This window comes from Paraburkholderia aspalathi (genome assembly GCF_900116445.1).
In the GTDB taxonomy this organism is placed as follows: domain Bacteria; phylum Pseudomonadota; class Gammaproteobacteria; order Burkholderiales; family Burkholderiaceae; genus Paraburkholderia; species Paraburkholderia aspalathi.
This window is the reverse complement of the sequence record NZ_FPBH01000016.1, coordinates 57,672-115,342: the sequence shown is the minus strand read 5'-3', so window position 1 is coordinate 115,342 and position 57,671 is coordinate 57,672. Positions and strand designations below refer to the sequence as shown.

Annotated in this window: 48 protein-coding genes (1 of these 48 only partly in view); 21 read left to right on the top strand and 27 right to left on the bottom strand. The window is 61.6% G+C overall.

Annotation, left to right across the window (positions count from 1 at the left end):
- Positions 1 to 301: 301 nt before the first annotated feature.
- From BM438_RS23440 to BM438_RS23420, 5 genes are all read right to left on the bottom strand, one after another.
- Complete coding sequence (locus tag BM438_RS23440; protein ID WP_093638574.1) at positions 302 to 718, bottom strand: hypothetical protein; 417 nt, start codon at positions 716 to 718, stop codon at positions 302 to 304.
- A gap of 281 nt (positions 719 to 999) precedes the next feature.
- Positions 1,000 to 2,262, bottom strand: coding sequence for a c-type cytochrome (locus BM438_RS23435; RefSeq protein ID WP_093638569.1), 1,263 nt, complete (start codon positions 2,260 to 2,262; stop codon positions 1,000 to 1,002).
- Positions 2,259 to 2,990 carry a (2Fe-2S)-binding protein gene (locus tag BM438_RS23430; RefSeq protein WP_093638565.1) on the bottom strand — a complete coding sequence of 244 codons (732 nt, stop codon included), beginning with the start codon at positions 2,988 to 2,990 and terminating at the stop codon, positions 2,259 to 2,261. The genes BM438_RS23435 and BM438_RS23430 overlap by 4 nt, the downstream gene beginning before the upstream one ends.
- Positions 2,987 to 5,815: a xanthine dehydrogenase family protein molybdopterin-binding subunit gene (locus tag BM438_RS23425; protein ID WP_093638561.1), complete on the bottom strand. Its 2,829-nt coding sequence runs from the start codon at positions 5,813 to 5,815 to the stop codon at positions 2,987 to 2,989. Before BM438_RS23425 ends, BM438_RS23430 begins: the two co-directional genes overlap by 4 nt.
- A 446-nt stretch (positions 5,816 to 6,261) precedes the next feature.
- Positions 6,262 to 7,017 (bottom strand): DeoR/GlpR family DNA-binding transcription regulator, encoded by a 756-nt coding sequence (locus tag BM438_RS23420; protein WP_093638836.1) that lies wholly within the window; start codon positions 7,015 to 7,017, stop codon positions 6,262 to 6,264.
- 123 nt (positions 7,018 to 7,140) lie between these two features.
- On the opposite strand from BM438_RS23420, the gene BM438_RS23415 reads away from it, so the two are divergent.
- Positions 7,141 to 7,728, top strand: a complete 588-nt coding sequence (locus tag BM438_RS23415) for an NUDIX domain-containing protein (RefSeq protein ID WP_093638558.1) — start codon at positions 7,141 to 7,143, stop codon at positions 7,726 to 7,728.
- 253 nt (positions 7,729 to 7,981) lie between these two features.
- Complete coding sequence (locus tag BM438_RS23410; protein ID WP_234486661.1) at positions 7,982 to 8,281, top strand: hypothetical protein; 300 nt, start codon at positions 7,982 to 7,984, stop codon at positions 8,279 to 8,281.
- Between the two features lie 85 nt (positions 8,282 to 8,366).
- Here the strand turns inward: BM438_RS23410 and BM438_RS23405 are convergent, their stop codons facing one another.
- The gene (locus BM438_RS23405) at positions 8,367 to 9,539 is read right to left on the bottom strand and encodes a porin (protein WP_093638550.1); all 1,173 of its coding nucleotides are present in this window, start codon (positions 9,537 to 9,539) and stop codon (positions 8,367 to 8,369) included.
- Between the two features lie 548 nt (positions 9,540 to 10,087).
- Between BM438_RS23405 and BM438_RS23400 the strand changes: the two genes are divergently transcribed.
- Both BM438_RS23400 and BM438_RS23395 read left to right on the top strand, forming a co-directional pair.
- On the top strand, positions 10,088 to 11,197 hold the full coding sequence (locus BM438_RS23400; RefSeq protein ID WP_093638546.1) for an OpgC domain-containing protein: 1,110 nt from the start codon (positions 10,088 to 10,090) through the stop codon (positions 11,195 to 11,197).
- A 120-nt stretch (positions 11,198 to 11,317) separates the two neighbouring features.
- The gene (locus BM438_RS23395; protein WP_093638542.1) at positions 11,318 to 12,178 is read left to right on the top strand and encodes an alpha/beta hydrolase; all 861 of its coding nucleotides are present in this window, start codon (positions 11,318 to 11,320) and stop codon (positions 12,176 to 12,178) included.
- A gap of 71 nt (positions 12,179 to 12,249) precedes the next feature.
- Here BM438_RS23395 and BM438_RS23390 read toward each other — a convergent pair whose 3' ends face one another.
- Entirely contained in the window at positions 12,250 to 13,332 is a 1,083-nt protein-coding gene (locus BM438_RS23390; RefSeq protein ID WP_093638538.1) for an AI-2E family transporter, read from the bottom strand.
- Positions 13,333 to 13,677: 345 nt separating this feature from the next.
- Between BM438_RS23390 and BM438_RS23385 the strand changes: the two genes are divergently transcribed.
- The gene (locus BM438_RS23385; protein ID WP_028197253.1) at positions 13,678 to 13,962 is read left to right on the top strand and encodes a DUF3331 domain-containing protein; all 285 of its coding nucleotides are present in this window, start codon (positions 13,678 to 13,680) and stop codon (positions 13,960 to 13,962) included.
- A gap of 380 nt (positions 13,963 to 14,342) precedes the next feature.
- A complete protein-coding gene (locus tag BM438_RS23380) occupies positions 14,343 to 16,907 on the top strand; it encodes an adenosylcobalamin-dependent ribonucleoside-diphosphate reductase (protein WP_093638533.1) in 2,565 nt (854 codons plus the stop codon).
- A 62-nt stretch (positions 16,908 to 16,969) separates the two neighbouring features.
- Here the strand turns inward: BM438_RS23380 and BM438_RS23375 are convergent, their stop codons facing one another.
- The 4 genes from BM438_RS23375 to BM438_RS23360 form a co-directional block, all read right to left on the bottom strand.
- Positions 16,970 to 17,920 carry a dimethyl sulfoxide reductase anchor subunit family protein gene (locus BM438_RS23375; protein WP_093638529.1) on the bottom strand — a complete coding sequence of 317 codons (951 nt, stop codon included), beginning with the start codon at positions 17,918 to 17,920 and terminating at the stop codon, positions 16,970 to 16,972.
- A gap of 11 nt (positions 17,921 to 17,931) precedes the next feature.
- Positions 17,932 to 18,687 (bottom strand): 4Fe-4S dicluster domain-containing protein, encoded by a 756-nt coding sequence (locus tag BM438_RS23370; protein ID WP_093638525.1) that lies wholly within the window; start codon positions 18,685 to 18,687, stop codon positions 17,932 to 17,934.
- Positions 18,688 to 18,797: 110 nt separating this feature from the next.
- Positions 18,798 to 21,719, bottom strand: a complete 2,922-nt coding sequence (locus BM438_RS23365) for a molybdopterin-dependent oxidoreductase (protein WP_093638522.1) — start codon at positions 21,717 to 21,719, stop codon at positions 18,798 to 18,800.
- Positions 21,720 to 21,864: 145 nt separating this feature from the next.
- Positions 21,865 to 22,797, bottom strand: a complete 933-nt coding sequence (locus tag BM438_RS23360; protein ID WP_093638519.1) for a 2-hydroxyacid dehydrogenase — start codon at positions 22,795 to 22,797, stop codon at positions 21,865 to 21,867.
- Between the two features lie 268 nt (positions 22,798 to 23,065).
- Between BM438_RS23360 and BM438_RS23355 the strand changes: the two genes are divergently transcribed.
- Positions 23,066 to 24,544 carry a sensor domain-containing diguanylate cyclase gene (locus BM438_RS23355; RefSeq protein ID WP_093638515.1) on the top strand — a complete coding sequence of 493 codons (1,479 nt, stop codon included), beginning with the start codon at positions 23,066 to 23,068 and terminating at the stop codon, positions 24,542 to 24,544.
- Positions 24,545 to 24,624: 80 nt separating this feature from the next.
- Here BM438_RS23355 and BM438_RS23350 read toward each other — a convergent pair whose 3' ends face one another.
- Both BM438_RS23350 and BM438_RS23345 read right to left on the bottom strand, forming a co-directional pair.
- Positions 24,625 to 24,927, bottom strand: a complete 303-nt coding sequence (locus BM438_RS23350) for a putative quinol monooxygenase (RefSeq protein WP_093638511.1) — start codon at positions 24,925 to 24,927, stop codon at positions 24,625 to 24,627.
- Positions 24,928 to 25,131: 204 nt separating this feature from the next.
- The gene (locus tag BM438_RS23345; protein ID WP_093638833.1) at positions 25,132 to 25,455 is read right to left on the bottom strand and encodes a VOC family protein; all 324 of its coding nucleotides are present in this window, start codon (positions 25,453 to 25,455) and stop codon (positions 25,132 to 25,134) included.
- 161 nt (positions 25,456 to 25,616) lie between these two features.
- On the opposite strand from BM438_RS23345, the gene BM438_RS23340 reads away from it, so the two are divergent.
- Positions 25,617 to 26,036, top strand: a complete 420-nt coding sequence (locus BM438_RS23340) for a VOC family protein (protein ID WP_093638508.1) — start codon at positions 25,617 to 25,619, stop codon at positions 26,034 to 26,036.
- Position 26,037: 1 nt separating this feature from the next.
- Here BM438_RS23340 and BM438_RS23335 read toward each other — a convergent pair whose 3' ends face one another.
- Both BM438_RS23335 and BM438_RS23330 read right to left on the bottom strand, forming a co-directional pair.
- Positions 26,038 to 27,438 carry a heavy metal sensor histidine kinase gene (locus BM438_RS23335; RefSeq protein WP_093638505.1) on the bottom strand — a complete coding sequence of 467 codons (1,401 nt, stop codon included), beginning with the start codon at positions 27,436 to 27,438 and terminating at the stop codon, positions 26,038 to 26,040.
- Complete coding sequence (locus BM438_RS23330; protein WP_093638501.1) at positions 27,435 to 28,106, bottom strand: heavy metal response regulator transcription factor; 672 nt, start codon at positions 28,104 to 28,106, stop codon at positions 27,435 to 27,437. Before BM438_RS23330 ends, BM438_RS23335 begins: the two co-directional genes overlap by 4 nt.
- Positions 28,107 to 28,288: 182 nt before the next feature.
- On the opposite strand from BM438_RS23330, the gene BM438_RS23325 reads away from it, so the two are divergent.
- The 3 genes from BM438_RS23325 to BM438_RS23315 all read left to right on the top strand — a co-directional run bounded on the left by BM438_RS23325 (position 28,289) and on the right by BM438_RS23315 (position 30,423).
- Positions 28,289 to 28,921 (top strand): hypothetical protein, encoded by a 633-nt coding sequence (locus tag BM438_RS23325; RefSeq protein WP_093638498.1) that lies wholly within the window; start codon positions 28,289 to 28,291, stop codon positions 28,919 to 28,921.
- A 99-nt stretch (positions 28,922 to 29,020) separates the two neighbouring features.
- On the top strand, positions 29,021 to 29,653 hold the full coding sequence (locus BM438_RS23320; protein ID WP_093638495.1) for a cytochrome b/b6 domain-containing protein: 633 nt from the start codon (positions 29,021 to 29,023) through the stop codon (positions 29,651 to 29,653).
- A complete protein-coding gene (locus BM438_RS23315) occupies positions 29,650 to 30,423 on the top strand; it encodes a molybdopterin-dependent oxidoreductase (RefSeq protein ID WP_093638490.1) in 774 nt (257 codons plus the stop codon). Before BM438_RS23320 ends, BM438_RS23315 begins: the two co-directional genes overlap by 4 nt.
- Before the next feature lie 20 nt (positions 30,424 to 30,443).
- On the opposite strand, the gene BM438_RS23310 is transcribed toward BM438_RS23315, so the two are convergent.
- Complete coding sequence (locus tag BM438_RS23310) at positions 30,444 to 31,460, bottom strand: AraC family transcriptional regulator (protein ID WP_093638830.1); 1,017 nt, start codon at positions 31,458 to 31,460, stop codon at positions 30,444 to 30,446.
- A gap of 320 nt (positions 31,461 to 31,780) precedes the next feature.
- Between BM438_RS23310 and BM438_RS23305 the strand changes: the two genes are divergently transcribed.
- Positions 31,781 to 32,833 (top strand): NAD(P)-dependent alcohol dehydrogenase, encoded by a 1,053-nt coding sequence (locus tag BM438_RS23305; protein ID WP_093638487.1) that lies wholly within the window; start codon positions 31,781 to 31,783, stop codon positions 32,831 to 32,833.
- An 850-nt stretch (positions 32,834 to 33,683) separates the two neighbouring features.
- A complete protein-coding gene (locus tag BM438_RS23300; protein ID WP_143131744.1) occupies positions 33,684 to 34,640 on the top strand; it encodes a LysR family transcriptional regulator in 957 nt (318 codons plus the stop codon).
- 37 nt (positions 34,641 to 34,677) lie between these two features.
- Here BM438_RS23300 and BM438_RS23295 read toward each other — a convergent pair whose 3' ends face one another.
- On the bottom strand, positions 34,678 to 35,823 hold the full coding sequence (locus BM438_RS23295) for a nucleoside hydrolase (RefSeq protein WP_093638480.1): 1,146 nt from the start codon (positions 35,821 to 35,823) through the stop codon (positions 34,678 to 34,680).
- 74 nt (positions 35,824 to 35,897) lie between these two features.
- On the opposite strand from BM438_RS23295, the gene BM438_RS23290 reads away from it, so the two are divergent.
- Positions 35,898 to 36,125, top strand: a complete 228-nt coding sequence (locus tag BM438_RS23290; protein WP_244179440.1) for a type 2 periplasmic-binding domain-containing protein — start codon at positions 35,898 to 35,900, stop codon at positions 36,123 to 36,125.
- 113 nt (positions 36,126 to 36,238) lie between these two features.
- Here the strand turns inward: BM438_RS23290 and BM438_RS23285 are convergent, their stop codons facing one another.
- Positions 36,239 to 37,186, bottom strand: coding sequence for a hypothetical protein (locus BM438_RS23285; protein WP_093638473.1), 948 nt, complete (start codon positions 37,184 to 37,186; stop codon positions 36,239 to 36,241).
- A 125-nt stretch (positions 37,187 to 37,311) separates the two neighbouring features.
- Between BM438_RS23285 and BM438_RS23280 the strand changes: the two genes are divergently transcribed.
- The 4 genes from BM438_RS23280 to BM438_RS23265 all read left to right on the top strand — a co-directional run bounded on the left by BM438_RS23280 (position 37,312) and on the right by BM438_RS23265 (position 44,269).
- On the top strand, positions 37,312 to 38,157 hold the full coding sequence (locus BM438_RS23280) for a M15 family metallopeptidase (RefSeq protein WP_054036462.1): 846 nt from the start codon (positions 37,312 to 37,314) through the stop codon (positions 38,155 to 38,157).
- A gap of 268 nt (positions 38,158 to 38,425) precedes the next feature.
- Entirely contained in the window at positions 38,426 to 42,328 is a 3,903-nt protein-coding gene (gene tssM / locus BM438_RS23275) for a type VI secretion system membrane subunit TssM (RefSeq protein WP_093638465.1), read from the top strand.
- Positions 42,325 to 43,317, top strand: coding sequence for a type VI secretion system-associated protein TagF (gene tagF / locus BM438_RS23270; protein WP_054036464.1), 993 nt, complete (start codon positions 42,325 to 42,327; stop codon positions 43,315 to 43,317). Before tssM ends, tagF begins: the two co-directional genes overlap by 4 nt.
- Positions 43,318 to 43,321: 4 nt before the next feature.
- Positions 43,322 to 44,269, top strand: coding sequence for an OmpA family protein (locus BM438_RS23265; protein ID WP_093638460.1), 948 nt, complete (start codon positions 43,322 to 43,324; stop codon positions 44,267 to 44,269).
- A gap of 83 nt (positions 44,270 to 44,352) precedes the next feature.
- On the opposite strand, the gene tssA is transcribed toward BM438_RS23265, so the two are convergent.
- From tssA to BM438_RS23220, 9 genes are all read right to left on the bottom strand, one after another.
- A complete protein-coding gene (gene tssA, locus BM438_RS23260) occupies positions 44,353 to 45,462 on the bottom strand; it encodes a type VI secretion system protein TssA (protein ID WP_093638457.1) in 1,110 nt (369 codons plus the stop codon).
- Between the two features lie 67 nt (positions 45,463 to 45,529).
- The gene (gene tssH, locus BM438_RS23255; protein WP_093638453.1) at positions 45,530 to 48,205 is read right to left on the bottom strand and encodes a type VI secretion system ATPase TssH; all 2,676 of its coding nucleotides are present in this window, start codon (positions 48,203 to 48,205) and stop codon (positions 45,530 to 45,532) included.
- A gap of 35 nt (positions 48,206 to 48,240) precedes the next feature.
- Entirely contained in the window at positions 48,241 to 49,335 is a 1,095-nt protein-coding gene (tssG, locus tag BM438_RS23250; RefSeq protein ID WP_093638448.1) for a type VI secretion system baseplate subunit TssG, read from the bottom strand.
- Entirely contained in the window at positions 49,299 to 51,137 is a 1,839-nt protein-coding gene (tssF, locus tag BM438_RS23245; RefSeq protein WP_093638443.1) for a type VI secretion system baseplate subunit TssF, read from the bottom strand. The genes tssG and tssF overlap by 37 nt, the downstream gene beginning before the upstream one ends.
- Positions 51,138 to 51,238: 101 nt before the next feature.
- Positions 51,239 to 51,718, bottom strand: coding sequence for a type VI secretion system baseplate subunit TssE (gene tssE, locus BM438_RS23240; RefSeq protein WP_054036473.1), 480 nt, complete (start codon positions 51,716 to 51,718; stop codon positions 51,239 to 51,241).
- Positions 51,719 to 51,801: 83 nt separating this feature from the next.
- Positions 51,802 to 52,305, bottom strand: coding sequence for an Hcp family type VI secretion system effector (locus BM438_RS23235; RefSeq protein ID WP_054036475.1), 504 nt, complete (start codon positions 52,303 to 52,305; stop codon positions 51,802 to 51,804).
- A gap of 72 nt (positions 52,306 to 52,377) precedes the next feature.
- Complete coding sequence (gene tssC, locus BM438_RS23230) at positions 52,378 to 53,868, bottom strand: type VI secretion system contractile sheath large subunit (protein WP_093638439.1); 1,491 nt, start codon at positions 53,866 to 53,868, stop codon at positions 52,378 to 52,380.
- An 18-nt stretch (positions 53,869 to 53,886) separates the two neighbouring features.
- Positions 53,887 to 54,432 carry a type VI secretion system contractile sheath small subunit gene (gene tssB, locus BM438_RS23225; RefSeq protein ID WP_093638435.1) on the bottom strand — a complete coding sequence of 182 codons (546 nt, stop codon included), beginning with the start codon at positions 54,430 to 54,432 and terminating at the stop codon, positions 53,887 to 53,889.
- Between the two features lie 37 nt (positions 54,433 to 54,469).
- On the bottom strand, positions 54,470 to 55,159 hold the full coding sequence (locus BM438_RS23220) for a tetratricopeptide repeat protein (RefSeq protein WP_093638432.1): 690 nt from the start codon (positions 55,157 to 55,159) through the stop codon (positions 54,470 to 54,472).
- Positions 55,160 to 55,522: 363 nt separating this feature from the next.
- Here BM438_RS23220 and tssJ point away from each other — a divergent pair, with 363 nt between their 5' ends.
- The 3 genes from tssJ to icmH form a co-directional block, all read left to right on the top strand.
- Positions 55,523 to 56,149 carry a type VI secretion system lipoprotein TssJ gene (gene tssJ / locus BM438_RS23215; RefSeq protein WP_093638827.1) on the top strand — a complete coding sequence of 209 codons (627 nt, stop codon included), beginning with the start codon at positions 55,523 to 55,525 and terminating at the stop codon, positions 56,147 to 56,149.
- Between the two features lie 108 nt (positions 56,150 to 56,257).
- The gene (tssK, locus tag BM438_RS23210) at positions 56,258 to 57,604 is read left to right on the top strand and encodes a type VI secretion system baseplate subunit TssK (protein WP_093638429.1); all 1,347 of its coding nucleotides are present in this window, start codon (positions 56,258 to 56,260) and stop codon (positions 57,602 to 57,604) included.
- Positions 57,601 to 57,671, top strand: the beginning of a protein-coding gene (gene icmH / locus BM438_RS23205; protein ID WP_093638426.1) for a type IVB secretion system protein IcmH/DotU. 709 nt of this gene lie beyond the right edge of the window; 71 of the gene's 780 nt are visible here — the first part of the coding sequence; the start codon lies at positions 57,601 to 57,603; the stop codon falls past the right edge of the window. The genes tssK and icmH overlap by 4 nt, the downstream gene beginning before the upstream one ends.

Below are 57,671 nucleotides of genomic sequence, written 5' to 3'. Positions count from 1 at the left end.
GTTTTGCAAAAAACGTCCCGGTCCACACAAACAGATACAAACCTTACTTACGGTGATGCAGAGACGGTTGCATCCGCAACCAGTCCTCACCCGCGGTGTCGGCCTCGCGTCTCAACGCGCATGACCGCGAAGACCGCAGACGGCCGCGCCGCCCGACGACCGGACGATTACGTTTGCTTATCGGCAGAACGCTGCAAAAACTTGAATTGCCGGTACGCGAGACGGGAAGCGAAGATGGGGAAATGCGCAGGCGAGCGGCCGGACAGACGTGCGTCCGCCCGGCCGCAGCGACTGGCCTGACCTAGCTGTAGGTATGACCTTGGTACAACACGAAACCGACCGGATGATGCGTGAAATGCAGCACCGGCAGAACGGGGTTGTTGTTATCGGCGGTGGGATAGGCGCTGGCTTGGGCGATGTATTCGCCTTGCGCCTCGATTGGCTGGCCGACCTGCAGACCGGGAATTTCCTGCGCGAGCCCTTCGCTGTCGCCGTACCGCACGGCAACGAATACTTCGGTACCGACGAGGTTCTGCGTGCCGCCGTCGAACTTCACGACACTGTCGATCTTGATGACGAATTGCTGATGTTCGGCGGCGTGGTGAAATTCCGGGCTGAGGAAAACCTTGCTGATCGTACCCTGTACGCAAGCCAGCGGCGCGCCCACCGAATGAGGGTCACTATGATGAGGAAGAACCTGCGTTGCGAGATTGCTCATGAAGTCTCCGTGAAGGACATCGGATCGGTCTACGGCGAAACGTACGGCGCGCCGCCGGACAGCAACGACGCGATACCGTTTGAGCAGACCATTAGGCGCGAGTTCATTGCGCGCCATTCGCGGGAGACACGAGGATCGGCGTGAAAAGACGTCAATCGTTGGCCTGGCGGTTTGGTTGCCCCGTGGCGAGCACATAAAAAAAGCCGGTGCCCATATCGGCACCGGCTCTTTCTTACACAACGATTAGCGCTTCATTTCCAACGCCCAACGCATGGCATGCTTCAACGCAACGCCTTCACCGCATCGGCTGTCACATCGGCGGGTTGGCCGCCGTACGTCGCGCGCAGATAGTTAGCAAGCTGCGCGAGTTCCGTGTCGCTGAGTTGCGTGGCGAAGCCCGGCATCTCCTGCATCCGCTCGAGGCCCGGAAAATCCTGCGCACCGATGCCGTCGAGCATCGCCACGATCAGGTTGTGCGCATCGCTTTGACGCACTGTCGAGTTGCCGTGCATCGGCACCGCAACGTGAGGCTTGCCCTCGCCGCTCAGCCCGTGACAGCCCGCACACACCGCGAGATACACATTGCGCCCCGCCTCGAGTTGCGCGGCATCGGCGGAGACCGATTGCAATGGTTGCGGCGCCGGCGCCTGATCGCCGAGCAGATAGGTCGACATCGCGCGCAGATCGTCATGCGTCATGTACTGACTGCTCAGATGCACGACCGGATACATCTCGCCGAAAGCCGAGCCTTGCGGCGCAATGCCTGTGGCGAAGAATGTCTGCAGGTCCGCGGCGGTCCAGCCGCGTGCTGCCAAACCATGCGGCGTGATGTCCGGTGCGGCGATCCTGCCGAGCGCCGCGCCCGTCAGCGATTTGGCGCCGTCGAGTTGGCCGAACTTGCCGCGCGGCGTATGACATTCGGCGCAATGGCCGAGTGCGCTCGCCAGATAGCGTCCGCGATTCCAATCTGCGGACTGCCCTTTCGACGCATCCGGCAACGTGTCCTTCAGGAACACCCAGTTCCAGAAGCGCACGCCAAAGCGCATGTTGAACGGGAACGATAACTCAGGCTCGTGGTTCGCCACGGCCGCCGGCTTCTGCGCCATCAGGTATGCGTAGATCGCATCGCTATCCGCGCGCGACAACTGGCGGTAGGACGTGTACGGCATGGCCGGATACAACTGCTTCGTCGGTGTGACGCCGTCGTGCAGCGCCTTGTAGAGATCGTCCGCACTCCAGTTGCCGATGCCGTGGTCCTTGTCCGGCGTGATGTTGGTGCCATAGAAGGTGCCGAACGGCGAGGCCAGCTTCACGCCGCCGGCGAACGGCGCGCCATCCGACGTGGTGTGGCAGGCCGCGCAATCGGCGGCTTTCACGAGGTAACGGCCGCGTGCGAGCGGATCGGCGGCGGTGGATTGCGGACCCATTGCGGCAGCGGCCCGCATCGCTGCGGCGGAGTCGTCCTGTTTGCCGCAAGCGCTTAGCAAAGCGGCCGTGCCGAGCAGCAGCAACGCGCGACGCACATTCATCGAGGGAGTCATCATGCCGCGTCCTTTACGAGGCCAGGCGTGGTCATCACAACCTCCTTCACGGCTTCGTAGTAGCGCACGTAGCCCGTGCAGCGGCAGATATGGTCGTTCAGCGCCTCGGTGATGGTTTGCTCGACCTTGTCCTTGGCAATTGGCTGACGCTTCAGACGTTCGATCAGCACGGTCGCCGCATTGACGAAACCGGGCGTACAGTAACCGCACTGAAAACTGAAGTGTTCGAGAAACTTCTGCTGGATCGGCGACAGTTCGACGACCTCGCCTGCTTCGTTGCGCTTCGCGTGGCCTTCGATCGTGCGAATGGTTTTGCCGTGGAAAAAATTCGCGCCCGTGATGCAGGTACGCACTTCTTCGCTGGTGCCGTCCGGCTTGTCGACGATCACGACGCACGCGTGGCAGATGCCCTGGCCGCAGCCGAGTCGCGAGCCGGTCAGGTGCAGATACTCGTGCAGGAAGTCGATCATCATCAGACCGGCCGGCACGTCGGTCGGGCCGACGATTTCGCCGTTCACCTTGACCGATACCGGCAGCGTGCGGAAGTGCGTCAACGGACGCTCGACTACGGTTGCGGCTGGCGCGCTGGCGGCAACGCCCGTGGCACCAGAAGCAGCGCTCGCGGGACCGGAGGCCGAAGTAGCTGCGATGGAAGCAGAAGCGTCAGAAACGGTGCTCGAGGCAACAACGGCGCTCGCAGCACTAGGGGAAGTTTGAGTGGGGGCCGTCATGCGAGCACCTCCTGAATACGTTGCGGGGTGACCGGCAGGTCGGTAAAGCGATGTCCGATCGCGTGCGCGATACCGTTCACGATGGCGCCGACCACCGGAATCATCACCACTTCGGCGATGCCCTTCGGCGGATCGGTCTCGGTGAGCGGAGGCAGCACTTCGCCGGTCTGGGTCCAGACGGCGACATCAGTCGCGCGCGGCAAGTGATAGCGATTGAAGTTCCACGTGCCGTTGCCAGGACCGTCTTCATAGAGCGGCAGATATTCGTGCAATGCGTGGCCGATGCCCATCGCAAGGCCGCCTTGCAGCTGGCCCGACACAAGTTGCGGCGAGAGTTGATTGCCGCACTCCATGATCGAGTGATGGGCGAGCAGGTCCACCTTGCCGCTCGCTTCATGCACCGACAACTCGACCAGCGTGCCGACCGCGCTGTAATACGTCACGGCCGCGTTGTTGCGCTGAACCGGCGGAATGAATACGCGCTGACGATCGAGCACGCGGTAATGGTTCGGCGTGGTTTGCAGTTTCCTTTTATCGGCCGAAGCGTTGTCGCCATATCTCAGCGCAAGCCCATCGAGCGGCAGGCGCTCGACATTGCCGTCGATCTCGAAGTCCGACTCGGTCCATTGCCAGCGATTGAATACGTGCACCGTCGCGCCGGTGACCAGACCCAACTCGTGCGCCTTCTTCGCGAGCTGTTCGAACGGCAACGCTTCGAGCCCCGCCGCGGACAGCTTGCCGTCGACCCAACGCGCGTCCTCCATGCGTACCACCAGCGGCGCGGCTTGACCACCGCCGCCACCCTGGCTCCAGATCGCCATCGCCGCCGGCCACAAACCGTGCGCGAAAACGACGCGTGCCGCTTCGCGCGTGCTGTGCGTGAAATAAAACGCCGAATTCGTCGCACTCGACGGCGACGCATAACCGGGCGACCAGCGCGGATTCGCGGCCAGCTTGTCCTGGTCAGCTTGCGACATCATGTACGGATCGCCGCTCGTGACGACCGGCAGATCGGGCCAATCGGTGATCGCGACATGCACGTCGGTGGCCGGCTTGCCGAGCCACTTCGCGACCGCGATCGCCTGCGAGGTCGACATGCCGGTACCGATTTCGGCTGCCGTGTGTTGCAAACCGATCTTGCCGTCGGCGCTGAACTCGACCTTGGCGAACGAGGTTTCCGCGCCCGTGCCGAAGTCCTTTTGCACACACGCAAAACCGACGCCATACCGCTTGCCCGGATGCGCGGCTTCGAACTCGGCCTTACGCTTTGCGCGATTCACCCACAGCGGATGAACCTTCGCCTTCTGCAACACGTCGTCGACGCGAATCGCGCCCGCGGGCACCGCGCCCTGGGTGTTCTTCATGCCCGAACGCAGTGCGTTTTTCAGGCGAAAGTCGATCGGATCGAGTTTCAGTTGCGCGGCGATTTCGTCGACCATCATTTCGGTCGCAGCCATGCTTTGCAGCGTGCCGTAACCGCGCGCCGAACCAGCGTCGATCGCGCGCGAAGCAATCGCCACCGCCGAGAGATCGTTCTTCGGGAAGTAATAGATCGATTGCGCAGCCGTCGCGCCGACCATCGCCACCGACGGCGAGAAGTTGCACCGCCCGCCGCCGTCCGCTTCCATCGCGGCCTTGAACGACTGCATCAGACCTGTGTTCTTATCGACGGCGATCCGGTAGTTCATCTTGAACGCATGGCGTTTCAACGACGTCTGGAACTGCTCGTAGCGATCGTTCGCAAGACGCACCGGGCGGCCGTCCGCATACATCGCGCAGACGAGGCCGTAAAACGGCACGTTGAAGTGATCCTTCGAACCGTAGCCCACCGTGTAGCACGGGTGAATGAACAGGTTCTTCACCGGAAACGCGCACTTCGCGACCATGCCGGCCGCGCTGTCGGCAACTTCGGACGGCGCCTGGGTCGGCACGACCATGTGCAGCGATTGCGTCGCCGCGTCGTACCAGCAGTTCGCGTTGTCGGGTTCGAGCGCGGCCGTGTCGATCGACTGCGTGTTGTACTCGCGCTCCATGACGAGCCAGTCCGCCGACGGATGATCCAGTTCCTGCTGGATTTGACCGGCGTGGAACATGCCCTGCTCGTCGAGCTTGCCGTGTTCGACGCCGTCCGGCCACACCGGCTGGTGCTTGCGCATCATGCTCGGGAACACCGGCGCGTCTTTCAGACTGGAGAAGATATCGTCGTCATACGGCGTCTTGCCGCCGACGCGCACGAAGCGGAACGTGCCCCACGGATCGCGCTCGAGCGGCCCGGTTTGCGCACCGTAACGGATGATCTGATCCTGGAACTTGAGCTTGTCTTTTGCGAAGCGGAAGCGCGCGAAGTCGTGATAGATCAGGATCGCGACCGCCTGGCCGAGATACGCGGGCGTCTTGCCCGGCGGCAGCAACATGTCGTCGCCGTAGAAGGCCGGGAAGATCAGGCCGTCGCGCACCAGATCGGCCGCCGTCACCACGCGGTCGGGTTTCAGATCGTCGCCGAGCAGCGACAGGTCAAAGCCTTCATAGCTGCGGTCGGCTTGCGTGGTGCGCAGGATGAAGGCGTGCGATTGCTGCTGCGGCCAGTGCGGCATGTCGGCGGCGCGGATGTCGCGCGCGAACACTTTCGAGCCCGTCACTTTGGCGATACCGTCGATGCGGAATTTCGCCTGCCCATTGGCGGCGTCCCACTGAACCGGCGTCAGAATTTTGTCTTCGAACAACGCAGCAAATGCGCGGCTGCCCATCGGCGCGATATACACCGACACACCCGCCAACACGCTGGCCTTCAGAAAACTACGACGCGAAAGGTCGAGTTTCCCCATGGACTTCTCCTTTAGTGAACACAGCGGCAACTCGTGAGCAGGACGATCGTGGAAAACGTCAGGTCTCGCGCGAGACCACACGCTTGCTCGCGCGTGGCGAACCTGCGCTGGACGGCGATAACCACGAGGGAGGTGTTCGAACCGCGGGCGCTTGCTTGAGCCCGGGCGTACCGGCGACGTGCAGTAGCCATCACTTCGGCTGCCGCAGTCGATCTGATTGACCTTGAACTACCGTGAGTTGCCTTTTCCCTGCCCTACAGAGGGCCAAGGGCCGGGATTATCTCGCTGTTTAGACGCACGGTGCGTCATTTTTTGTCAGCTATCTCGCAAATAACGGATTGGGTATGAATCGTTATAACAGTGGGTTTATTGCACTTTCTGTTATCTGTCGCTGATCAACGATGGCCGCTATTTTGTCGCGAGCGTACTTACTAAAGCGTACTTAACTAAGCACGCAGAATCGTGATCCCCAATGCTTCGAACGGCGTGGTCAGCACCTCCGGTGTGTTCCGCTCGACGACGATCGTGCTGGCCGCCGACACGTCCGCGATCTTGTACGCCGACGCCGCATTGAGTTTTTCCGCCGACGCCAGCACCACGGTTTCCGCCGCATGTTCCGCGAGCGCGCGCTTCACGTAGGCCTCCTCCATATCGCCGGTGCTCAGGCCCGCTTGCGGATGCACGCCCGTGACGCCCATGAAGTAGAAGTCAGCGCGAATGTGGCTGAGCGATTCGATAGCTGCCGCGCCCACGTTGACCATTGAATGCCGGAACAGACGCCCGCCGATCATGATCACCTCAAGCTCGGCGTGCTCAGCCAGTTCGACGGCGATGCTCGGGCTGTGCGTGACGATCGTCGCCCGCAAGTCGCGCGGCAAGTGACGCGCCAGTTGCACGGCCGTCGTGCCGCCGTCGATGAACGCAATCTGCCCACGCGCGATCATGCCCGCCGCCGCCCGGCCGATCGCCGCTTTCGACGCCGATTCAATGCGCTCGCGCCCGGCAAAATCCACCGCTGCCGGCGACGCCGGCAAGGCACCGCCATGCACGCGCTGAAGCTGCCCCTCGGCGGCGAGCTCGCGCAGATCGCGGCGGATGGTGTCCTCCGAGACGTCGAACTCGACGCTCAAGGTCCTGGCGATCACCTGCCCGTCACGCTTGAGCGCGTCAAGGATCAACTGTTTTCTTTGCGATGTGAGCACGGTGGTCATCCCGGAAGCATTTTGACTAACTGCACGAAATTTCTTGTTTTTGCACGATATTGCACGATACCATAAATTGCATGCGGTGCAGACCGCGTTTCCCAATGGAACAGGATGCGAGCCATGAACGAAGTCGCCGGGCGGGTGCGGATCGTCGACGTGAAAGTGCTATCGGACGACTGGTACGTGCTGAAGAAAACCACCTTCGACTACCAACGCGCGGACGGCCGTTGGCAGCGCCAGAGCCGCGAAACCTACGATCGCGGCAACGGCGCGACGCTGTTGCTATACGACCCGCGCCGCCGCACGGTGGTGCTGACGCGGCAATTCCGACTACCGGCGTTCGTCAACGGTCATCACGGCATGCTGATCGAGGCGCCGGCGGGTCTGCTGGAAGCAGCCTCGCCCGAAGAACGGATTCGCGCCGAAGTCGAAGAGGAAACCGGCTACCGCGTGCATGAAGTGCGCAAGGTGTTCGAAGCCTTCATGAGCCCGGGTTCGGTGACAGAAAAGCTGCACTTTTTCGTCGCTGAATATGATGCGGTGGCGAAAGTCAGCGCGGGCGGCGGCATTGCCGACGAGGGCGAAGATATCGAGGTGCTGGAGCTACCGGTGAACGAAGCGCTGGCGATGGTCGAGCGCGGCGAGATCGTCGACGGGAAGACAATCATGTTGTTGCAGTACGCAAAGTTGAATCTGTTCTGCGCGTAAGCGTTGCCTCGCCACAAGCCGCGGCATTTCAGACTAATCCCACGCGACTTTGGGAAAAGGACGATATGTCGGCGAACGTCAAAAAAATATCCTTATGGGTCCTTTTAAAGCCTACCTGCCTCCCGGTCATTGCGAGGCAGGTCTTTGAACGGGCAAACCATTTCCGTCAGTATATTTTTTACTTCGTCAGCTTCATAAAGCCGGCGAATGATTTGAGGTTTAAGTGGATTCTCTTAATTCAGCGAACAGATTCATGGGTGGCTTCTTTTTCGGCGCCCTGATCGCTGCAGTCGTAATGGTATTGCTGTGCAATGCTGGTGATTTTTCGCCGTTTATCGCGAAACTGCATGCTTTGGAACAGGTCATCCTCACCGTGCTCATTTCGCTCGTTATCGTCGATGCAAAACCATTGGCTTATAAGACCGTCTGGCGTGAACGCCGCTGCAGTTTCGTACTCGATGAAGATCTAACCGCGACTATTCGCGGTAGAACGTTCGGCATTCCCGCCGGCGTGGCAGTCGGGATTCTGATTCAGAACTACGTGATGAATTGATCTCCCGTCGTACGGGAAGCGATATCCATCGCGCCAGGGCTCAGCAGTCATCATTCAGCCCACCACCGGCGAGCCCTGCCATCTCCTAGAACTTATGCCGTATCGCCGCGCGCACCACGACCTGCTTCGACGTCGATGACGGCGACTGCGTGCCGGGCGTGAAGGCGTCGTCCAGAATCGAATAGGTGGGGTCGCCGGCCACCTGCTGGTATTCGCCCTGAATGTACACATCGGTGCGTTTAGACAGGTTGTAGTCCGCCATCAGGCCGAACGAATGAATCTTCGGCTTCACGCCGCCGCTCGTGGCGTCGTAGGTTTCCATCGTGTAGACGTACTGCGCGCCGACGAACAGCACTGGCGAAATCTGATACTTGCCGTTCACCTCGAAGTTCTGATACTTCAGCGAGTTCAACAGCACACCCGGCGGCACGAGCGGCGTCACGCCGAGATAGCCGTTGCCGGTCGGATCCAGATAGTTCGAGTTGGTGTACACGAAGCCCGCCGTGGCCGGGCCGAAGGTATAAGTGATCCCGCCGCCGAACACGCGCATGCGGGCGGCGATGAAACTGGCGTCGTTCGCGGTGATCGCGCCGTTTGAGCCGTTGCCGGGATTGTCGGCCTGCAGATAGGCCGCGGCAACCAGCAGTCCGCCATAGGTGTACTGGCCGCCGAAACTGTAGGCGCGATTGTTGGCGAAGCCGGTGTCGTTGCTGAAGCTGTAGACGCCGCCGAACTGGAAGCCCGAGATCGACGGGCTGGTGTACTTGACGCTGTTGTCGAGACGGAACGAGTTATCGGTGTTGTCGTTATCGTACGGGTGCGAGAACAGGGAACCGGCCCAGTTGCCGTTGGCCGTGGTCTGTGCCAGATAGTCCACCACCGAGTCGTACTGGCGGCCGAACGTCAAGGTGCCGTATGGCTCCGAGCTCAGGCCGACGAACGCCTGGCGGCCGAACATCCGGCCGCCCTGGTTGAGCCGGCCGGAGCTGACGTCGAAGCCGTTTTCAAGCTGGAAGATCGCCTTCAGGCCGCCGCCCAGTTCCTCGGCGCCCTTCAAACCCCAGCGGCTGCCTTGCGCATAGCCGCTCGCGAGTTCATAGACATGGCCGCGGCCGACATTGTTGGTGTAGTTGATGCCTTCATCGAGCACGCCGTACAGCGTCACGCTCGTCTGGGCAAAAGCAGGCAGGGAGAAAATCGCTAACGAAGTGGCGGACAAAGCAGTGGAGACAGCCAGCGCGAACACTTGCTTGTTCATGAAGATCTCCCTGAGCTCGAGTAATGGGACAACTCGATCCGACCGCTTTCTTATTGACGCTTCTCGAGGCGTTTAGCGACCCCGACGCGCTTTGAAGAAATCCTCACACGCCGTTACGTCGCCGTCCATCAGGTGTCGCGCGCATATCTCAAAACGTTGCGAAATCTCCACTGCGTGGGGCAGCCCCTTTTTTCGCAACGCTTATTCAGGTAAACGGCGCCGCGCCGTCGGGACTTAAGCTGGGTGTCGCATTAGGCGCGTCGGCCTTGCGGGTTTCGCAGCAGTTTTGTCATGGAAGGAAATATAATCGAAAGCTTTTGCGGCGCTGCAGCGGAACTCTGCGCCCTCAAATGGGTCATTTTTACTGGCCTCTGCAGCCGCGCCTGGCATGGCCGGTTCAAGCGGCGACACGGATGACCGCCCCGCGGGTCGCGCATCCATCAGTCCGCCGCCCGCCGCAACACCTAATCCAATTTCAAAAGCTTTGTGAGACGCCTGCTGCGCTGAACTAGCGCGCCGTCGCACGGGGCTGCTTTTGGCACTACACAATGCAAAAGTCGCAATCCCGCTTGATCGAGCTCGATTTTTTCCGCGGGCTGGTCCTCCTGATCATCGTCGTCGATCACATCGGCGGCAGCATTCTGTCGCGCGTTACGCTGCACGCCTATGCGCTGTGCGATGCGGCCGAAGTCTTCGTGTTCCTCGGAGGCTTCGCCACGGCGACGGCCTACGCGGCACTCGCCGAACGGCGTAACGAGGCGACGGCGCGCAGCCGCTTCCTGCGGCGCTCGCTCGAAATCTATCGCGCCTTCCTCATCACGGCCGGCTTGATGCTGCTGGTCAGCGCGGTGCTGACCGCGTTCAGTATCGACGGCCCGAATCTCGCCACCACGGATCTCGACGATCTGATGGATACCCCCGTGGCCGCCCTGCGCGACATCTTGCTGTTCCGCCGTCAGCCCTATCTCGCTTCCGTGCTGCCGATGTACGCGTTCTTCGCGCTGCTGGTGCCGATGATCCTGCCGCTCGCGCGCAGCAAGTCATGGCTGCTGCTGGCCGGCAGCGTTGCGCTGTGGGCAGGCGCACCGGCGATCGACGCCTACCTGCCCGCCGCGCCGGACATGCACTGGGACTTCAACCCGTTTGCCTGGCAGTTGCTGTTCGTGCTCGGCGTGCTGGCACGTTGCCAGCCGGTTTATCACCGGATCAGCGCGCACCGGCTCGGCTGGCTGGTGAGCGTGCTCGCGTTCGCCGTGGTCGCCGCCGCGGCCTACTACAAACTCTTTATCGAACGCGAGCCGCTTGACGCCAGCTTCAAGCAAAATCTCTCCTATCTGCGCGCGATCAATTTTCTGGCGATTGCCTGGCTCGTCGCCAACCTGATCCAGCTCGGCTGGGCAAGGAAGCTCGCTCAATGGATGCCGTGGGTCGGCATGATCGGGCGTAAAGGGTTGCTGTGCTTTATCGCGGGCGCCGTGATTTCGCTGGTCGTCGATTCGGTGCTGTATGCGGCGACTGACGGCTATCTGAACTATCCCCTCGGGCTGATAGCGGATGCATGTGCAGTCGGTGCGCTGTTCGCCGTTGCGAGAGCATCTGAGCCGCTCAAGCGCTTCGCGACGCACCTCTGGAGCTTGCGTCTCAGAACGTCGCCCTGAGTAAGCGGCGTGCGCATGCGCGCGCGAGCTTTTGCTGTGTTGCCGCCTGCCAATTTTTCACTGCCGATCCTGATAGCATGACGGCCGCGCGCGACCTGCGCGGCGGCCTCTTACTCTGACATGCGTCTATTCCTACATTCCGCGCTCCTGGCGCTATGCACCACTGTCGGCGCGTCGGCGAGCGCCAGCACCGTCATCAGCCGAAGCTTCCATTCCGAAGCGCTCGGCCGCGACTGGGCGTACACGATCTATCTGCCCACCGGCTATCGTCACGACGCCGCACGCATTCCCGTGCTCTACCTCCTGCACGGCAACAATGGCGACGCCAACGACTGGCTCACGCAAGGCCACCTGCAAACCACCGCCGACGCACTAATCGAGCACAAGGAGATGCCGCCGGTCGCAATCGTGATGCCGCAGGGCGGCACGGACTGGTACGTTGATCGCAAGGAGAAGATGGAGACGGCGTTCTTCGGCGATCTGCTGCCTGAGATCGAAACGCGCTACGCGGTCGCGACGCAGCGTAGCGGGCGGATGATCGGCGGCGTTTCAATGGGCGGTTTCGGCGCGTTGCGCTACGCCATGACCCAACCCGAGCACTTTTGCGGTGCGCTCCTGCTAAGCCCCGCGATCTACGCAAACGAGCCGCCGCTTGCTTCGGCGGCGCGCCGCGTTGGCGTGTTCGGCGACCGGCAGTTCGATCCGCACGTCTGGCATGCGCTCAACTATCCGGCGCAATGGGAACGCTACATGAGCCAACCGTATCGCCTGCCGATGTTCATCGCCGCCGGCGACGACGACCTGGCGATCCAGGCCGATGCGTCATCGCTTTACACGCATCTTCGGCTGGCGGGGAATCCGGCGGCGCTGCGCATCATCGACGGCGGCCACACCTGGGATGTCTGGAGCGCACTACTGCCTGCCGCGCTGAAATACACGCTGGGCTGCGTCAAACAGTCGGCGCGCGATCAGGACAAGTAATCAGGAAAAATAAGCCGGCAAATCAGCAATCCTGATTGCGCCGGCAATGTGCGTGCAACAAGTGCGTGCAACTATTGCACGAGGTCGGTCCACAGCACCACCAGAACGGTCATAAGCGCGGGCCCGATGAAAAGACCCAGCAAACCGAACGTCTCCGCCCCGCCGAGAATGCCGAATAGCACGAGCAGGAACGGCAATCGCGTCGAGTTGCCGATCAGCACCGGCCGCACGAAGTGTTCGGCGACGAACACCACAACCGAGCCGAACACCGCAAGCCCGATGGCCCCGGCCACCGAGCCTTGCGAGAACAGCCACAGGGCCGCGAGGCCGAACGTGAGCGGCGCGCAAAACGGCAGCATCGCGGCAATCGCCGTGACGAGCGCGAGCAGCGCGACGTGCGGTAAGCCGGTCACGAAATAGGCGACGCCCATCAGCACGCCCTCGCCGAGCCCGACCACCACCAGCCCCGACACCGTGCCGCGTACTGCCGCGGCCATGCGCGCGAGCAACTGCGCGCCGTCCTCGCCGAAGCCGCGCCGCACGCCCTTCATCAGCGAGCCGGACAGACGCGGCCCCGCCTGAAAGATCACGAACAGCGTGACCAGCATGAACGCGAACACCATCACGCCGTGCGCCGCGCGCGCACCGAAGTGGCGGCCTAGCGTCATCACCGTGGTGCTGTGCAGCCCCTTCATTGCCGCCGAATCGCGCAGCGGCTGGGCGAGATTGGCCTGCCACCAGGCTGAGATCTGTTGCACGCCGTACGGCAAGCGTTGGATGACGTCCGGCATCGGAATACCGTTTTCCTGCGCGGCCTTGAACCACTCATTCATGTCATGGGCTTCGCGCAGCGCCTGGGCAATGCCGATACCCACCGGCAGGACCACTAGCAATGCGATCGCAAGGGTTAGCGCCGCGGCGATCAGCGTCGTGCGGCCGGCAAGCCAGCGGCAGCCTTCCGCCTTTTGCAAAAGCGGCCATAGCGCGATCGCAATGACGCCCGCCCAGGCCGCCACCGCGATGAAATCGCGCACGACCCACAGCGCCAGCAACACGAGTGCGATATACAGGACGAGTGAAGCCGCTTTCTGCTTTTTCAGGCAATCAGGCGGTGTCGGCGATTCGGGTGGCGCTACGGGGGGGCGTGAAATCATGTGGGCTCTTGAGTTCTTGTGGATATGCGCGCGTGCCGACCAGAAAAATCCAAACCCGCTACACTTGCGTCGCACGGTTGCTCATCAATAACCACATCTTAAAGGAAGCACCGGCGCCCTTCGCAGGCCGCATGCTCGTCGCACTGCGTACAACACTGCGTTGCAAAAATCCACGCTATCGCAAATTCACCGCGCATATCGCCCGCAAAGCCCCGCCGTTTTGGGTAAGCGCGAATGTCAAGTTTCATTGTTGCTATTTGGGGAACAGTGTTTCAACCGCGGCACAATGGCTATCCGCCGCGCGCGGGACTACATTCGGCACACCACAATACGGAGCCGACGATGATGACCTTAGAGTCCATCCCCCTTGACGGAACCAATGGCGTACGCATCGAAATTCTCGAGCGCTCCGACACCACGCTGGTGATCCGCTGGGTCGAACCGGGGCGCTGTCATTACGGCGAGCAGCGTTGGCGGCGGCGCTCGGCGCATACGTCGGGAACGTGCGCGGTGACACGCCGCAAGATTCGCCGCGGCGACGCGGTGTTCAAACCGGCTGAACGGCCGGCGCCTTCGAATGCTTCTGCAATGATTTGTGCTGAAGTGTTGGGCGAACTGGTTGAAGCCTGACGTTTTTCTGCCTTTGCCTCGACGACATGTGGCTGCCGTGAGCTTACGGCCGCTGCCGTCGTAGGCCCCCTTCGAAATTTACTGGCGCAGGCTCACCGTCGCGCTATCTGCTTTTTCAGCCGCTCTCCAACACGCCCGGCGCCGCTCGTCAACTCACTGCCTGTATGTCATAACGCTGCTGCGAAAGGCCGCTGGCATTGGCCGGCAGCCACTCTGCAGTCCCGCCCCCAAAAGCCCGATTGCGGCCCCGGGCCACGTGCGTTAAGGTGACCCTCGATGCGCCAGGCCACCACGCCTGTCAGACGCGCAGCGTTAAATGAATGCCCCGCATCCCATTCGAACGCGCCGCAGCCGTCTCGCGGCAAACGAGAGGCGACACCATGGCAGAAGACACGCACGAACCCCGCGCCGCAGCGGTTTCTCCCGCCCCGCTAGTTGCACCGCAACAATTCTCTCTGGACGTCCTGCTCGAGAAATACGCCAAAGGCGACGAGCAGTCGGCCGACGACGTATTCAAACGCGTCGCCCGCGGCGTCGCTCAGGCGGAACCGGAAGCCCTGCGCGAGTCGGTGGAAGCGCTCTTTGCCGACAATCTGCGGCACGGCGCGCTCGGCGCCGGGCGCATCATGAGCGCGGCGGGCACGGGCATCGCCGCCACGCTCATCAACTGCTTCGTGCAACCGGTCGGCGACGCGATTCAGGGGGTCGACGAACAGGGCCTGCCCGGCATCTACGTGGCGCTGCTGCAAGCCGCCGAGACGATGCGCCGCGGCGGCGGGGTTGGCTACAACTTCTCCGCGATCCGGCCCAAGGGCGCCCGCGTTCATACCACCAGTTCGTCGGCGTCCGGACCGTGCAGTTATATGGACGTGTTCGACGCCTCGTGCCGGACCGTGGAAAGCGCCGGCTCGCGGCGCGGTGCGCAAATGGCCGTGCTCGACTGCAATCACCCCGATCTGATCGAGTTCATCGAGGCGAAGCATTCGAAAGGCCGCTGGAACAACTTCAACGTGTCGGTGGGCGTCACCGACGAATTCATGCGCGCTGTCGAAGAAGATCAGCCCTGGCCCCTCGTGCACCGTGCCGAGCCTTCGCCTGCGCTGCGCGCGGCCGGCGATGTACGGCAACGCGAGGACGGCCTGTGGGTCTATAGCGAAAAGCCGGCACGCGAGATCTGGGACCGCGTCATGCGCTCCACGTACGATGTCGCCGAGCCCGGCATCGTGTTCATCTCGCGCATGAACGAGGACAACAATCTACGGGCCGTCGAAACCATCCGCGCCACCAATCCGTGCGGTGAACAACCGCTGCCGGCCTACGGTTGCTGCAACCTCGGACCGTTGAACCTCACGCGTTTCGTGGTCGATCCGTTCGCGCAAATGAAAGGCCGCAAGCCTTCGTTCGACTGGGACGGGCTCGCCAAGCGCACCCGCATCCAGGTGCGCTTTCTCGACGACGTGCTCGACGTCACGCTATGGCCGCTGCAACAGCAATATGACGAGTCGCGTGCCAAACGGCGCATCGGCGTGGGCTTCACCGGCTTGGGCGATACGCTGGTGATGCTCGGCCTGCGCTACAACTCGCAGGAAGGCCGCGACTTCGCGGTGCGCATCGCCCAGTTGATGCGCGACGAGGCCTATCGGGCGTCGGTGGAACTGGCGCGCGAACGTGGCGCGTTCGAGTTGTTCGACGCCGCACGCTATCTGGAAGCAGGCACCTTCGCCTCGCGCCTACCCGATGACATCAAGGACGCGATACGCCAGGACGGCATCCGTAACAGCCATTTGCTATCGATCGCGCCGACGGGCACCGTCAGTCTCGCATTCGCGGACAACGCCTCGAACGGCATCGAGCCGGCCTTCTCGTGGACCTACACGCGCATGAAGGTGATGGCCGACGGGGGCCGCGAGTCGTTCGATGTCGAAGACTACGCATATCGCCTTTATCGCGAGCTCGGCGGCGACGTGAAAAGCCTGCCGGACTACTTCGTCAGCGCACTCGAAATGTCGGCGCGCGACCACCTCGACATGATGGCCGCGGTGCAGCCGTACGTGGACACGTCAATCTCAAAGACGGTGAACGTGCCGGCGGATTATCCGTTCGAAGCGTTCGAAAGCCTCTACTTCGACGCGTGGAAAAACGGCCTCAAAGGCCTCGCCACCTACCGCCCGAATGAAACGCTCGGCGCGGTGCTGAGCGTCAGCCCCCCGCCGCAAGCAGACGATACGCTGACCGAAACCGATCAGGATCCGCTGCGGATCGCGATCGATCACCGGCCCAAGGGTGAATTGCCGGCGATCATCGAAAAGGTCGAGTACCTCACGCAAGCCGGCAAGAAGTCGCTTTACGTCGCGGTGTCGTTCATCGAAGTGACAGGACGGCTGGGCGGTGAAGAAGTCACGATCGAACGCCCCATCGAGTTCTTCATTCCGACCGGGCAGCGCGACGAATCGCAGCAATGGATCACGGCGACGATGCGTTCGCTGTCGCTCGCGGCACGCGGCGGTTTTGTCGCGCGCAACCTGCAGGATATGCGCAAGGTGTCATGGGATCGTGGGCAGGTGCGGCTCGGCGAGGTGCAACGTCTCGACGGTCACCGCACGCCGCGCTGGCATGACTCCGAAGTGGCGGCGCTCGCCTTTGCGATCCAGCAGATTCTGCATCGTCGCGGCTTTCTCGATGCCGAAGGCAATCAGGTGCCGTCGCGGATGCTGGCGCGTTTGCCGCGCGGGCAGATGAAGGCCGAGACTGCGTTACCGGCGGATTTCGGCATCCGTCCGCCGCCTGGCGAGGCTAACGAAGCCGCCTTGCTGCAACCCGGCGGTATGCAAGGCTTGCATACCATGCTCGGCCGCAAATGCGGCTCGTGTGGAGCGAATGCGGTGATTCGCAAGGATGGCTGCGACTTCTGTACCGCGTGTGGTGAAGTCGGCGCGTGCGGGTAAGTGACAGCTAGCCGCAACGCAGACGCGGCCGCCGATATCGGACGGCCGCGGCAACCCACGCGTCAACCGACTCGCGCGTAATACAGATTCTGCGGATGCTTCGCTTCGGCGAAGAAGAACCAGCGTTCCGCCACGAGGCCGGCGTATTGCACCAGGCATGCGGCGGCCAGCAAGCCGAGTGAGACACCGATCGAATGCAGGCCCGCGCCCAGCGCCATCAGCACAACTGGCACGGCAAACGCGGCCGCGAGGAACCCCCACTTGACGCCGCGCAGCGTCCCCGCCGATTTGCCGTGAAAGAACTCACGCAGATTGAACGCGCCGGCGGTGAAGCCGCGCGAGATCTGCACGAGCTTCGGATTCTGGATGCCCGTCGCGCTTTGCACGGTGGACTTCGGCCGTAAGCGTGCGTTGCGCACGAGCGATGCCGAGCGGCTCGCGCAGCCCGCGAGCGTCAACACGCAGGCACAGACCGCGAGCCCCACTGTCAGCGCGGGCGCGAACCACGCGGTCAGCGCCGTCGCCAGTGTGAAGCCGGACGCGCAGCCGAGCAGCACGAAGTTGACCAGCGTAAGCGGCGTGGCCCATTCCTGCAGGAAGCGCAGGCATGCGTAGATCATCGCCGAGCAGACGAACAGCGCCGCGCTCGCCAGCACGCCGAGCCAGCCTATCGCCAGCGACCACGGCGAGCCGAACCCGTGCGCAACGCCGTAGAAAAACGCGCAGGCGAGAAACGCCGGCAGGCACAGACATTCACGCGACAACCACGACGTCCGCCACATTGCGACCGCGCGCCATGCGCGCTCCGGATGCCCGAGATGGAAGAACGAGGCGATCAGCCCAAGGCCACCCAACACGACAGACACGCCCGCGCCAGTGACATAGAACGCATCCGCGGGCGCCGTGACGAGTCCCAGATGCGCGGCCGTCTCCACGCCGACGAGCGCGATCAGCAGGCCCTGCGCCGCGCCGCTCAATGTAGTGAGAAAAACCACTGAAAAAGCCGGATTCATCGCGAGGTCCTTTAGATACGCGTCGCCATTGACGCAAGATGCAGTTGACCGTGTTCGAGTTGTGCATCAAGTGAGTCGAGCGATTCGGGCGTCTCAAGCGCCGTGCCCGCGCCCTTGCACGAGCATGCATCGCTGCCGCAACCCGATGCCGACGTCGTAATGCGCGGCAAATAGTGATTCGCCGGCTTGGTGTTCCACTCAGGCATCAACTGATACCCACCCCGTTCCTCAATTGCCTTCGACACCACCGACTCCGGATCGTGAATATCGCCGAACAGTCGCGCTGAAGTCGGGCACGCGAGCACGCACGCGGGTTGCCGGTCGCGCTCGGAGAGGTTTTCATCGTGAATGCGATCGACGCATAGCGTGCACTTGGTCATCTCCTTGCGCGCTTCGTCGAGTTCGCGCGCACCGTATGGACAGGCCCACGCGCAGTATTTACAGCCGATGCACTTGTCGAAATCGACCAGCACGAGACCGTCTTCCTTGCGCTTGTAGCTGGCGCCGGTCGGACACACCGGCACGCACGGCGGGTCCTCGCAGTGCAGGCACGACTTCGGGAAGTGGATCGTGTCGGCGTTCGGGTAGCTGCCGGCCTCGAAGCTCTGCACGCGATTGAAGAAGGTGCCGGAGGGATCGGCGTCGTACGGATTGAGATCGGCGAGACTGCCCGACTCACCCGACGTATTCCACTCCTTGCAACTCGTCACGCAAGCCTGGCATCCCACGCACACGTTCAGGTCGATCACTAACGCCATCTGAGTCATCAAAGGCTCCTTGCTGCTTTACTGCGTTATTCGCGCGCTGCCCGCGGTTCTGCGGCGCCCGGGTTTCGCATTGCTCGCGTGCGAATCCTGCGTTTCCTGCGAATCCCGCATCACTTGCGACCCACCGCACCGCGCAGCCGTGCCGCAAATTCGCCGCGCCCCGCGAAATAGGTCTGCACGAGCCGCGATATCACTCCGTTCGATCCCGGCAACGCGGGCATCGCACCGAACTGCGGCAGCGTATGGCGCGCATCCGCTTCCGCCGGATAGATGCGCACGCGCACGTCGTACCACGCGGCCTGGCCTGTCACCGGGTCCGAATTCGAGAGACGCGCGGCGGCTTCGTTGCGACCGGGCAACTCGTCGGTGATGAGGTGATTAAGCAGGAAGCCGCGCTGCGATTCGTTCGCCCCCGCGCCGAGGTTCCATGCGCCCGACGCCTTGCCGATCGCATTCCAGGTCCACACCGTCCCCGGCTCGACGGTCTCGCTAAAGCGCGCCATGCAGCGCACGCGGCCCCATTGCGATTCGGCATAGATCCAGCTGCCGTCGGCAATGCCGTTTTCGGCTGCCATCAACGGATTCATGTAGAGATAGTTCTCGCCATGAATCTGCCGCAGCCACGCGTTCTGCGAATCCCACGAGTGATACATCGCCATAGGCCGTTGCGTCACCGCGGCCAGCGGAAAACGCGTGAGATCGGTCGAATCGCTTTCGAGCGGCGCATACCAGAACGGCAGCGGATCGAAATACTTTTCGACCCGCGCCCGCAGGTGCTCCGGCGGTTGCCTGCCGCTCCTCCGGCCTTGCGCGGCGAGCCTGAACTTCTGCATGACGTCGGAGTACAACTGGATCAGGATCGGCTCGTTGAATTTACGGAAGCCGTTTTTCACTGCCCAGTCGAGATACGGCCCGTTGCAGTTGCGCATGTATTGGAGCGTCTCTGGCAAGCGGTAATGGAACACGCAGTTGTTCTTTGCATATTGTTCCCACTGCTGCGGATTCGGCTCGCCGACCAGCGCCTTGTCGCCGTCTTTGCCGCGCCAGCCGATCAGAAAGCCCACGCCGGAATCAGGCGTCGTCGTGTGATTGATGATGAAGTCGGGATAGTCCCGGAAGCGGCGCGTGCCCTCGGCCGTCGTGAAGGCCGGAAACTTGAGGCGCGAAGCGAGTTCGATCAGCACTTCCTGAAACGGCTTGCATTGACCCGTCGGCGGCACGACCGGCACGCGCACGGAATCCACCGGACCGTCAAATTCGGAGATCGGCCGGTCGAGCATCGACATCGCGTCGTGCCGTTCAAGATAGGTCGTGTCCGGGAGGATCAGATCGGCAAAAGCCGTCATCTCTGACTGGAATGCGTCGCACACCACGAGAAACGGAATCTTGTACTCGCCGTTCGCGTGCTTGTCCGCGAGCATCTCGCGCACCTTCATCGTGTTCATCGACGAATTCCAGGCCATGTTGGCCATGAAAATCAGCAGCGTGTCGATGGGATAGGGGTCACCACGCCAGGCATTGGTGATCACGCTATGCATCACGCCGTGCACGGCAAGCGGATATTCCCAGGAGAAGGCCTTGTCGATGCGAACCGGACCGCCGTGTTCGTCGATGAACAGGTCTTCGGGCGCGGCGGGCCAGCCAAGCGGACCGGTGGCAAGCGGCGTGTTCGGCTTGACGGCATCCGGGCTGTTCGGTGGTTTCGCCGATGGCGGCACCGCACGAGGAAACGGCGATTTGTGACGAAAGCCGCCAGGGCGGTCGATCGTGCCCAGCAGTGACATCAGCACCGCCAGCGCGCGGATCGACTGGAAGCCGTTGGAATGCGCGGCTAGCCCGCGCATCGCGTGAAAAGCGACCGGATTGCCGGTGACGGTCTCGTGCGACTTGCCCCACGCGTCGGTCCATTGGATCGGCAGCGTGATCCGGTGATCGCGGCTCGTCTGAATCATTTCGCCAGCGAGGCGCCGGATCGTGTCCGCGGCAATGCCCGTAATCTCCGCGGCCCACTCGGGCGTGCAATCGGCCACGCGTTCGCGCAGCAAGGCGAACGACGGCGTGACCGGCGTGCCGTCCGCGAGCGTATAGCGGCCGTCGAGCGCGGGCGTCACACCGGGTGCATGGTGCGGCACGGTGCGCGCGGCTGCGGCATCCCACCAGAGATGGTTCTGCGGAAACAGCGGATTGCCAACCGGCCTATCCGGATCGCGCACGAACAGGCCGAAGTTTTCGCTGGCCTCATCGAGATCCACGAGTTCCGCCGCGTTCGTATAACGCTGCACGAACTCGTGATCCCAGGCGTCGGCCGCGATCAGTTCGTGCAGAAACGCCATAAACAGCGCGCCGTCGGTGCCGGGTTTGATCGGCACCCATTCGTCGGCAATCGCCGCATAGCCGGTACGGATCGGATTGATTGCGATAAAGCGCCCACCCGCGCGCTTGAACTTCGAAATAGCGATCTTGAGCGGATTCGAATGATGATCTTCCGCCGTGCCGATCATGAAGAAGAGTTTGGCGCTGTCGAGATCGGGGCCGCCGAACTCCCAGAACGAGCCGCCGATCGTATAGATCATCCCGGCCGCCATATTGGCCGAGCAGAAGCCGCCATGCGCCGCGTAATTAGGCGTGCCGAACTGTTTGGCGAAGAGGCCGGTCAGCGCCTGCATCTGGTCGCGGCCGGTGAACAGCGCGAATTTCTTCGGATCGGTGGCGCGAATCACGGAGAGGCGCTTTTCGAGCACGTCGAACGCGACCTCCCACGACACCGGCTCGAACTGCGCACTGCCCCGCTCCGCGCCGGCCTTGCGCATCAACGGCTGGGTCAGGCGCGCGGGCGAGTACTGCTTCATGATGCCCGAGGCGCCCTTCGCACAGATCACACCCTGATTCAGCGGATGCTCGGGGTTGCCGTCGATATAGCGAACTTCCCCTTCACGCAGATGCACGCGGATGCCGCAGCGGCAGGCGCACATGTAGCAGGTAGTCGTCTTGATCTCGAGCCGTTCGTCCTGCGTGCGGGCGTGGTGTTCCATGCGGGATCTCCGTCGCGGCTCCGGCTGTGTCGAAGCGAGGTGGGTTTGATACCGACCATCCTATTCGCCACGAGCCTACAAGGGAAATCGCGATTTGTGAGAGAAACTATCCGCTGGGCTGATGGTTTCAGTTTGCCTTCAAATGTCAGATCGGCGTCAATACCGCCTCGCCGGCAAAGTGCCGTCTGGCGTTGGCGAGGAAATTGTCGACCGAAGCCGTGATCGCCTCCGGCGAGCGGCCGCCCACATGCGGCGTCAGAACTACGTTGCGCAGCGTCAGCAAGGCCTCAGGCGGATGCGGCTCGCTCTCATAGACGTCGAGACCCGCGCCGGCGATCGCGCTGGTGGCAAGCGCATCCGCTAAAGCAGCGGTATCCACCACGCTGCCGCGCGAGACGTTGACCACGAAACCGTCCGGCCCGAGTGCGTCCAGCACCGCCTTGTCAATCAGATGACGCGTACCGGCGCCACCGGGTGTCGCGACCACCAGAAAGTCACACCATTGCGCCAAACCCTGCACGCTGTCGAAATAGCGCAGCGGCGAGCCTTCGCGGGGTTTGCGGTTGTGATAACCGATTTCCATATCGAACCCGGCGCCACGCCGCGCGATCTTCTCGCCGATATTGCCGAGCCCGACTATGCCGAGCCGCTTGCCGGACACGTTGGGGTGCATCGGCAACGTGTCGCGCCAGGCGCCCTTGCGGGTGGCCTGATCGAGTTGCGGCACGTCGCGCACCACCGCAAGCAGCAAGGCGAACGCGTGATCGGCCACGCAGTGATCGTTGGTGCCCGCGCCGTTGACGAGTACGATGCCGCGCGAGCGAGCGTGATCGACGGCGAGGTTTTCGTAGCCGGCGCCGAGCGCGCTGACAAACTCGAGTTGCGGCATCCGGTCGATTTCCGCAGTCGTCAGCCCCGCTGTGCCGCTAGTCAGCACGGCGCGGATCGTCTCGCCGTGCGCGGCGATCGCGGCGGTTCGTTGGCCGGCATCGGGGGCATAGACGACCTCGAAAGCAGTCTCGACACTGGCGCGGCTTGCGTCTTTCAAGGGGATCAGAACCAGCAGGGATGGCTTCATGACGGGTGTTTTTTCTTAAGGCGACGAGAGACGGGGGATGCGACGAGTGAGTGTAACAAGCCTCCCGCGGCCCTGCTGGCGGGCGATCAGTTGAGATCGCAAGTAAAAAACCCGGTTGCGAACTTGCCGCCGCGCAGCTTAAAGTCCCTGCGAACCACGCCGTTATCTTCGTGAATGGATCGGCGCGAAAAATATGCGCCATGCGTCTTTCTTTTGAGCCGAATCCAAGCCGCTTTAGAATAGCCGGAACTCCGACCACGGGAATCTCATGCAGGACACCCTCCGAAGCGGCTCAGCGCCCGCCAACGACGATTCCGAAATGTTCGAACTCGCGCCTGTCTCGCTCTGGCTCGAAGACTTCAGCGGCGTGCGTGCGCTATTCGACAAATGGCGGGCAGAAGGCGTGACCGATCTGCGTGCCCATTTCGCCCAATATCCGGCTCTTGTCGCCGAATGCGCGCATAGCATCGGCGTCATCAAGGTCAACCAGAAAACGCTGACGCAATTCGAGGCCGCCGATTTCGACGCGCTCACCAGCAATCTCGCCTCCGTGTTCCGCGACGACATGCTCAAGACTCACCTCGAGGAGCTATGTCAACTGTGGGCTGGCCAGGCGCATTTCACGAGCCAGACGGTCAACTACACGCTCGGCGGACGCCGCCTCGACGTGCTGCTCAAGGGCGCCGTGCTGCCCGGCCATGAAGACCGCTGGGACCGCGTGCTCGTATCGGTCGAAGACATTACCGAACTCGAAGGCGCGCGGCATCGCGTGACGCTCGCCGAACAGTATGTGCGCGGTCTGTTCGAATATTCGCCGGTCTCGTTGTGGGTGGAAGATTTCAGCGCGGTCAAGCGTCTGCTCGACGACGCGCGCTCCGCCGGCATCAGCGATTTCCGCGTGTTTACCGACGTGCATCCCGAGTTTGTCGAGCGCTGCATGCAGGAAATCCACGTACTCGACGTGAACCAGCACACGCTCGACATGTTCGTGGCAAAAGACAAGAAAACGCTGCTGGCGCGCCTGCCGGACGTTTTCCGCGACGATATGCGGCCGCATTTCCGCGAGCAGTTGATCGATCTATGGGACGGCAAGCTGTTCCAGCAGCGCGAAGTGCTCAACTATTCGCTCGACGGCAACGAGGTGCATGTGCACCTGCAGTTCTCCGTACTACCGGGTCATGAAAAGAATTGGGACCTGGTGCTGGTGGCCCTCACCGACATCACGGCGCGCAAGAAGGCCGAAGCTTATCTGGAGTTCCTTGGCAAGCATGACGTGCTGACCAAGCTGCGCAACCGTTCCTTTTACGTGGATGAACTGAACCGGCTGGAGCGCAAGGGTCCGTGGCCGGTGACGATCATCATGGCCGATCTGAATGGCCTCAAACGCGTGAACGACCAGCTCGGCCACGCGGCCGGTGACGCGCTGTTACGGCGAGCCGGCGAAGTCCTCGCCAAAGCGACGGACGCGCCGTTTCACGCCGCGCGCATCGGCGGCGACGAGTTTGCGATCCTGATGCCGGACACCGACGAGCGTGGCGGCGCCGCGATGGTCGATGCAATCCGCCAGTTGGTCGATCTGAACAACCAGTTTTATCCGGGCTCGCTGCTGAGTCTTTCGATGGGTGCGGCGACATGTCAGCGCGGCGACCGTCTCGAAGCCGGTGTGCAACGCGCCGATCTGCTGATGTATGAGGAAAAGCACGCGCACTATGCGAACCGTCCGTCTGCGGACGCGTCGAGCGACTAACGCCCGACGGCCTCGCACGTTGGTACGGTGTAATTCGATTGTTGAAAAGGCCGCGCCGTGTCAGCGGATTGGCAGCTCAATCAGCCTGGCAATTTGGATGCCAGCACATCGAGTTTGTGGATGCTGGGCGGCGTGGCGAATAGCTCGCCGGCCTTCGCCATTAGCGCAGCGGCCACCTTGCCGTTCAGATGCGCCTCGCGGCCAGCTTCGTCGGGGAAAGCGTCGAAAATGGCATAGGTGGTCGGTCCAAGCTTGAGACCGAACCAGGCGCTGGTAGCAGGCTCCTCCTCGACGAGCGGCAAGCCGCTCAGCAGAAAGGCCTCGACATCCTGTTCCTTGCCGGGTTTGGCTTCAAGACGAACGTACAGAGCGAGTTTGACCATGGCGCGACTCCCTGGGTGAAGTGAGGACAATGGATCCGCTTTGCCGGGCCGGCAAAGCGCTGTGAAAGGCATCGGCTCGTCAAGCCCCTCAGCAAGTATAGGGCGGCGGTCGTGAAGCTGTGCCGAAGAGCATGGGGGCACATCGGGTCGCGCGAGGCACCATCAGGCACAGGCATTCAGGTTGCATCCACGCAGAAAAGCATGTCAGCCTTTGTCGGTTCGCACGGCCTCGCCGTAAGTGCTGACGATTCGCCGATCCTGCTCTTCCGCCGAAAACAGCTCCCATTCGAGGCCGTTTACGTCCTTGCTGCTCGAGTAACCGTCTACAGAGTCGTCTTCGAAGCCGACGTGCCGGAGCTGCCCACCTTTGTCCGGCATCTCGTTGATCGAAAAATTGAGCAGTTCGGTCCGCCACATCGCGTAACGGCCCGGCACCACGGCCGTGGGCGGCTGGCCAAGACGGGCGCTGTAATCGTCGATGGAAGCCTCGAGGCTGGTAACGGCCAAAGCAATGTGGAAGCGTTTCATAGCGGTTTTCCCGACGATTAGGATGAGATGTTTCATCGTATCCGCCGCGCGCTGCCGCAACCAGTTGCGCGATCATCCCGGTATCGGCATTACCGGTTTGCGCTGTAACGGTATCCGGCCCGGCCTGGGTCGGCCTGCAAAACAAACGAGGAGCGACACTGATGCTTTCCCACGTATTCGTCGGCATAACGGATTTCGAGCACGCGTTCGGCTTCTATGGCGTGCTGATGGAAACACTAGGACTGCGGCTCAAGTTCCGTGATGAGGATGCGTGCTGGGCCGGCTGGATGCCAGCAGACGCGCCGCGGCCGCTGTTCGTGATCAGCAGGCCCCATGACGGTCGTCCTGCCACCGTCGGCAACGGCCAGATGTTGGCCCTGCTGGCCACGGACCGCGCCACGGTCGATCGCGCGCATGCTGCGGCGCTTGCTCACGGCGGCGCCTGCGAAGGTCCGCCGGGTTTGCGACCGCGGTATCACGCGGACTATTACGGCGCCTACTTTCGCGATCCCGATGGCAACAAGCTCTGCGTGTGCTGCCATGCGCCGGACCCAACGTCAGCCACGCAAACAACCCGCTAAGCTAAGCGCCCGGAAAGCGCAATTCGAAGCGCACCACGCCCGGCACCGGACACACCACGCGCGCCGTGCCGCCGTGCAGATGCATGATTGCCTTGACGATCGCGAGCCCCAGCCCGCTCGATTCGGTGAACTCGCTGCGTGCTGCATCTCCGCGGTAGAAACGGTCAAACAGGCGGTCCAGTTGCTCACCGGGAATTGGCGCACCGTCGTTTTCCACCACCACGGTCGCGCCCTGCTCGTCCTGTGTGCCCCTCAACCGCACTACCGTATCGTCCGCGCCGTATCGCACCGCATTCACGACAAGATTGTTGATCGCCCGCCGGCATAGCATCGGATTGGCCGACACCACGCCCTGGGCCTCGACGGTAAAGCGCATGCCGCGTTCATCGGCGGGACCTTCGAAATAGTCTGCGATCCTGACGAGTTCATCGCGCAGATCGACCGGCTCACGGTCGATGGAAAGCGCCGCATGGTCCGCGTGCGCGAGAAACAGAATGTTCTCCGCGATGTGGCTCAAGCGGCTCAGCTCCTCGAGATTCGATTCGAGCAGTTGCTGATATTCATCGACGTCGCGCGGTTTGGCGAGCGTGACCTGAGTCTGGCCGATCAAGGCGCCCACTGGTGTACGAATTTCATGCGCCAGATCGGCGGAGAACTGCGAGAGGCGCTGGTAGCCATCGGCAAGACGGTCGAGCATGGCGTTGAAGGCATGCGTGAGCTGGCGTAATTCGACTGGCGCGGCCTCGCTGTCGAGCCGCACCGACAAACTCGCCGGACTGATCTGCGCCGCCCGCGTGGCGATCTCGCGCACCGGCCGCAACGCGCGGCGCAGCACGTAATAGGCAAGCAGCGTGGCAGCCAGCATGCCGGTCAGCGTGGCCAGCACAATCCGGTTGCGGTAGGCGGCCAGCATCCGCATTTCCTGGGTCATCGGATGCGCGGCGATCACTTCGACTTCGCTGCCATCCTCACGCGCTTTGACGGTAGCGATTGCCCAATGAACCGGCACGCCGTCCGGCAGCGTGGTCTGGCGAATGTCCGAGAGCGTCGGCAAGTGCTCCGCGGTGCCGGCCTGCAGCGCAGGCACCGCGACATTGCCGGGGTTCACGTCGATAAACGGCGCTTCGCCCGGACGGCGAAACAGCAGCACGTCCTGCTCCGCGCCAAGCATGCTCTCGAACAGCAACGGCCGGCTCTTCAAGTCGCTGACCGAATAGAGGTCGTGCACGATGCGGCTGAAATGCTCGACACGGCCGGTGAGCACCACGTCCGCGCGGCGCTGCAACGACAACTCGGCGGAGTGGTAGAAATACATGCCCAACGTGCCGATCACCACGCACGCGATCGAGGCGAACAGCACCGTGGTGCGAGCCGTCAACGAACGTTCGGTCCACAGTTTCATGCGCCGTCGCCGAAGGTGTAGCCGATGCTGCGCACCGTATGAATCAGCTTCTTTTCAAACGGATGATCGATCTTCGCGCGCAACCGTTTGATCGCCACGTCGACCACATTGGTGTCGCTATCGAAGTTCATATCCCACACCTCCGAGGCGATCTGCGTACGCGACAACGCCTCGCCCTGCCGGCGCACCAGCAGATGCAACAGCATGAATTCCTTATTGGTCAGCGGAATCTCGACGCCTTCACGCGTCACCTTGCGGCGCAGCACGTCGAGCTTGAGGTCGGCAATCTCGAACACATCGCTCTCGCGGATCACGCCGCGGCGCAACAGCGTGCGGATGCGCAACACCAGTTCGGTGAACGAGAACGGCTTGACGAGGTAATCGTCGGCGCCGAGTTCGAGACCGCGAATGCGGTCGCTGACGTGATCGCGCGCGGTCAGAAAAATGACCGGCAGATCGCGCCGCGCCCGTAACGCACGCATGATTTCCCAACCGTCGATGCCGGGCAGCATCACGTCCAGCACCACGAGGTCGTACGCGTGCTCGAGCGCCATGTGCAGCCCATCGGTGCCGGTGCGCGCAAGGTCGACCGCGTAGCCACTTTCGCGCAGGCCTTTCTTCAGGTAGTCGCCGGTTTTCGGGTCGTCTTCGATGACGAGGATGCTCATTGCCTGGTTTCCGACCCCGAGCGCCGCCGTGGGCGTGGGTCATGAATGTGGACGTGGATATGGCGGCCATTCTACGTGGCTGCGGCGCGCCGTTCATGACGTTTTTGTCATCCGTCTGTCACTTGGCGGAGCCAATCGCGCGCCTAACCTGACGCTATCTTTCACCCACCCAGAGCAGACTCATGAAGATTGTCTCCGCTAATGCGATGCGCGCCTTCGTTGCCCCCGCGCTCGTCGCCGCCTCATTGTTCGCAGCAGGATCCGCCGCACAAGCTCAGACCGCGGCGCCCACCGGCGTACGTGGCACCGTGACATCGCTCTCGGGCGACGTGCTCAAGGTCCACACCCGCGACGGCAAAGACGTCGACGTGAAGCTCACCAAAGACACGCCGATTCGCGGCGTGACGATTGCCGACGTGAATGACATCAAGCCGGACAGCTATGTCGGCACCGCCGCGATCCCGCAGCCCGACGGCTCGTTGAAGGCGCTCGAAGTGCACGTATTCCCCGCCAGCATGCGTGGCTCCGGCGAAGGTCATCGCCCGTGGGACCTCGGCACGAACAGCACGATGACCAATGGCACGGTGGGCTCGCTCGTGGTTAGCAACGGCCGAACGATCACGGTCAAGTACAAGGACGGTGAAAAGAAAATCGTGATTCCGCAAGACGTGCCTATCGTCGCGCTCGAACCGGGTGATCGCGCGCTGCTGGTGCCGGGAGCGAAGGTCGTGCTGTTCGCCCACAAGGAAGCTGATGGCTCGATGGCGGCTAATTTCATCTCCGCGGGCGAGCACGGTGTAACGCCGCCGATGTGATACGGCGTTTCTTCGACCGTTCGCTTTTTAGCCATTCGAACAGCCGCGTGCCTCAATGACGCGGCTTTCATATTTTTCCCTGTTTCATCATCTCTGACCATGCCCGAACCGCAAGCGCGCTTCATCGTTCACCCACTCGTCGTACGAATTACGCACTGGATCAACGCGTTTGCCATGGTCTGCATGGTGATGAGCGGCTGGGCGATCTATAACGCGTCGCCCTTCTTTCCGTTCAAGTTTCCGGTGTGGGCGACCGTAGGCGGCTGGCTGGGCGGCTCGATTGCATGGCACTTCGCGGCCATGTGGCTGCTGTGCGCGAACGGCCTGCTGTATCTGGCGTATGGCATCGGGCGCGGGCATTTTCGTCGCAAGCTATTGCCTGTTTATCCGCGCGACGTCGTACACGATGCCGCATTGGCGATGCAGTTCAAGCTGCCGCACGATACCGGCAAATATAACGCGGTGCAGCGTGCGCTCTATCTCTTCGTATTGTTCCTTGGCGTGCTGCTGGTGGCGTCGGGGCTTTCGATCTGGAAGCCGGTGCAATTCTCGTGGCTTACCGCACTATTCGGTGGTTTCGATTTCGCGCGTCGCGTGCATTTTGTCGCGATGGCGGGCGTGGTGGGTTTCGTCGTCGTGCATCTGGCGCTGGTGCTATTGGTGCCGCGCACGTTGCTGCCGATGTTGACCGGCCGCGCCCCACTGTCCACGCACGAAAGGAGCGAGGCATGAGCGACACAGAACGCAAAGACTCGCGCGGCACGCGCATTGTCCTCGCCGACCACAAACCGCAAATCGAACGATTGCAACGGCGCCTGTTCCTGCGCTCGTCGCTTTCGATCGGCGCGCTGGCGATGCTCTCGGGTTGCAACATGCAGGACGGCGATTCGGTCGACAAGGTGCTGTGGGCCATGTCGCGCTGGAACGATCGGGTGCAGGGGTGGCTGTTCGATCGCAACAAGCTCGCGCCGACCTACTCGGCGAAAGAGATCACCGACCCGTTCCCGTTCAACGCGTTCTATCCGGAGTTCGACGCGCCGGATATCGACGGTTCGACGTATCAACTGGAAGTGTCGGGTCTGGTGTCGGACAAGCGCACGTGGAATCTGGATCAACTACGCGCTTTGCCCCAGGCGTCACAGATTACGCGGCACATCTGCATCGAAGGATGGAGCGCGATCGGACAATGGCGCGGCGTGCCGTTTCGCACGTTCCTCGAACGCATCGGCGCCGATCTGAGCGCACGCTATGTCGGCTTCAAATGTGCAGACCGTTATTACTCGAGCCTCGACATGGCGACCGCCTTGCATCCGCAAACCCAACTCACGCTCGATTTCCGCGACGCGCCGCTGCCGGCCAAATACGGCTACCCGCTGAAGCTGCGCGTACCGACCAAACTGGGCTTCAAGAATCCGAAGCACATCGCGGCGATTTTCGTGACCAACACGAACCCTGGCGGCTATTGGGAAGACCAGGGGTACAACTGGTTCAGCGGGCTATAACGCTTCGTGAGGACGCGCGCTTATACGGCGGTCACATAACGCGGGACCGGCTTGACTACGCGCGGCGGCGGCGGTGCGTCGTACACGGTGCGCATACGCTTGACTTCATCAACCGGGCTCAGGCCGAACAGACGCTTGAACTCGCGGCTGAATTGCGACGCACTTTCGTAACCGACGCGTGCCGCGGCCGCACCTGCATTCAGACCATCGTGCGCCATCAGCAAACGCGCGTGATGCAAACGCGTGGTCTTCACGTATTGCATCGGCGAGGTCGCCGTCACGGCCTTGAATTGCGCATGAAAGACGGCGAGGCTCATGCCCGCTTCAGAGGCGAGCGTATCGACGTCGAGTTGCCCCTGATAGTCGGCGTGGATGCGCCTTAACGCCTTGGCGATGCGACCGAAATGATTCTGATGCGTGAGTGCCGCGCGAATCGCATCGCCCTGCTCGCCCGTCAACACGCGATAACAGATTTCGCGGACCACGCCTGGCGCCAGAATCCGCGCATCGAGCGGTGAGGCCAACGCGTCCATCAGACGCTGCACGGCATTGGAGAGAGCCGGGTCGAGCGGCGTCGAATAAATGCCGAGGGGCTCGTTCTGCGTCGCGCCTTGCGTTTCGTTCAGCGCCATCAGCAACTCAGCCACCATGGTCAGATCGACGCGCACCGAGATCGCGAGGAACGGCTCTTCCGGACTCGCCTCGGTTTCGCATTCGAACGGCAGCGGCACCGACAGCACCAGGTATTGCTGTGCGTCGTACTGGAACACCTGATCGCCGAGAAAACCGCGCTTGCGGCCCTGACAGACGATCACGATGCTCGGCTCGTACATCACGGGCATACGCGGCATCGGACTATTGGCGCGCAACAGGTTGACGCCTTCGAAGCTCGAACGCGTCACGCCCGGTTTGGGCGCGAGCAAATCGAACAGGTCGACCAGACGCTGCTGGGCGGAATCGGCCGGGCCGCCAGCGGACTGGCCGCGCTCGGCCGGATCATGAGTGACCGAGGCGGGTTCAGCCGAACGGGTTGACATGACGGTATAGTGACGCGCAAGAGAATAATGCTTGAAATTTAGCACCAAACGACCTACTGCGCTCATCGCCAGGAGTTTTAGGCAAATCTTCAAGATATTCAGGTATTCCCCGGTTTGCTCCCGGCCCCTACTATGGGAACCCTACCGGATCATCTATTTCCACGCTGCGCCGGGCTCGGTTATCCATTCACCGTTTCGGTGAAAGCGTCGACCACCGCCTGCGCCCTGATCCCGGTCCATGACAAGGTTTGGCCGCATCGGCGACGCGCGTCGCCCATCGCCGGCGCCTTGCGACGTCATCCTCTTTGCTGGAGTTACCCATGAGCACGACTTACGCCTATGCAGCGACCGACGCGACCGCGCCGCTCGCTCCGTTCGAAATCCAGCGCCGCGAACTGCGCGCCCATGACGTGCAGATGGAAGTCCTGTTTTGCGGTGTGTGCCATTCCGACTTGCATCAGGCGCGCAACGAATGGAAGAACACGGTTTTCCCGGTGGTGCCGGGCCACGAAATTGTCGGCCGTGTAACGGCAGTTGGTCCGGACGTGACGAAGTACAAGGCAGGCGATCTGGTGGGCGTGGGATGCCTGGTCGATTCGTGCCGCACGTGTGCGAGTTGCGAGGAAGGTCTCGAGCAGTATTGCGAAAACGGTTTTGTCGGCACGTACAACGGCGTGGACCGGGTTGACGGTCAAATCACTTACGGCGGTTATTCGACGCAGCTGGTGGTGGATGAGGCATTTACGCTGCGCGTGCCGGAGAACCTCGACCCGGCGGGTGTGGCGCCGTTGCTGTGCGCGGGTATCACGACGTATTCGCCGCTGCGCACGTGGGGCGCCGGCCCTGGCAAGAAGGTCGGGATTGTCGGCCTTGGCGGCCTGGGTCACATGGGCGTGAAGTTGGCCCGTGCGATGGGTGCGCATGTCGTGTTGTTCACGACGTCGCCGTCGAAGATTGAAGATGCCAAGCGGCTTGGTGCGCATGAGGTTGTCATTTCAAAGAATGCTGAGGAGATGGGCGCACATGCCAATAGCTTCGATTTCATTCTGAATACGGTGGCTGCGCAGCATGATTTGAATCCCTTTTTGAATCTGCTCAAGCGCGATGGGACGATGACGCTGGTTGGAGCGCCGGAGCATGACCATCCGTCGCCGCAGGTATTCAATCTGATCTTTAAGCGCCGCCGGCTGGCTGGGTCGTTGATTGGCGGGATTGCTGAGACGCAGGAAATGCTGGATTTTTGCGGCGAGCATGGGATTACTTCGGATATTGAGGTGATTCCTATGCAGGGGATTAATGACGCTTTTGAACGGATGCTTAAGAGTGATGTTAAGTATCGGTTTGTTGTTGATCTGGATTCCTTAAGGAAGTGATTTTTGTTTTTACCTTTGCGGCGCTTTTTTGGCCATGTTCCTGGGGCTTTGGCCTTTCCTTGATTTGTTAGTGGTCTATTAGCGTTGCCCCTGTGCGGGGCGGCACCTACTTTTCTTTGCCGCCGCAAAGAAAAGTAGGCAAAAGAAAGCGGCTAGAAGCCCCTGCTAAGTGGGCACCATGGTCTGCGCAGGGTAGTGGTGCGACTGGAATCCGTGCTCTCGCACACTCCGCGTTAGTGACAAAGGACTCATCAGCTCCCACTCCGCACTGCGTGCGTCGCGGACGGGTCTGCAGGGGAAACCACGGGCTTCGCTTTTGCGCAGCGGGGCCGTCGGCTTCGCCTCGGCGATGCGCCGTTGCACTCATGGGTGAACCCCGCTTCAAATAAATATCGAGCACTCGCAGCAGCGATGCAATAACGAATCATGGCGCCGAAAAAAACACGAGAGCCCGAACCCAAAGGCTTGAACGCGTGAGCGCCAACGCAAGGACTAAACGTAGAGAGCGGTTTTAAGAATTACTCTTCGGCGCGCGCAGCGCCGCCGGAAGTATGACGCCCTTGTCACAAGCTTATGCACGGGCACGAACACAGATTCCAGTCGCACCACTACCCGCAGCGGACCACGGGACCCGCTTAGCAGGGGCTTCTAGCCGCTTTCTTTGCTTACTTTCTTTGCGGCGGCAAAGAAAGTAAGTGCTGCCCCGCACAGGGGCAACACTAATAGACCACTAACAATTCAAGGAAAGGCACCAAAGCCAGAACAAGGAAAGGCCAAAACCCTAAGAACCCGACCAATGCCGCCGCCAAAGGCAAAAAAACACCCCCTCTCACTAACAGGAGTTTGCATCGTGATTGACAGAATAACTGCAATGCGGACATTCATCCGAATCGTGGACACCAACAGCTTCACCCGCGCAGCGGAATCCCTCAACATCCCCCGCGCGACAGCGACAACCATCGTCCAGAATCTGGAAGCGCTGCTAGGCACAGCCCTCCTAACCCGCACAACGCGGCGCCTGAGCATCACGCCAGAAGGCGCAGCCTACTACGAACGCTGCGCCCAAATCCTCGCCGACATCGACGAAATGGAAGCGAGCCTCCGTCACGCAACGGATAACCTGACCGGCCGCCTGCGCATAGAAATGCCCGGCGCGGTAGCGAGCACCATCGTCCTCCCAGCACTGGAGGACTTCCATGCCCGTTATCCGAATCTCGATCTCGCCATCGGCATCAGCAACCGCACGGTTGACCTGATCTCGGAAGCTATCGACTGCAGCATCCAGCTAGGCGAATTGCCCGACTCGAATCTGATCGCGCGGCAATTGGGCACCCTCGAGCACGTGACATGCGCAAGCCCGGCTTATCTGGCCCGACATGGCACACCCGCCGACCTCGACGATCTGCGCGGACACGTCGCCGTCAATTGCATGTCGCCGCATAACGGCCGCGAAGTCGACTTCGACTTCGAAGTGGACGGCGAAGCGCAAAACGTCAAGGTCAGAGGCTTCGTTAAAGTCAGCGACGAGCAGGCTTATCTCACCTGCGGTTTGCAAGGCCTAGGGTTGATTCAGCCCGCGCGAATCGCCGCACAGCCCTACCTCGATTCGGGACTGTTGCGCGAAGTACTGCCGCAGTGGAAACCTGTGCCGATGGCGGTTTCGGTCGCATATGTGAAAAACCGCCGGGTGTCGCCTCGCGTGCGAGCCTTCGTCGACTGGCTTGCGGAGTTGTTTGAGCAGACCGAACATGTCGATCAGGACTTGTCGCGAGTGCGTCAGTTATTGCGCGGCCTGCATCCCGCTTGAGGCGGGTTTCATGCAGGCCCGCAACATCACGGACGCGTTAGTTCGGTAGTGTCACGGGTACCGGACGTGTCAGCAGATCAACGTAGAAATTGAAAAAGGTCGGATTGTCGAAGCGTTTCACCACTGTCATCTTCTGCAAACCCGCCGGCGGCGAACTGGTGTAACCGGTCGACTTGCCGTCATTGGCGCCAAAGCTCATATCCACATCCACCCATTCATCCACTGTCTGCGTCGCGAACGACGGATGCATCAGATACGCCAGCGTCAGCGTGTCCCAGATATTCGTGGTGTAGTTCGGATTCGTTTCAAAACCGTTCTTCCCGTCGAACCCATAGCCGTTCAAGGTCTTGAATAGTTGCGTGATGATGGTCTGTTTGTTCGGATCGTGCGCAACGCGGTCGTACAGCGCTTTGTCCATCTTTACGGTGTCCGTCACGTCGAGCGGAATCACCACCTGTTTGATCGGCAGGCGCAACACGGTCTTCGCCGCTTCCGGATCGAACCACCAGTTGAATTCAGCCGTCGGTGTCGTGTTGCCAGGCACGTCGATCGCACCACCCATGTAGATGATCTGTTTGATCAGCGGCACGATCTCAGGGTGCTGACGCGTGGCGAGCGCGATGTTGGTCAGCGGGCCGATCGCCAGAATCGTCACTTCGCCAGGATATTGCTTCACCGAATCGACGATGAAATCCACCGCGCTCTTGCCCTGCAATTTTGTGTGCGTGGCGAAGCCGTCAGGCGGTGCAACGAGGTCGCTGTCCGATTTCGGCTCGGGCGTATTCCACGCGCCGAGATAGCCGTCCCCGCCCGGGAATTGCTTCTGTTCGGCCTGGATGGTGGCGAAATCATGCGATAACGCATAATTGGCGCCCGCATAGACGCCGATCTGATTTTCAACGCCAAGACGCTCAACCGATTTCAATGCATCCGCTACGCCCTGCTTCAACCATTGATTGCCGGACACTACTGTAATACCCAGTACTTTCAGCGAACCCTGCGCCTGCAATTGCGCAGCCATTACGCCGAGCTGGCCGTCATCGCTCAACGTGTTGTAGTCGCTGTCGATAATCACTTTGGGCGGATTCGTCTGCGCATTGATATCGTTCCCGCTACACGCCGAGAGCGCCGAGACGGCCAACACGCTTGCCACGCAGGTCAACGCTACGAAAAATCCCTTCACCGACGCCTCCTTTTAATGCAGTCGTACTGCTCCAATAAGCGGGCTCATCTTAGACGTAATATCTGCTGCCGCTCGTGCCTGAGTTTCTTGCGAATCATCCCGCCATTGCGCTCGACATCGTTCTGGCCGATCAGGTGGTGGACCTGCTTGAACAATGCGCCGATATCTCGCTGCGCAACGGTCCGCCGAAGGATTCACAACTGTTGGCGCGCAAGCTGGGGACGCGGAGCAACGCAGGATCGAAGTACCAGTGGAAGGTAATGCGCAGGTCGGCGGTGGTGGAACGAATGCGCGTCGAGTGACGCGCATCGCTAGCTGTGAAGCCGCAGATTCACAAAACGCTGCGACAGCGAATGTGAATTGCGTGGACCGCATGTGCCGCGAGTCACGAAGACGCGCGGCGCATTACGCGAACTTACGGCTGACGTGCCTGCGGCGCAGCCCCCGGACAAGCGGGGTCTTTACCCCAATGCCCGTCGCACACGCGCCAGCGGCACAACTGGTCTTCGAAGAAGCCGCGTTGCCCACACTCTTTCACGCGTTCGGCCAGCTTGGCGTTCCCAGGCGCAGCCGATGCACTGACCTTGGTGGCCGTGCTGCCGTCTGCCGCTTTCGCGTCAGCCGGTTTGGTGCGCGCCACGAGTGCAGCCAATAGATCGGCATCCGAATCATCTTTCGAAGCATTACCGGCAGGGCGCGATTTCTTCGTTTGAGCGACCGCGGTCGGCGCGCTCGCGTGATGATTGCTTGCGCTCGCGCTTTCCTTCTTGCTGTGCGCCGCTGTGTCGTGTTTCGCATTGCTGGCGACAGCCGTGGAGGAGCTCTTACCGTGCTTTGCCGCCGGCACCGTGACCGCCGACGCAGCCGTTGCGGACGCAACCGGTGTAGACGCGGTGCTCGGCTCAGCGCCATCGGCAAGCGCGCGCGATAAGCGGCTTCCATCACCGCTTGCAGGCTCACCCGCGGATGCCGCTGGCGCCTTGCTGTCGCTGTCATCAGCAACGATCGTGGCCGCTTGCGACGACGCTGCAGCCGGCGCCTCCGCTTTCGCAGTGACCTGCGCAGCACCGCTCGCGGCGGACGCCGGCACAGCAGCTTTCGTGGCGTTGGCGGGCGTGGCTGACGCCAACGACTCCGTCTGCACACGCTGCTGCATATGCCACGCGCCCCAACCGCCGGCAGCGATCACCAGCAAGGCGACCAGCAGCAGCGGCGTTTTCGACCGGCGTGGTTTATCGGTAGGCGGCTCGACGCGGCCTTCCAGATTCGCGAGAATTCGCGAACCATTGCCATCGGCGCCCTTAGCCTTATCGGATAACAGGCTAGGTGGGGCTTTGGAATTCGAACTTTCCGGCGCACTCATTCACTGTCTCATTGAATCCTGGATTATTTCGCCGTGATAATACCGTTCCGGCTCCTCTCCGAGCAGGCCTGATTCTAAGAGCAAGCATTACAAAATACAATTGTTTCCAATTTCCGGGGTCGACTTTGATTGCCGTAGTACTTCTCGCCTATTTCGCCTTCGCCGTTGTGATCGCCGCAATGCTGCTATTGCCGGCGGTACGCGCCTCTTTATTAGGCGCCGCACTCGCCATTCATGGCCGCGTTATGCGCGGAGCATCTCAAGGTGCTTCACGTGCTCGCGGTCAATTAGTGCGTTCGGCAAAAATTTCGCAATCGACTGCAGTCGATATGCAAAAGTTACTGGCAAAGCGGCGCTTGCTGATTTTTACCACCACAGGTATTCTTGCGACGCCGCCATTGGTGGCATTGGCTTTACGCGGCAGGCAATTATTCCAATTCGATGACACTGCACGGGTACCGGACGAGAAAATTGCCGCGTTATTGAATGGCGAACAGCTCGTGCCCCCGCCGCCGCTGCCGCCCGAGGTATTTGCAACGCAGGAAGTGGAGCAGATTCGGCCCGCGCTGAAAGACGCGAGCCGCGACTGGAATTTGCTCGACGCCGATTTCAGAACGCGTTTATTGCTCGTTTACAAAATCATGCACGAGCAGTACGGGTATGAAATGGCATTGCTGGAGGGTTATCGCAGTCCGGAGCGGCAAAACCGCCTGGCGCAAATGGGGGGCAACGTCACCAATGCCGCAGCGTTTCAAAGCTATCACCAATACGGTCTTGCCGCGGACAATGCGTTTTTGCGCGACGGCAAGCTCGTCATTTCAGAAAAAGATCCCTGGGCCATGCGAGGCTATCAGTTATACGGACAGACGGCCGAACAGGTCGGCCTGACGTGGGGTGGCCGTTGGAAATTGATGGATCTCGGGCACGTTGAATATCACAAACCCGGCTTCGTCCTGGGGCGTGGTCATTAAGGCGAAGTGGGCAATAAAGAGGTTGGCAATGGGGCGTTCAAGCAAATTTTCTGGCAAAAGTCGGCAATGCCGCCTGCATAACGGCATTCGTCCCATCGCCATCGGCGAAACATTCCACGGCGGATTTAACAATCCGGCCGCATTCACCTTCGCCTGAATATGCTTTCGATTTATTTCAAACGCGGCGCTGGCAGACTTTGCCCGCGCTCGCACCATGCTGTTTGTCACACACGCGCCACAACACACATCACCAAGACCTGAACGGCCTATGCGACGCATTCTTAACGTGTTGACCCATACACGCACGCTCTCGATCATCGGCTTGCTCGCGCTCGCTGCTGTTTTGTTCATCGGTGCCGATACCTTGCAGATCGACCTGATGTGGCCTGCCATCGTGCTCGGCGCGGTGATCGCGCTATGGCTGCTGGTGTGGGTGGTGCGCCGCCTGCGCGCGCGGCGCGCGAACAACAAGCTCGGCGAAATGCTCGAGCAGCAAGCCGAAAAACAGACCGAAACCGGCCCCGCCCCAACGCCCGCGCGCCAGGCCGAACTCGACGTGCTGCGCACGCGCCTCGTCGACGCGGTGAAAACGATCAAGACCTCGAAGATCGGTCAGATGTCCGGCGGCTCGGCGCTGTATGAGTTGCCCTGGTACATCGTGATCGGCAACCCGGCCGCAGGCAAGAGCAGCGCCGTGCTGAATTCCGGTCTGCAGTTTCCTTTCGCTGACAAGAACAACGCCGTGATTCACGGCATCGGCGGTACGCGTAACTGCGACTGGTTCTTCACGACCGAAGGCATTCTGCTCGACACCGCCGGCCGCTATTCCGTGCACGAAGAAGACCGCACCGAATGGATCGGCTTCCTCGGCCTGCTCAAGCGCTTCCGGCCAAAAGCGCCGATCAACGGCATCATCGTCACGGCGAGCATTGCCGAGCTGACTAGCAGCAAGCCCGAGTTCGCGATCAATCTCGCGAAGAACCTGCGCCAGCGCGTGCAGGAGTTGACCGAAAAGCTCGAAGTGTTTGCGCCGGTGTATGTGATGTTCACCAAGGCCGACCTGATCACGGGCTTCACCGAATTTTTCAGCGGCAGCGACCGCCACGAATACGACCGCGTGTGGGGCGCCACCCTGCCCTACGAGCCGGACGAAAAGCGCGACGTGGTGGGCCTCTTCGACGAGCACTTTGAAGAGCTCTACGACGGCCTGAAAGAAATCAGCGTTGCGCAGATGTCGATCAACCGCGGCAACAAGCTCTCGCCGGGCCAGTTGAGCTTCCCGCTCGAATTCTCGACGATCAAGCCCGCATTGCGCGCGTTCCTCGCCACGCTGTTCGAAACCAACCCGTTCCAGCACAAGCCGATTTTCCGCGGTTTTTACTTTACCAGCGCCCTGCAGGAAGGCGAGACCAACAGCGCCGCCGCCACGCGCATCGCCAACCGTTTCGGCCTCTCTGCCGACAGTCTGCCCAAGCCGCATAGCGCGTTCTCGAAGAACGGCTTCTTCCTGCGCGACCTGTTCTCCAAGGTGATCTTCGCCGACCGGCAGACCGTCAAGCAGTTCGCCAGTCCCGCCAAGACGCGCATGCGTTATGCCACGTTCTTCGGCTTCGTCGCGGTGCTCGCGTTGGCGCTCGGCGGCTGGACGTGGTCGACGATCGGCAATGAGCAGCTCGCCGACAACGTCAAGGCCGACCTCGACAACGTGGTGCGCCTGCAGCAGAACCGCAACGACCTGCAATCGCGCTTGCAGGCAATGGACATTCTGGAAGACCGCATCGACCAGCTCGAACAGTTCCGCCGCGACAAGCCGCTGGCCGTGTCGCTCGGGCTGTATCAGGGCGACCGCCTCGAGCAGCACTTGCTCACCGAGTATTACAACGGCGTGCGCCAGATCCTGCTCGACCCGGTCTCGCAGAATCTCGCGTCGTTCCTGAAGGACGTCAATGCGCACCCCGATCAGCTCGCGCCGTTGAACCGCACGCCGGACGCCGCAGCGATTCCGGTGTCCGCGCACACTGCCATGGCGGCGAACAGCCAGGGCGGCCTGTATAGCGATGCGTCGCCGACCAACGTCGAAGACGCGTACAACGCACTCAAGACCTACCTGATGCTGAGCGACAAGCGTCACGTGGAAACCGCTCACCTGACCGATCAGGTCGCCCGCTTCTGGCGCGGCTGGCTCGAAACGAATCGCGGCAACATGCCCCGCGACGAGATGATCCGCAGCGCCGAGCGCATGATCACCTTCTATCTGTCGCGCGTGTCCGACAACGACTGGCCGATGATCGACCAGAACCTCGGCCTCGTCGACCAGACTCGTGAAAACCTGCGCCGCGTGGTGCGCGGCATGCCGGCTCGTCAGCGCGTCTATGAAGAAATCAAGGCGCGTGCGTCGACCCGTTTCGCGCCGATGACGATCGCGCGCATCGTCGGCGAAAACAATACGGCGCTGGTGGCCGGCAGCTACGCAATCCCCGGCACCTTTACGCGTGAAGCGTGGTTCCAGTACGTGCAGCCGGCGATTCGCGATGCCGCCACCAAGGAATTGCAGGCCAAGGACTGGGTGCTCAATACCTCCGCGCACGACGACCTGACGCTCGAAGGCAGTCCCGAGCAGATCCAGAAAGCACTCGTGGCGATGTACAAGACGGAGTACGCAATGCACTGGCAGAAGTTCATGCAGGGCATTGCCGTGCAGAGCTTCGGCAGCTTCGGTCAGGCGGTGGATGCAATGAACCGTCTCGGCGACCCGCAGGATTCACCAATCCGCAAGGTCCTCGAAACCGCGTATGACCAGACTTCGTGGGACAACCCGTCGCTCTTCAACGCGAACCTGAAGCGCGCGCAAACCGGCATGACCAGCTGGTTCAAGAACTGGTTCTCGCGTGCGCCGACCGGCCAGCTGAACGCCAACATCGACATCAACGGCAATCCGGTCGAAGTGCCGATGGGACCGATCGGCCAGGAGTTCTCGGCATTGGGCCGCATCGTCGTCTCCGGCGACAACGGCTCGATGTTGAAGGGCTACATGGACACGCTCTCGAAGGTCCGTACGCGCTTTAACGTGATCAAGAATCAGGGCGATCCGGGACCGGGCGCACGTCAGCTGATGCAGCAGACGCTCGACGGCAGCGGCTCCGAACTGGCCGATTCGCTGAAGTACGTCGACGAACAGATGCTGACGGGCCTCACCGATTCGCAACGCAAGGCACTGCGCCCGCTGCTGGTGCGTCCGCTGATGGCGGCGTATGCGGTGGTGATCCAGCCGGCCAGCGTCGAAGTCAACAAGGTGTGGAACGCGCAGGTCTACCAGACCTTCCAGGGGTCGCTCGCGAACAAGTATCCGTTTGCAGGCGATGCAAAGGTCGAAGCCGGCGCAGGCGAAATCGCTCAGGTGTTCGGGCCGGACGGCGCGATCGCCAAGTTCGTCGGCACCACGCTCGGGCCGCTCGCGGTGCGCCGCGGCGACACGCTGACCTCACGCACATGGGGCGATATGGGTCTCGCGCTGACGCCCGACTTCACCAGCGGTTTCGCGCGCTGGGTGGCGCCGCTTGCCGGTGGCGCGGCGACCTCGGGTGGTCAAAGCTCGGCCGAACCGCAGACCGTATTCCAGATCCTGCCGCAGCCGAGCAGCGGCACCACGGAATACACGCTCGCGATCGACGGCCAGCAGATGCGTTACCGCAATACGCCGCCGCAGTGGACCAACTTCGTGTGGCCGAATCCGTCGGGCTCGCCGGGCGCGACGCTGAACGCCACGACCTTCGACGGCCGCACGCTGCAACTGGTCAACGAACCGGGCCGCTACGGTCTGGAGAAGCTGATCAACTCGGCGCAACGCAAGCGCCGTCCGGACGGCACCTTCGATCTGTCGTGGACGCAAGGCAATGTCACGGTTGCGGTCAGCATGCGCATCATCAGCACCTCGCAGGCCTCGGGCAGCGCCAGCAGCGATGCACCGCAACAGCAAAGCCTGCGCGGCTTGCGGCTGCCGTCGTCGGTGGCGGACGTGAGCGCCGCGGCGAATTCAGTCAATGCGACGGCCGCGGGTGCGCCAGGACCAACAGGAACAGCGGGCACCGCGCCCGCTGCCGCACCGGCCTCACCAGCGGCACGGCCGGCCACGGCCGCCGCCGCGGTTTCGAACACAGGGGGTGCGCAATGACGCAAACCGTGCAGGCGCAAATCGCCTACTTCGGCAAGATTCCGTCGCGCGGCGACTTCGTCAAAAGCGCGCATAACCCGCAATTGCTAGCCACGCTCGACCGCTGGATCGCCGAGGCCATGGAGTTGCTCACTGACGATCCGCGCTGGAAGATCGTCTACGAAAACGCCAAGCCGATGCACTTCGCGTTCCTCGGTTCGCGCAGCAAGCTGGCGATTGCCGGGCATATGGTGGCGAGCCAGGATCAATCGTCGCGCCGCTTTCCGTTTCTTGCCGCCACCGCGCTGGAAGTAGAAAAGCCGCTGACGTTCCTCGCGCATAGTCCGCTGGCCTTTGCGCGCCTGTGGTCGCGCATCGCCTCGCAGATGAAGCCCTTGCTCGGCGTGAGCGAGCCGGCCGGCGCGTTGCACGCGCTCGGCGAAACGCAAGTGCCGATCGAAATCGGCGGCGGTCCGGGCAATCCGCACGACGGCACCTTCAACGACTTCGTCGAACATCAAACGCTCTCCGGCCTCGAACAAATGCTGCTTGCGAGCGGCCATCCGGTGCGCCTGCGTGGCGCGATGCTGGCGCTCGGTTCGCTGCTGCGTCCGGTGATGCAAAGCGGTTCGTCGCATCTCGAACGCGGGCTCACACTGCCACTGCCGAACGATCCGTTCTATCGCTCGCTCGTCGCCGCTTTCTGGCTCGAACTGATCGCACCGTTCGTCTCGCAGGCCGATTTCGAACTGGCGATTTTTATCGGTACGATTGCCGAGCGCGAACGGCTCATCATCGGCTTTAACGGCGCCTCGGCCAAAACGCTGCACAGCGTGGTCGATCCGCAGGCGTACGCGGCACACAACATCGATATCGACGATCCCGAGTGGATCGACGAACACGCACAAAACGACCATGGCATCAGCAAGCTCGTCAGCTACCTCGACCAACCGCAACTGTCGTTGCGTGTCAGCATCGACACGTTCCGCGAAGCATTCACGGGAGCGTGACACGATGTTGAGCAAACACACGCGCATTGCCTCGCTGCTGGCAGGTCTTCTCGTCTGCGCACTCGCCCATGCCGACAACGACGGCCCCGCACGCGTCACGCCGGTCGACAACAGCGGCATGGCGATTCGCACGACGGCTCTGCCGTCGGCACAGTCGGGCACTGCAGGTCCTGCTGTCAGCACGGCCGGCCTCGCCAGCGGCACCACGGGCGGCGGCACGGGCGCGATCAGCGCAGCGCCGCCACCGGCCAATGCAACACCGGGCCAGGTGGTGGTGGGCGGAAAGGTGCCGGATGAAGCGACCAAAGCGGCCGTGCTCGCACGTCTGCGCGACACCTACGGCTCGGCCAACGTGGTTGATCAGATTGAAGTCGCCGACGTCGCGACGCCACCGAACTGGTCTGCCAACGTACAGAAGCTGATCGGCCCGCAGTTGAAGCAGATCAGCAAAGGGCAGTTGAAAATCGACGGCACGCAGATCGACGTGAAGGGCGAGGTGCACAACGAATCGCAGCGCCAGCAGCTCGCAAGCGATATGGCGAACGCGCTGAACCCGACCTACACGATCAAGAACGGCTTGCGCGTGAGCGCATCGGAACAGGGCCTGCTCGACCAGACATTGGCGAATCGCACGATCGAGTTCGAGACGGGCAGCGCGACACTTACCCCGCAAGGCCGCGCGATTCTCGATCAGATGGCGGCCGTGTTGTCGAAGATGCAGACGAAGACGGTGGCGATCATCGGCCATACCGACAACTCGGGCAATCGCACCTCGAATATCGCACTGAGCCAGGCGCGTGCGGATGCGGTGAAGGGTTATCTGGCCGCGCGGGGCATTCCGCCCGAGCAGATGACGACCACAGGAGTTGGTCCGGATCAGCCGATCGCATCGAACGATACGACCGACGGGCGGGCGCGTAATCGACGTATTGAGTTTCGCGCAGGGTCTTGAGTTGCTGCTCGCTTGACCTTATGAATTAAAAAAGCCTGGCACCGATTTCGATGCCAGGCTTTTTTCTTGCGTTCAGGGAAGTTCTAGCTATTTTCCTCGGGCTTCACGCCCAACAACTCGCGAATATGCGCGAGCGAGCCGTCGTCCTTCACCACCGAAGACAACCACTGATGCAAAGGCATATCTGCGCATTCCGCCGCCTTGTCCGCGAGGTACGCAGCAGGGTTATGCGGCTCGGTGCTGCGAAAGAACTTGGCCACGGCACGCAACTGCGCGACGGCTTGCGCACGGCTCTGGATTCCTGCAATCGGACTGATCGTGGTCGGTATGGTCGTCAACACGGGTTCCTCGCGTTGCGGTGAAGTCTTGAAGGTAGGCTCGGCGCGCTCGTGTTCTTCTGGCTTCGGCGCCTTCGGCAGTGACGCTTCAGCGCTGACACCCAGTTCGCGTGCGAAGCGTTCCGCCAACCGGTAGACGCTCTCGTACGCATCTTTCGCCTGACGGAAGCTCGGCGCTGAATCGCCCGCGCGCTGGTCCAGTTGCTGTTCGAGTGCGAGCATCGCCGCTTCAAATGCTTTCAGATCGACCAGCAGGGTCGAATAGAACGCCGGCGGCGTGGCGCGTTTCGACGCCTCGATCTGCTCGATGGAGGGCTTGCCGCGCGCGATGTCGTCGGCGTGATCCGGGTCGCGCTTGACCGCTTGCGCGACATGCGTGGCCACGTCCCAATCAATCGTGCTGTACGAGCTGCCTTGCGACGACGTGAGCGGCATCGCCCGCAAGAGATCACCAGTGCGGCCCATCAGCCACGCGACGTTGCCAAGGCGATACTCGGTGTCGTCGCCTTCCGGCAACGGATGCACGTGATCCCAGTACTTTTCGCACAGCCCCGTCAGCAGCGCATAGCCTTGCGTGAGACCGGTCACGCCCTCTTCGATGGCCAACGCTTCGGTGAGCCAGACAGCGAGGCGCAGGTCTTTGGTCTGCGTCTGCAGCAGATTGCTGGAGCGTTCGACCACGAATGGCCAGTCGGCCTCCTTGATATCCGTGACCCATTCGCCCTGGTCGAGCGACGGGTCTTCGAATCGGCGCGCGTGCTGAATCGCGTCGAAATCCGCCGAAAACAGCAGGTCGTCGCCACAAGGCGAGGCTTCGCTGATCGGCGCCAGCAGCGTGTTCAGATTAGTCGGCATGACAGAAAGCAATAAGGTTCCGGTACGGCATTAAAACAGATTGGCAAGCAGGCGGGGACTGGCCTGTTCACGCAACCGTGTATTCGAACTCGCCCGCTTCGCTCGCGCGGACCGAGATGCGTTCGATCGCGGTGCCATTGGCAATGCGCTCCAGCACCTGCTGCGCGACTTCAGGCAATAGCGTGCCGTTCAGAATGTGGTCCACATTGCGCGCACCGGAATCCACTTCGGTGCAGCGCGCCAGCACAGCGTCGACGAGCGACTCGTCCCACTCGAACACCGCCTTGTGATTCGATTCGATGCGGCGGCGAATCCGCTCCAGCTTCAAGTCGATGATTTCGGCCAGCACGTCGTCGGAGATCGGGTAGTACGGCACCACTTTCATACGACCGAGGAACGCCGGCTTGAACGTCTTGTACAGTTGCGGGCGCAACGTCTCCGCGAGTTCGTCCGGATCGGGCAGTTCTTCGGCGCTCTTGTTCAGGCATGCCTGCATCACCGCCTGCGAGCCGACGTTCGAGGTCAGAATGATCAGCGTGTTGCGGAAATCGATCTCGCGCCCTTCGGCGTCGTCCATCGTGCCCTTGTCGAACACCTGGAAGAACATTTCCAGCACGTCGGGGTGCGCCTTTTCCACTTCGTCGAGCAGCACGACCGAATACGGATTGCGACGCACCGCTTCGGTCAGCACACCGCCCTCGCCGTAACCAACGTAGCCCGGCGGCGAACCCTTCAGGCCCGACACGCTGTGCGCCTCCTGATACTCGCTCATGTTGATCGTGACCATCTTGCGTTCGCCGCCGTACAGCACATCGGCGAGCGCCAGCGCGGTTTCAGTCTTGCCGACACCCGACGGTCCGACGAACATGAACACGCCACGCGGTTTGTTCGGATCTTCGAGACTCGCGCTGGCGGTGCGCACGCGCTGTGCAATCGCATCGAGCGCGTGGTCCTGACCGATCACACGTGCGGCCAGCAGCGGCTGCAGATTCAGCACGGTCTGGATTTCGTCCTTGATCATGCGACCGAGCGGAATGCCGGTCCATGAAGCGACGATCTCGGCGACCACGTGGCCGTCGACCTGCAATGGCACCATCGGCTGGCCGCCCTGCAAGGCATGCAATTCCGCAACACGCGTGGCCAGCGTTTCGCGCGCCTGCTGCGCCTTGTCCGCCTGCGCGGCGTCCGCGCTGCTGACGCGCGCGGCGTCGATTTCCGCGCGCAAGCCGACGATCTCCGTCACCAATGCACGCTCCTTGCCGTAGCGCGCCTCGTCTTCGGCCAGGTCTTTCACGTCTTCTTCGCGCAGGCTGCGCAGTTCCGCGAGCCGCTCGTCGTGCAACGCGCCACTCGCCACTTCGCGTTCCAGCGCCGCGATTTCGGCGTCGACGCGTTCGAGGCGTTTCTTCGTGTCGTCGATCGCGGCGGGTGTCGAGCTATGCGCGAGCGCGACTTTCGCGCAGGCGGTGTCGAGCACGCTGATCGCCTTATCCGGCAGTTGACGGCCGCTGATGTAGCGATGCGACAGACGCACTGCTTCGGTGATCGCATCGTCCAGCACGCGGACGTTGAAGTGCTTCTCCATCAACGCGGCCATGCCACGCAACATCGCCGCCGCGAGCGTCTCGTTCGGTTCTTCGATCTTTACGACCTGGAAACGCCGCGCCAGCGCCGCATCTTTCTCGAAGTATTTCTTGTATTCGCTCCGCGTGGTCGCCGCGATGGTGCGCAATTCGCCTCGCGCCAAAGCCGGCTTCAGCAGATTCGCCGCATCGTTCTGCCCGGCCTGGCCACCGGCGCCGATGATCGTATGCGCTTCGTCGATAAACAGAATGATCGGATGCGGGCTCTTCTTCACCTCGTCGATCACGTTCTTCAGGCGGTTCTCGAACTCGCCTTTAACGCTCGCGCCGGCTTGCAACAAACCCATATCGAGCACGTGCAACGCGACGCCTTTCAGCGGTGCAGGTACGTCGTCAGCCGCAATGCGCAGAGCGAGGCCTTCGACGACCGCTGTTTTGCCGACACCCGCCTCACCCGTCATGATCGGATTGTTCTGCCGGCGACGCATCAGGATGTCGATGGTCTGGCGAATCTCGCCCTCACGGCCGATCACCGGATCGATCTTGCCTTCGCGCGCACGCTGCGTGAGATTGCTCGTGTAGGTATCGAGCGCAGGGGTTTTAGAAGGTGCACCGGGTGCAGAATCAGCTGCAGCTACATCGCTCACGCCTTCCGCAGCGTTCTCTGCGGTATTGCTCCGTTCGACTTCACGCGACCCCGCGGTCATTTCGTCGAACTTGTGCTTCAGATCCGTCACCCGCACGTCGCGCAGCAACGGCGACATGCGCTCAGCAAACTGCGCGAGGTCCGGCGCCGTCAGTAACGCGAGCAGCAAATGCCCCGAGCGAATTCGTCCGATCTGCGAATCGAGCGACGCAATCAACCACGCCTGTTGAAGCAAATCGATGAGGTGCTTCGAGAAGACCGGCGTGCGCGTATTGCCGGTCTTCAAGCGCTGCAATTCGCGCTCGATGTCCGCGCGCAAAGCATGCGCGTCGACCCGGCTCGCACGCAGCGCCAGCGTGACGTCACTCGCCGGTTCATCCAGCAGCGCGAGCAGCAGATGCTCGAGGTCGACCTCATAGTGACCGCGCGCGAGACAGTTGTTCGCCGCGAGCAACGCCGCTTGCCGGCAGGTCGGATTCAGTTTGGCGATCAGGGTATTGAGGGACGTGCTCATGTCGTGCGATCCGGGTCCAGGTTCTATCGTTGTAGTCAGTGAATCACGTGCAATTCGTAGCGGGCATCCGCACGGTCACGGTCGGCTTCTCGCGTGCACAGAAATGCGTCCCAGCCGAGGCGCGCGCCGCCGCTCAGCGAGCTGGGTCCCACCTCCTTGCGGCGCAGTACCAGCGAGACCTCATATTCGAGGGTCACGCCGGCGAGCAGCGTCAGCATGCGTTCGAGCGCCACGGCGCGGTCGGCGCCAGGTAAAAACGCTTCGTAGTCGGCCTTGTCGAGCGGCCCGATCACAAGCCGCGCGCGCATGTCGCGTTGCCAGACCCGCTCGCCCGCCAGCGCGGTGGCGCCGAGCGTCGCGTTGACACCGCCGAGCACGGTCAATTGATCGCGCGGCACGTCGTACCATTTGCCGACGAACTGCTCGACGCGCACCCGCACCTTGAAGTACTCGGACAGCGTACGTTGCAGATAGGCTGCTGAAACCGGCCGGTGCCGTGCGGCCAATGCATAACCGGCAATCGCTTCGTCGAATAGCGCGCCGTCGCCGCTTTGCAGACTGTTGCGCGTGTCGTCGTCGGCGACGCCTGCCAACGCGAGCAACAGCGGCAAATAACGCTCGTCGCGATCCAGTTCGTAATGAAACGGCAGCCGGTACTTCTTCCACGCCGCGTAGAAAAGCGCAGTCGCGCGATTCGAAAACACGTCGAAGAATTCGCGTGCGGCCCGGTCGCGCTTGATCTGCTCACGCGCGATGATCTGTTCGGTGTAATGCAGCGGCAGCGCGCCCTGTCCGCCGAGCAAACCGAAAAACGCCGGCGTGATATCGACCTTGTGGAGCGAGCCTGCTTCGAGCGCGGCGGTGCGTTGCGGCTTCTCTTTCAGCGCCGTGCCTTCATCGTCGTAAGACTGTGCGCTGTGAATCTCGCTAGGCGGAAACGACATCGACAGCGAATTGCGAAAGGCAATCCGCTGCGCGACGATTTCGCCGGGGCGTCCATGACTCGACGGCGTTTGTTGCGCGAACCACTTCTCGAGAATCCGCACCGCCTGAAAAAATTCGAAGCGATGCGGTTCGTCGAGAAGTTGTTCGACTACGCCAGGATCGATTCGCCGCTGCGCGGTTTGCATCGCAGAATCTCCTCGCCGGTGCGCTTCGACACGACGACCAGTTGCACAAAGCTGTTCAGATGCACGTACAGCCCGAAAAACGTGTCGATCACCCGCACGAACGACGCGAGACTCGTGCCGACGAAATGCTCTTCGTCGATCGTCAAACGAATCTCGATGCCGCGCACGAAGGTCGCAAACGGCTTGCCCGGCAGCCATTGCACCGCTGCGCGCTGCTCGATGCCGACCAACCCATCGATATGCCGCGCCGACACCGCCGTGCGCCGTAAATCGTAAAGCACCAGCATTTCCTTGAGCGCCGACAGGCCGCTATTGGCGAGCGACACATGATTCAGCGCCAGATGCGAAATCAGACGCCAGTGCGAGGCGCGCCCACGCTCGAAACGCACGCTAGGCGTCGGCCTGCGCAGCATCGTGATGCTGCCGGTCAGCGAGCCGCCTTCCAGAAACAGATCGCCGCCTTCGAGACCCACGGCGAGACCGGCCGGCAAGTCGCGATTGGTACACGTCAGATCGAGACTCAGCGTATCGGTCTGCGGCGCGGCCGGTTCGAAGTCGATATCGACGATCGAGATTTCGGTCTCGTAGCCGGGGCTTTTCTGCGCGACCCAATCGTTGCGTCGCGCGAACCAGTAGTGCCCTGCACGCGCCGCTTCGCCGTGATGCAGCGAATAGAACGGCCGGAATTCGATCACCGATTCTTCATGCGCCTGCTGCCGGACGAGCTTCACCGAGTCGATCGAATAAACTTCGTACGCGAATGCCCGGCGCGCTTCGGCGATCACCGGGTACGAAATCGCCTGGTGACTGATGCGGATCGGCTCGCCGTGCTGTTCGAACAGATTCACGACCGGCGTGCAGAACAAGCGGAAATGATGCGCGGACAACGAATCCAGCAAGCGCGCAACATGAGAATCGCTGCGCACTTCCTTGAGTACGATGTGCAGCGTCAGACGCTGGCAGCGGCCGCTCGCGCGGGTCATCGCCGCCAGATCGAAATCGGTGAAGTTAAATTTTTCGGGGAAAGCAAAGTATTCAGTCAGCAACCGGTACGCCGGATGCGATTTGGCCGGATAGTCGATCAGCGCATCGTCTTCATCGAAACCGGCTTGTACGACCGGCGATTGACGCAGTTGCGTCCACACGCCGCGGCGGTCGGCTTCCACATAAGTGGCCATCGCGTTGACGAACAGGCAGTCCGCCAGCGCCGCGATAAACGACTGTTCGCCGTGCAGGTGCGTGCGCAACGTGCCGACTTTCAATGCGGAGAGATCGAGCTGCGCAGCTGTGGATTCGAACGTGATCGACACAATCGCCGTAGCGTTGCCCGGCAGAACGGTCGCGCTTGGCGCCATGGCCACCGATGTGTACTTGGCCTCCGAGATCCGGATTGGCGCCAGCGTCACATCGTAGGCGGTCCGGAAGCGGCATTGCACGCCGCGAATCGGGCGCGATTTGAGTTCGGTGCCACGCTCGACCAGCACCGGTTCGGTCAGATGACTGAGCGCGGCCGAGGTACCCAACTGCGCGATCGAGCACGACGGAAACGGCCGCAGGTAGTGCGGATACAGCACTTCCAGCAGCGCTTCGGTGAATTCGGGGTAATCGTCGTCGAGCTTCTTGTTGATACGCGCGCCCAGCAGCGCGAACGATTCGATCATCCGCTCGACGTGCGGATCTTCGCAGTGCTCGCCCGACATCGCGAGGCGCGCTGCGATCTTCGGATAGCGCTCGGCGAAATCGCGCGAGTAGCGCCGCAGAAATGATAATTCGCGCTCGTAATACGGCAGCAATTCTTCCATCGATCTATCCCCGAACCTGAACCATCGCCGCCTGATCAGTCACCACCGTTGCGCGTTAACGGTAACGACAAAGCGGTACTCAAAACACTAAAACGCAGGTACTAAAGCTTCGCGCGTGCGCGCGTCACCGAATATTGCAGCGTAGAAGGCTGCAGCATCGCATCGAAACTCACCGGTTCTTCCGCCGGGTGCACCACCAGCAACGCCTGAATCGCAAAGTTCAGCGCGTTGGTGGATTGTTCGTTCAATTCGAGCGTGACCGCCACCTGCTGCAAGCGCGGCTCATGCCGTGCGATGGCCTGTTGAATCGATTTGCAGATAAACGTGCGGTCGTAGTGACTCGCCAGGCTCAAGCCCGCGAAATCGTTCAGCCCGTACGTGAGCACCGAGCGCTGACATTCCGGCAGCGCCGCCAGCTCGTGCTCGGTCAGGGCAATCCGGGTGTTCAGGATTGCCTCGACGTCGCGTGCAACAGTGGCCTTCAACTCGTCCAACGACAATTGCCGCATCGCCGGGGAAGCCGGCAGATGCGGTTCGTCGTCGAACAGCTTGTCGAGAAAGCTGGGTTCGAAGCGTTTCATCAGCGTCCGAAAAACCGGTTCGATGCGAGGCGCGCGCGGCGGGTGTCAGCCTTTTCAGGCCGCACCCCGCGTGCGCCCCAGCATCAGACCGCGTACGTCTTGTCGTTCTTCGTCAAGCTCCACGCGCCTTGCGCGTTGCCGCCCTGGTTGCCGCCGATCTTCTGCTGCGTGTACTTCCACTGCACGGCAGCGTACTTCAGCGAGAACTGTTCGGTCGGCAGGCCTTCGCCCACCACGCTCGGCGTGGCGCTCGAGATGATCACGTACTTGAGCTTCACTTCCAGGTACTTGATGCGGTTGCCTTCGCCGTCCGAACGCATGAAGTCGATCGTCACTTCGTCGAACGTCGTGCCGCCCGATGCGTGTTGATAGATCAGCGGGCTGACCACGTCGATGTCTTTCGTGAACTGCATGTCAGCGTGCTCGCAACGCTCGGACGTGTGACCGCCCGCCGTCGAAGCGGTTGCCGAACGCGGTTGCGTAATCGAGTGGCTCCACGAATCGATTTCGATCCAGCCAGCATGATCTTTATCGGCAGACTCGCCTTTGATCGCCGGATTGCCGAATTTTAAATAGATGTCCTTCATAACTCATCGACTCCCCAAAGAGGTGGTTTTAACAGCTAACCCGTGCGGCCGGCACGGGCTTTCTGACTTCGTTTATGAATTTGCCGGTTTCGGCAGGTCAGCGACAAGCCGCAAAGAGATCGACAGCTCGTCCAGTTGAAAGTGCGGACGCAGGAACGCGACCGAACGATACGCACCAGGCTTGCCCGGAATCTCCGAGACCTGTATCGATGCCTCGCGCAGCGGGAACTGCGCTTTCTGCTCCTGAGTCGCGTTGTCGTCCAGCAGCACGTACTGCGAGATCCAACGGTTCAGGAATACTTCGACGTTCTGCGCCGATGCGAAGCTGCCGATCTTGTCGCGCATCATCGCCTTCAGGTAGTGCGCGACGCGCGATACCGAGAAGATGTACTGCAGCTGCGCGGACAGCACAGCGTTCGCATTCGCGCTATCGGTGCTGTATTTCTTGGGTTTCTGGACCGATTGCGCGGCGAAGAACGCGGCGTAATCCGAGTTCTTGCAGTGCACGAGCGGAATGAAACCGAGGTCGCTCAGTTCCTTTTCGCGGCGATCGGTAATCGCGATTTCGGTCGGGCATTTCAGCGCGACTTCGCCGTCGTCGGTCTTGAACGTGTGGGTGGGCAGGTCTTCAACCAGACCGCCGCCTTCCACGCCGCGAATCGCCGCGCACCAGCCGAAGTCGTCGAATGCGGCCGTCAGGCGGGCGGCAAACGCCCAGGCTGCGTTACACCACAGGTATTTGCTGTGATCGGTGCCGTCCACGTCTTCGACGAAGTTGAAGCCTTCCGCCGTGGCGCCGTCTTTCGGATTGAAAGGCAGGCGACCGAGAAAACGCGGCAAGGTCAGGCCGACATAGCGTGAGTCTTCGGAGTCGCGGAACGACTTCCACTTCGCGTATTCGACGGTATCGAACACTTTGCCGAGATCGCGCGGCTTGCCGAGATCGGCAAACGTTTCGAGACCCATCAGTTCAGGCGACGCCGATGCGATGAACGGCGCATGCGCCGCGGCCGCGACATGTGCCATCTGTTCGATGAAGTACACGTCCTCCGGCTGACGCGTCACTTCGAAGTCGCCGATGATCGTGCCGAACGGCGCGCCACCGAACGTGCCGAACTCTTCTTCATATACCTTCTTGAAGAGTGCGCTCTGGTCGAATTCGATGGCGTTCTTGAAGTCGCGCACGAGGTCGCGCTTCGGCGCGTGCAGCGCCTTGATTTTGACCGTCGAACCGGTATTGCTTTCCTTGCACAGGTAGTCGAGGCCGCGCCACGTGCTTTCCATGCGCTGGAATTGCGGCGCATGCATCACCGCGCTCAGTTGCGCGGAGATCAGGCGGTCGAGTTCCGCGACGCGTGCGTCGATGGTGGCTGACAGGTTGTCGGACATGACCACCGTGCCGTCGAGCACCTGGTGGACAAGCTCGCCGATCAGGTCTTTCGCGCGCGCGTGCTCGGAATCGGACTTCGCCACGCGGCTTTTCTCGACGATCTCGTCGAGCAGCGTGGATTCCGTGCCGCTCTGCACGCTGGCGAGTTGGGCTGCTGCCGTTTGCTGGTTCATCTCACACCCCGTACGTACTTATTCGCCCTGCTTGTCGTGATCCGGCGCGCCGGCGTGGTCTGCTGCGTTGCCCTGATCTTTCGCCAGCGTCTGCAGCTGCTGCGTGTTGTTGAGCACTTCGCTCAGCAGGTCCTCGAGCTTGTCGTTGCCGGCCAGCTTGTTGCGCAGGTCGGCCAGCTTCGAACGCGCATCGAGCAGACGGCGCAGCGGTTCGATCTGCGCGACCACCTCATCCGGATTGAAATCGGCCATCGACTTGAAACGCAAGTCGACTGCAAATTTGCCGCCCGCTTCGCTCAGGCGGTTTTCCACCTGAAATGCAGCGCGCGGCTCGATCGCTTTCATCACGTCGTCAAAATTGTCGCGGTCGATATTGACGAACTTGCGATCGCGCAGCTTCGGCTGCTCGACTTCGGACTGCCCTGCCAGATCGGCAACCACACCGACGACGAACGGCAGCTCCTTGATCTCGATCGCATCGCCGCGCTCAACTTCGTACGTCAGTTGAACGCGCGGAGGCCGCACTTTTTGCAAACGTTTCTGAATACTTTCTTTCTTCGCCATCGTCGGCTCCCGGATGCAGATAGGTCAGGCGTGTAGTTCAGCGCAGTGCGCTGAACGGGTCGGACGCGCCGCCGCTTTGTGCGGCTTTGGCGGGTGCTGCTGGCGCAGCCGGGGCGGCAGGCGCCGCGGGAGCCGCCGGCGTAGTGGCCGGAGCCGCTGCGCTGGTGGTGGCATCCGGCGTGTCCCCTGCTTTGCCCTTGGCGACGTGGCGAATGATGCGCTTCTTCTTCACAGCCGGCTTGTCGTTCGGGTCGGGCGGGAACAACGTGGCTTCGCCCAGTGTGTCGCGCAGTTGCTTGGCGAGCGCTTGCGCATCCGACTTCGCATCACCCGCGAGCGACGCATCCTGACGCAGTTCGCCGAGCGATTGCGTGGCCACGCGCAGGCCGGCTACCGCCAGCACGCTCTTGGCCTGACGATCCGTCTGGTCGCGCTGCAGCGCTTCTTGTGCGGCGACGATGGCCTGACCGTAATGACCTTGCGTGAACTGGATCTGCGCAATGCGCGACCACGGTTCTTCACGGGTCGGATCGGATTTTGACAATTGCTGATAAAGCGAGATGGCGCGATCCTGATCACCGCCCTTGGCGACGGTATCCGCGTCCGCGAGTTGCTTATTAAAAGCCTCCGGTGTGGTCGCTGTGTTGTTGCCCTGTGTCGCGCAACCGGCAATCACGCCGCATGCCAACACTACCCCAGATAGTTTTACTAACAGACGCTCATTCATCGTTTTTCACCGACGTGCGATTTTTTTAATTCAAGGAGAAACCGGAGTTTTGCTTTGCTTCAACTGCGCGGGTATAGTACAGGCCAATTTTCGATAATTCAACTTTCGTGTGAAGAAGCATTGCACAAAAAAAAAGCATGTGGATGATTTAAAGGAAGCATGCAGAAATTGTTTCCTGTCGCAATAGCGGCATTGCGGGGAGCGGAAAAAATTTCCGCACACCGGCCTGCCAACACACGAGTGCCATAGAACAATGCGCTTTGCATAAAGCGGCATTACGCGGCATAACGTTGCTGCAAATTTGCCGGATTGAATTCGTTATTGATGTTTTGACGGGGGACGGCGCTGAGCCGGTCGATGTATATGAATTCGCGTCTTGTTCGCCATGCATCGCTATTGATTGCCAGCGCCGCCGTGTGCGCATTGCTGGGCGGCTGCGCGGCCGCCGTACCGGCGCTGGGAGCCGCTGCCAACGCGGTTTTGCAGGCGAGCGGTCTCGGCAAGCCCGACGTACCGGACGCGCAAAAGCCACCACGTAATGTCGGCCTCACGTTATACGCCGCGCCGAATCTGAATTCCGCCAATGACAATCGCCCATTGGCGCTGGTGGTGCGGCTTTACGTACTGAAAGACCCCACTTCATTCCAGCAGGCGCCATTCGACGCCTTTACCGATCCCGCCAAGGAAAAGAACGTACTGGGCGGCGATCTGCTGGGCGTGCGCGAAGTGACGCTGATCCCCGGTCAACGTTACGTCGTCACCGAAAAAGTCTCGCGTGAAGCGCAGGCATTCGGTATCGTCGCTCTATTCCGCGATCCGGCCATGCAGCGTTGGAAATTCGCCTTCGACCCGGCGAAGTCGGAGAAATCCGGCATAATGATCGGCCTGCATAACTGTGCAATGACGGTGACCAACGGCACTGTGATCCCGCCAGAACAGGGATTGCCCGCCCAGCCGTTGAATATGCTTTCTTCGGTAAGCTGTGGCTAAAGATGCCGTGCAAATACGATTTAACAGTTTTTAGAGAATTAACAATGCGGCGTTCGAATCGTTTATCTCCGGACGCGTCACACGCTGAACGCATATAACAGGTTTGAGATGAGTTATTCAGCAAAAGTGCTCTGGGGGGAAGGCCTGTTTCTGAGGCCGCAGCATTTTCAGCGTCAGGACGCCTATCACGAGGCGCGCCTGTTCGAATCGATCCAGGCAATCCAGCCGTACAACTGGGGCGTGCGTTCGGCGCGCTTCGACCGCGACGCGCTCGGCAGCAACGTGCTGCGCGTGAGCGAACTCTCACTGGTGTTTCCGGACGGCGCGCTCTACTCCGCGCCGCAAGCCGACGGCCTGCCACCGCCGATCGCGCTCGACACGCTGCCAGACGGCATCAACGAATTTACCTTTTATCTCGCGCTGCATCCGTTGCGCGAAGCCGGCGCGAACTATTCACAAGATAGCAATGCGGGTTTCGTATCGCGTTACGTCAGCGAGCAAACACCGGTGGCCGATCATTTCACCGACGCCGCTGAAGCCGACATCACCTTCCTGAAGACCAGCGTCAAACTCATTGCGCATAGCGAGCCGCGCGACCAGTTGCTCTCGGTGCCGCTCGTGCGCGTGCGCCGCACCGCCACCTCGGGTTTTGAAATCGACGACACGTTCGTGCCGCCTTGCCTCGCGATCGACGCGTCACCGATCCTGCATCAACGCCTGCGTCAACTGATCGACGCGCTGCAGGCCAAGGTCAATGCGCTGTATGGCTTTCACCGCGAGCCGACCAAGAACATCATCGAGTTCCGCTCAGGCGACATCGCGTCGTTCTGGCTGCTGCACACCGCGAGCGCCGCGTTTGCCTCGCTCGCGCATCTGTATCAGCATTCGGCGCTGCATCCTGAGCGCCTGTTCCAGGAATTGCTGCGCCTGGCCGGCCAGTTGATGACGTTTTCGAAGGGCTATGCGCTGTCCGATCTGCCGGCTTACCGGCATGACGATCCGGGCCCCGGCTTTGCGCGCCTCGACACGATCCTGCGCGATCTGCTCGAAACCGTGATCTCCACGCGCTACTTCGCGATCGCACTCGAAGAAGTGCGCCCGTCGTTCCATGCGGGCCGTCTCGACTCAGGCAAGATCGACGACAAAACGATGTTCTACATCGCGGTGTCGGCGGACATGCCGACCGCCGAACTCGTCGAAGCCGTACCCGCCCGCTTCAAGGTCGGCGCGCCGGACGACGTCGACAAGCTGGTGCTTTCGGCCATGCCGGGCGTGCGCCTCGTCTACACGCCGCAAGTGCCGCCCGCCATTCCGGTGCGGCCGGGCGCATGCTACTTCTCTTGCGAATCGCGCGGCGCATTGTATGACCGCATGTTGCAGGCCCAATCGGCAATGATCTACGCGCCGTCGGGCATCAACGATCTTCAACTCGAACTGATCGCCGTCACATCATGAGCTACGCGCCTTCCCTGTTTGGCGGCAGCACGCCTGCCGCGACGCCCGCCCCCATGACCGAGCCGAG

What these genes read in the sequence shown, in the direction of transcription:
- BM438_RS23305 (WP_093638487.1), top strand. Translation starts at nt 31,781, where the DNA reads ATGAGCACGACTTACGCCTATGCAGCGACCGACGCGACCGCGCCGCTC.
- tssA (WP_093638457.1), bottom strand. Translation starts at nt 45,462, where the DNA reads ATGCCGACTAATCTGAACACGCTGCTGGCGCCGATCAGCGAAGCCTCG.
- BM438_RS23220 (WP_093638432.1), bottom strand. Translation starts at nt 55,159, where the DNA reads ATGAATGAGCGTCTGTTAGTAAAACTATCTGGGGTAGTGTTGGCATGC.
- BM438_RS23350 (WP_093638511.1), bottom strand. Translation starts at nt 24,927, where the DNA reads ATGGTCAAACTCGCTCTGTACGTTCGTCTTGAAGCCAAACCCGGCAAG.
- tagF (WP_054036464.1), top strand. Translation starts at nt 42,325, where the DNA reads ATGACGCAAACCGTGCAGGCGCAAATCGCCTACTTCGGCAAGATTCCG.
- tssE (WP_054036473.1), bottom strand. Translation starts at nt 51,718, where the DNA reads ATGAAACGCTTCGAACCCAGCTTTCTCGACAAGCTGTTCGACGACGAA.
- BM438_RS23335 (WP_093638505.1), bottom strand. Translation starts at nt 27,438, where the DNA reads ATGAAACTGTGGACCGAACGTTCGTTGACGGCTCGCACCACGGTGCTG.
- BM438_RS23440 (WP_093638574.1), bottom strand. Translation starts at nt 718, where the DNA reads ATGAGCAATCTCGCAACGCAGGTTCTTCCTCATCATAGTGACCCTCAT.
- tssB (WP_093638435.1), bottom strand. Translation starts at nt 54,432, where the DNA reads ATGGCGAAGAAAGAAAGTATTCAGAAACGTTTGCAAAAAGTGCGGCCT.
- tssM (WP_093638465.1), top strand. Translation starts at nt 38,426, where the DNA reads ATGCGACGCATTCTTAACGTGTTGACCCATACACGCACGCTCTCGATC.
- tssH (WP_093638453.1), bottom strand. Translation starts at nt 48,205, where the DNA reads ATGAGCACGTCCCTCAATACCCTGATCGCCAAACTGAATCCGACCTGC.
- BM438_RS23355 (WP_093638515.1), top strand. Translation starts at nt 23,066, where the DNA reads ATGCAGGACACCCTCCGAAGCGGCTCAGCGCCCGCCAACGACGATTCC.
- tssG (WP_093638448.1), bottom strand. Translation starts at nt 49,335, where the DNA reads ATGCAAACCGCGCAGCGGCGAATCGATCCTGGCGTAGTCGAACAACTT.
- BM438_RS23375 (WP_093638529.1), bottom strand. Translation starts at nt 17,920, where the DNA reads ATGAATCCGGCTTTTTCAGTGGTTTTTCTCACTACATTGAGCGGCGCG.
- BM438_RS23410 (WP_234486661.1), top strand. Translation starts at nt 7,982, where the DNA reads ATGGGTGGCTTCTTTTTCGGCGCCCTGATCGCTGCAGTCGTAATGGTA.
- BM438_RS23415 (WP_093638558.1), top strand. Translation starts at nt 7,141, where the DNA reads ATGAACGAAGTCGCCGGGCGGGTGCGGATCGTCGACGTGAAAGTGCTA.
- BM438_RS23405 (WP_093638550.1), bottom strand. Translation starts at nt 9,539, where the DNA reads ATGAACAAGCAAGTGTTCGCGCTGGCTGTCTCCACTGCTTTGTCCGCC.
- BM438_RS23310 (WP_093638830.1), bottom strand. Translation starts at nt 31,460, where the DNA reads ATGTCAACCCGTTCGGCTGAACCCGCCTCGGTCACTCATGATCCGGCC.
- BM438_RS23265 (WP_093638460.1), top strand. Translation starts at nt 43,322, where the DNA reads ATGTTGAGCAAACACACGCGCATTGCCTCGCTGCTGGCAGGTCTTCTC.
- BM438_RS23320 (WP_093638495.1), top strand. Translation starts at nt 29,021, where the DNA reads ATGCCCGAACCGCAAGCGCGCTTCATCGTTCACCCACTCGTCGTACGA.
- BM438_RS23235 (WP_054036475.1), bottom strand. Translation starts at nt 52,305, where the DNA reads ATGAAGGACATCTATTTAAAATTCGGCAATCCGGCGATCAAAGGCGAG.
- BM438_RS23435 (WP_093638569.1), bottom strand. Translation starts at nt 2,262, where the DNA reads ATGATGACTCCCTCGATGAATGTGCGTCGCGCGTTGCTGCTGCTCGGC.
- tssK (WP_093638429.1), top strand. Translation starts at nt 56,258, where the DNA reads ATGAGTTATTCAGCAAAAGTGCTCTGGGGGGAAGGCCTGTTTCTGAGG.
- BM438_RS23430 (WP_093638565.1), bottom strand. Translation starts at nt 2,990, where the DNA reads ATGACGGCCCCCACTCAAACTTCCCCTAGTGCTGCGAGCGCCGTTGTT.
- tssF (WP_093638443.1), bottom strand. Translation starts at nt 51,137, where the DNA reads ATGGAAGAATTGCTGCCGTATTACGAGCGCGAATTATCATTTCTGCGG.
- BM438_RS23425 (WP_093638561.1), bottom strand. Translation starts at nt 5,815, where the DNA reads ATGGGGAAACTCGACCTTTCGCGTCGTAGTTTTCTGAAGGCCAGCGTG.
- BM438_RS23330 (WP_093638501.1), bottom strand. Translation starts at nt 28,106, where the DNA reads ATGAGCATCCTCGTCATCGAAGACGACCCGAAAACCGGCGACTACCTG.
- BM438_RS23370 (WP_093638525.1), bottom strand. Translation starts at nt 18,687, where the DNA reads ATGACTCAGATGGCGTTAGTGATCGACCTGAACGTGTGCGTGGGATGC.
- BM438_RS23400 (WP_093638546.1), top strand. Translation starts at nt 10,088, where the DNA reads ATGCAAAAGTCGCAATCCCGCTTGATCGAGCTCGATTTTTTCCGCGGG.
- BM438_RS23340 (WP_093638508.1), top strand. Translation starts at nt 25,617, where the DNA reads ATGCTTTCCCACGTATTCGTCGGCATAACGGATTTCGAGCACGCGTTC.
- BM438_RS23360 (WP_093638519.1), bottom strand. Translation starts at nt 22,797, where the DNA reads ATGAAGCCATCCCTGCTGGTTCTGATCCCCTTGAAAGACGCAAGCCGC.
- BM438_RS23365 (WP_093638522.1), bottom strand. Translation starts at nt 21,719, where the DNA reads ATGGAACACCACGCCCGCACGCAGGACGAACGGCTCGAGATCAAGACG.
- tssC (WP_093638439.1), bottom strand. Translation starts at nt 53,868, where the DNA reads ATGAACCAGCAAACGGCAGCAGCCCAACTCGCCAGCGTGCAGAGCGGC.
- BM438_RS23380 (WP_093638533.1), top strand. Translation starts at nt 14,343, where the DNA reads ATGGCAGAAGACACGCACGAACCCCGCGCCGCAGCGGTTTCTCCCGCC.
- BM438_RS23395 (WP_093638542.1), top strand. Translation starts at nt 11,318, where the DNA reads ATGCGTCTATTCCTACATTCCGCGCTCCTGGCGCTATGCACCACTGTC.
- BM438_RS23325 (WP_093638498.1), top strand. Translation starts at nt 28,289, where the DNA reads ATGAAGATTGTCTCCGCTAATGCGATGCGCGCCTTCGTTGCCCCCGCG.
- BM438_RS23385 (WP_028197253.1), top strand. Translation starts at nt 13,678, where the DNA reads ATGACCTTAGAGTCCATCCCCCTTGACGGAACCAATGGCGTACGCATC.
- BM438_RS23390 (WP_093638538.1), bottom strand. Translation starts at nt 13,332, where the DNA reads ATGATTTCACGCCCCCCCGTAGCGCCACCCGAATCGCCGACACCGCCT.
- BM438_RS23345 (WP_093638833.1), bottom strand. Translation starts at nt 25,455, where the DNA reads ATGAAACGCTTCCACATTGCTTTGGCCGTTACCAGCCTCGAGGCTTCC.
- BM438_RS23285 (WP_093638473.1), bottom strand. Translation starts at nt 37,186, where the DNA reads ATGAGTGCGCCGGAAAGTTCGAATTCCAAAGCCCCACCTAGCCTGTTA.
- BM438_RS23315 (WP_093638490.1), top strand. Translation starts at nt 29,650, where the DNA reads ATGAGCGACACAGAACGCAAAGACTCGCGCGGCACGCGCATTGTCCTC.
- tssJ (WP_093638827.1), top strand. Translation starts at nt 55,523, where the DNA reads ATGAATTCGCGTCTTGTTCGCCATGCATCGCTATTGATTGCCAGCGCC.